The sequence below is a fragment of the Phytohabitans kaempferiae genome (genome assembly GCF_042433955.1).
Taxonomy (GTDB): domain Bacteria; phylum Actinomycetota; class Actinomycetes; order Mycobacteriales; family Micromonosporaceae; genus Phytohabitans; species Phytohabitans kaempferiae.
In genome coordinates, this window is sequence record NZ_JBHLUH010000001.1 from 1 (window position 1) to 48,667 (window position 48,667).

Here is a 48,667-nt window from a genome sequence, read left to right on the forward strand (position 1 = left end):
TCGCGATGAGAGTGGAGTTCGTCGACTCCCAGAAGGCCGAACACGGTGTCCAGCCGGTCCTGCGGGCGCTTGAAGACACGCCAGCCGAGATCGCACCATCGACCTACTACGCCGCCACGGCCCGCCCCGCCTCGGCCCGATCGCGGCGTGACGAGGAGCTGACCGCGATGATCGAACAGGCCCACAAGGAGAACTACGGCATCTACGGGGCCCGCAAGATCTGGCACGAACTGCACCGACAGGGGCGTCGACGTGGCCCGGTGCACCGTCGAGCGGCTGATGGTGAGTCCGGACTGCGCGGGCTGCTACGCGACAAGACGCCGCGCACGACCCGGCCCGCTGCCGAGACCAGCCGCCCCGCTGACCTGGTCAACCGCGACTTCACCGCGACGGGCCCGAACCAGATGTGGGTCGCCGACCTGACCTACGTGCGTACCGCCGTGGGCTGGGTGTACGCCGCGTTCGTCCTCGACGTGTACTCCCGGATGATCGTCGGCTGGCAGGTCTCCACCAGCCTCTACACGGATCTGGCGCTCGACGCGCTGAAGATGGCGATCTGGCGCCGCGAGAACCAGGGCGCCGACCTGGGCGGACTCGTGCACCACTCCGACCGGGGAGTCCAATATCGAGCGATTCGCTACAGCCAACGGCTCGCCGAGGCCGGCGCCGTCGCCTCGGTCGGCTCCAAGGGCGACTCGTACGACAACGCGATGGCCGAGGCGTTCAACTCCCTGTACAAGGCCGAACTCGTCCGCAACAGGGGTCCGTGGCGCGGCCTCGACGACCTGGAGATGGCCACCGTCGAGTACATCGACTGGTACAACAACCGCAGGCTCCACGGCGAACTCGGACACATCCCACCCGCCGAGTACGAAGCACTACACGCGATGACCCAACCGGTCACCGCACCCCTGAAAACCAGCTAACCAACTCTCCATCAAACCCGGGGCTTGACACCCTGGGGCCTACCGGCGATCACGCCACCGCGCCTGCCTCCTACCCTCCACGGGGCGTTCTACCGCTCCGCGCTGTGTCCACTCCTCGGGCGCATCAACGCCTACCTGGTGCGCTGGATCCGCAAGAAATACAAACGGCTGAGGTCCTACACGAAGGCGATGGCGGCCTGGCAACGCATCACCAGCCAGCACCCCAGACTCTTCGCCCACTGGGCATGGGTCCGCTCCGCCTGGCAGTCAGGATGACAAGAGCTGGGTGACGGGAGACTGTCACGCCCAGATCTGTGAGAGCCGGGAGGTGAGACCCCTCCCGGCTACTCGACCTTAGAGCGGATCAAGACGGAGGCAGCGGCATGAGAATCCTCAGCTACGAGGGCGAGCCTGAGATCTCCATGGACCCCGAGACCCGCCGGTCCTTGGTCCGGCAGCTACTCGGCCCCGACGCGCCGCCTGCGTGGTGCGAGTTGGTTGAAGCCCTGGCGATCCTTGCTCCGGCCCACGACAACGACATCAGCCCGCTGCACTGCACGCCGGGTGAACTGATCGTCTGTGCCCAGCCGGCTGGGGTGCCCATTACTGAGATCGAGTGGCTGGAGAAGATCGGCTTCCATGTCGCCCATGACGAGGAGGACTTCAGGTCGACCCGGTTCGGCAGCGCCTGAGCGAATCGACTTTACCTGGATAGTCCACTGTGGCGAGAGCGACTCGGCAGTGACCCAGCGCTGGCCCACCTACGCCGACACCGCCGAGTGCCACGACGCGCTCGCTGCGGCGTAGCGCGCCCGACTTGAAGCGGCGCGGGCGTGCCCGCGCGTACGCCGCCCGTCCCTTGGCCGACTCTGCCGAACGCGGCCTGACCTGCTGGCTCGGGGGCGCACTCGTCATGGATGTCTGTCCGGGGCGACCGGTGAACGGGGGCCTTATCGGCAGCGCTACGGGTAGCGCTGCCGATAACCTCCTAGCGGCCACAATCAGGGCGCCCGGTACCGCGCCACCGGTGCTAGGACGACGTCGGTGGCGGCCCAAAGAGCTGGCCTGGGCAGCGGGCGCCGTCGGACCTGACCATTCCTCTGCTGGTGCTCGCCCGTCATCCGAGCGCGAGCGGGTGCGGTTCGCCGGTGAGTGCGGCCAAGGCGGCGGCTACCTCGTGGAGGCTGGCGCGGATGTAGGTGGTGGTCGTGCCGGCGTCGCTGCCGCTGTCTGTGTGGCCGGCGTACTCGCGGGCGACGGCGTAGCCGAAGGTGCGCTCGACCCAGGTCAATGTGGTGTGCCGCAGCCAGTGCGTACTGATCTGCTGGGTTGCCACCCAGGGCAGGTGCCGGCCGATGCGCTGCCACAGGTAGTCGTAGCGTCGATAGGTGATCGGTTGACCGTTGCGGTAGCGCAGCAACCGTGTCCCGGGTGGAGCGGGGCGTTCCTCGACGTGCTGTCGCAGGTGTCGCATCAGCGTGGGCGAGACCGGCTGCCAACGCACGGTCTCGCCCTTCTCGTGCAGCAGGATCAGGCATTGATCTGGGTCAAGGTCCGCTGGTCGGAGTGCCAGGGCGCCGCCGCGGCGGCATGCGGTCTCGGTGTGTAGCCGCAGGAGCAGGCTGTCCAACACGGGATCGTCGCCTGTGGACGCCGCGATGTGGTTGATCTCGGTAAGGCGGGTGTCGGGCACTGCGCGGCGGGTGGTGGGCAGCCGTCGCGGCTTTGCCACTTTGCTAGCGGGATTATCCGCTTCGGCGATGAGACCGTCGGCGACGGCGTGGTTGTACGCGCAGCGCAGGGCGGCGATGAGGTGCTCGGCCGCGCTGCGTCCCCCGCGAGCGTTGCGGCGGGCCACGGTGTGGGTCTTGACGTACTCGGATAGCTGCTTGACCTCGGTGGGTGTCGGTTCGTCCAGTCGGCGCTGCCCCCAGTGCTCGACGATGCGGTTCCAGTAGGAGCTGTACACCCGGCGGGTACCGACGCTGACGGCCTGCGACACCACAGGGATGTACTCGGCGAACGTCGGCGCTGGCGGCCGAGCCGGCGCGGCGTGCTGCAAATCGGCCGGTGAGATGCCCAGCCGGGACAGCAGCAGCAGTGCGGCGTCCAGGTCAGCCTGGTCGGGCGGCGCGGGGGTCGGTTGCGTGGTCATGCGGCCTCACCGCCCAGCACGGCGGCGTGAAACTCGGTGATCATGGTGTGGAGAGCCGCCGGTGGATGGACCACCAGGCGCCCGGCGGCGGGGTCTGCGACGAGCAGGACCCGGCTGCCCGAGGTGAGCCCGTACCACTGCCGAACTGCGGCCGGTAGCCGCACCTGACCAGGCTGAGTTACCCGGAACACCGCGTGCGGATCAGCGGTGACGAGCACGAGCCCGCCACACACCCGGATATCCACGCACGTGCCCGGAGCCCACCCCAGTGCGGGGATGACCGTGGACTCGGTAATCCGGCCGTTGCAGTCGATCGCGGCCATCCCACAGACCGGCGACCGGCCGGCTACGGGAGCGAGCTGCGCGACCGGCAACGCCCGCCGACCATTGACCTGCCCGGCCTGTCGGGCATCAGCAACCGCAGGTGGGACGACCGGGGACACGACCAGGGCGGTCACGACGACCACCCCCAGCGCCGGCTCGCCGCGATCAGCCGGAGCGTGAGGACCCCGATCCGGTGGTTAAACGGGTTTGACCACCGGTACGTCAAATCAAGCAGATATGCTTGGCGTTTGTGTCCGAGGGGGGACTTGAACCCCCACGCCCTATACGGGCACTAGCACCTCAAGCTAGCGCGTCTGCCATTCCGCCACCCGGACTTGTGCGTCCACTTTACCGGGGGGCTTTTGGAACGGACACACCGTCCTATCGCCGCCCTAGGGCCGCACGGGGCATCACTGTACACGGCTCCGCCGGGGGTGTGCACGGCAGGCACGCGGGTACGGATGAGTGGCGGCGCGCGGGGGCGGATGAGTGGCGGCGCGCGGGGGCGGAAATCCGGGGGCGGTGGGCGGCTCCGGCGGCCACACTGGCCCCATGTCGATCAGCCGCATCAATCCCGAAGGGCTGCACGTCACTCCGGGCTACCACCACGTCACGGTCGTCGAGGCGGGGCGGACCGCGTACCTGGCCGGCCAGTGCCCGCTCGGGCCGGACGGGGCGCTTGTGGGCGCCGGTAACTTCTACACGCAGGTCGACCAGGTGGCGGCGAACACGCTGGCCGCGCTCGCGGCGGTCGGTGCGGGACCGGAGCACGTCGTGCGGACGGTGATCTACGTGGTCAGCGGCGAGCAGGCGGTGTTGTCGCTGGTCTGGGACCGGTTTCTGGGGTCGCCGCTGGCACCGGCGTTCACGACGGCGAGCACGCTGCTCGGGGTCGCGCGGCTCGGCTTCACCGGCCAGCTGATCGAGCTGGACGTCACCGCCGCGCTTCCTGGCTGAGGCCCGGTCCGCGCGAGCCTGCGGGCCGCCGTCCATCGCGTGCTCGGCGCCGCCTCGGGCGCACCGGCCAACCGCGCCAGCCAGCTCAGCTCACCCCACGCAGACCCGCACCGCCGCGCTGAGCGCGTTCCGGCGGGGAGTGACGGATTGTGGGCGAAGCGAGACCCGGGTGGCGCGAAACGGCGGGGGCCAGGCAGCATGACGGGCGTGTCCCAGCCCTCTCCGCTCGCCATGGCGCAGCAGAACGCCCGCGCGCTGCGCGACTCCGGTGACCTCGCGGGCGCCCGGGAGATGCTCGACCAGACGTTGGAGGGCGCCAAGGTCGCGCTCGGTGAGGACAACCCGGAGGTGATCGCGACCGGGCAGGTGCTGGCGGGCCTGCACCGGGAGGCGGGCGACCCGATGGCGGCGCGGCGGGTCCTGGAGGAGGCGTACGCGGCGGGGCAGCTGCACCTGGGCGACGCCCACCCGCTGATGCTGTCCATCTCCTTCGACCTCGGTGGCGTGGCGGAAGAGCTGGGCAACCGGCACGAGGCTCGGCGGGCGTTCGGGCGGCTGGCGGCGCACGGGCCGGCGGTCTTCGGCGCTGACCACTGGACGGTGCGGGCGGCGCGGGAGTACCTGGGCGACGCCCAGCCGTCGGCCGAGCTGACCATCCCGGCGGAGGAGCCGCCGGCACCGCCGCCGATGCAGTTTCCCTCGTCCGCGGCCTTCGCCCTGCCGAGCACGCCGCCGCAGATGCCGCAGCCGGCCCAGCCGCAGGCGCCCCCGCAGCCGAGCCAGCCCTACGCCCCGCCGCAGAGCGGCCCGCCTTACGCACCACCACACAGCAGCCCGCCATACGGCGCACCGCAGAGCGGCCCGCCATACGCGCCGCCGGTGACCGGCCAGTCGCCGTCGGGCGGCGGCTACGCGCCGCAGCCGGTGTACACGCCACCGCCGCCGGGAGCGGCCTACGGCGGGGACAGCGAGCCGACGTACCACGTGACCCGCCCGCGGAAGGTGCGCGGAGCGACGGTGGCCGCGATGATCGCGGCGGCTGCCGCCGTCCTGGCGGCGGGGTTCGTGGCGATCCAGGTGCTCTTCACGGGGGACGAGCCGCCGGCGCCGCCGGTGACGCAGAGCCAGGGGCCGCGGCTGGCCGGTGACCCGCCGACCGAGCTGAAGGTGCGGGTCGACGGCACGGCGATCACGGTGAGCTGGAAGGACCCGACGGACGGGACGGTGCCGTTCATCGTGGCCGGCGCGCAGGCGGGCCGGCAGCACAAGGCTATGGCCACCATCAATCCGGGCGAAACCACCGCGACAATCAACGGTTTGAACCCGCGACTGGGCTACTGCTTCACGGTGCTGGCGGTTTACAGCAGTGACGAATACGCTGCGTCGGGCCAGGTGTGCACGGAGCGTAATACTCCGACCCCTGGTTAATCCACAGTCGTCAAGATCGCGCGCGACTGGAGCCACCTGGGCTGATACCAAGGTCATCGGGGTTATCCACAGCCTTGGGGGACCGTATCCACAGCGGGTTCCCGCTTACCCAACGCACCACCTATGATGGCGGGCGGCATTCGGGGAGGAACGCATACGACGAGCGCGCGGGAGCGACGCCGGCCCGCGTCACGGGGTGGGGAGGGCGGCCGACTGTGGTCACCACAGGCAACGGCATGGCTGGCACAGGCATTGGCACATCCGATAGTCCGGTCACGGGCCCGGCGAAGCGCCGGACCATAAAGCGCGGTGGCATCGTCACGATCGCCACGGTGCTGGGGCTCGTGACGGCGATGGGTCTCACGATCCTCGGGCTCGGCGCGGCTGACCACGCGGTGGCCAGCCACGACGCGAGTTCGTGGCTGTGGAGCTCGCTGCGCAGCGAGATGGCCCGGGTCAACGGTGTGACCGGCCGGGTCGACACGCGGTTGCAGATCCCGCAGGGCCAGGGCCACAAGATGCAGGTCTCGCAGACCGACCGCTTCCTGATCCTGCGCGACCTCAACACCGGCCAGGTCAGCTCCCTCGACCTCGCCACGCTCCAGATCACCGCCACGACCAAGACGGTCGCCGGAGTCGGCGTGAGCGTGGCGCTGCAAGACGACAAGGCGTTCGTGGTCGACGCGGTGCAGGGCGTGGTGCGCCAGCTCGACCCGCGCTCGCTGGTGCCGATCGGCGAGGCGGTGCACTACCCGCCGGGCATCACCGGTGGCACGTTCGACGGCGGTGGCCACCTGTGGATCGCCGTGCCCAGCGAGGGCACTGTGTCCGCGGTGACCGCGGCGCCCTTGCCCGACGCGCCGGCCGCGTCCGGTGGTGCGGGCGGCAGCGGCAGCAGCCCGGCAATCGTGCGCACGGTCGACGTCGCCGACCCCAGCCACGATCTCACCATCTCCACGCTCGAAGAGGGCGTCGCGGTGCTCAACCGCACGACCAAGACGCTCACCACGGTCAAGGGTGAAGACAAGGTGGCCACCACGCTGACCATCGACGGGCTGGGCGCGCTGCCGCCGCGCACCGACGGTCCGCGCATCCCGGTGACCGTGCCCGACCAGCGCCACGTGTGGGTCGTCGACCCCGACAAGGTGCAAGACTTCGAGGTGCCCGGCGAGGGCGCCAGGCTCCAGCCCGCGGTCGCCTGGGCCGGGCGCTTCTACGCCGCCGAGGAGTCGACCGGCACGGTCTACGTCTTCGACGCCAACGGCCAGCTGGTCAACAAGATCGAGGTCAAGGGCGCCAACGGGCCGCTGGAGCTCGAGGTCCGGGAAAACCACCTGTTCATCAACGCGCCCAACTCGCAGAACGCGACGGTGGTCGACGACAAGCACGACGTGCGCACCGTCGACAAGTACGCCAACGACGTCCTCGGTGGCGACCCGCCGCCGCCCCCGCCGCCGCCGGTGAAGAAGGACCCGCCGGTGGGCAAGCCCGGCGCGCCTCGCTCGGTGACCGCGACCGGTGGCAACGCCGAGGTTACGGTGAGCTGGCGCTCGGCCAACCCCAACGGCGCCGACATCACCAAGTACGTGGTGGAGGGCGACGGCAAGACCATCGAGGTGGGCGCCAGCCAGCGTTCGGTGCGGATCACCGGCCTGGTCAACGGGCAGGAGTACCGGTTCTCGGTGCACGCGGTCAACGCCAAGGGCGAGGGGCCCAAGAAGCAGAGCAACCCGGTCGTGCCCACCTCCGAGGTGCCCGACCCGCCGACCAACGTCACCGCCGAGGCAAGGCCCGACGGCACGGTCGTGGTGAAGTGGGACGCGGCCAATGGGCAGGGCCTGCAGATCCGCAAGTACACCGTGACGGCCGTCGCCGCGGGCGCCACCGCACCGGCCGGCGAGTCGACCTCGACCGAGCTGGTGGTGCCGGCCGGCGAGTTGGAGTACGGCAACCAGTACGCGTTCCAGGTCGTCTCGGTCAACGAGCGGGGTGGCGCGTCCGAGGCGTCGCCGATCAGCAACAGCGTGGTGCCGTTCGCGGTGCCCGACCGGCCGCCGGCACTCGACGTGACCACGGTCGCGGGCAAGGCGGGCACGCTCCGCGCGGTGTGGAGCGCGCCGGCGGACAACGGCCGGCCCATCACCAAGTACGTGGTCGAGGCGGGCGACAACCGCACCGAGGTCACCGGCACCTCCACCGAGATCGGCGGCCTGGGCACGGGCGCCAACGTCACGGTCAAGGTGCGCGCGGTCAACGAGGCCGGCGAGGGCCCGGAGGCCGCCCAGACCGGCCGCACGGTGGCCAAGCCCGCGGTCACGGTGACCGGCGGCTCGGTCACTTCGACGTCGATCACGGTCAACTTCACCGTCAACGACGGCGGTGGCAACGTCACGTGCAGGCTCGCGGCCGGCGGTAAGACGGCCAACGGCAGTTGCACCAAGCTGACCGTCACCGGGCTTGCGCCCGGCACGGTCTACAACTTCACGGTCACCGCGACCAACGCGGCCGGCAACGACACCGGCACCGGCAGTCGCACCACCAGCCTGGTGTACGGGATCGCCACCTGCAACAACGGCACCGCCGGCGCCGAGCGCACCTACTGCGACTCCGATCGTGAGGGCCGCAACGGAAACGAAATCTTCGCCAACACGAGCCAGAGCAGCACCCAGGTCGGCTGGGCCGAGCCCGGCACGCGACTCAAGGCGTTCTGCCGGAAGCAGGGCGAGGAGATCTACGCGTACGTCTACAACAGCGACAAGCGCAGCACCTGGTGGATCCAGGTGGAGTACAACGGCGGGCGCAGCTACATCCCGTTCGCCTGGTTCAACCTGGAGGGTGAGGGGCTCAACTCGACCGGTCCCTTGCCAAACTGCTGATGACCGCGACCGTCAACCACAACCACGCGACGAGCCCTCCCGAGGGGCTCACGCAGCAGCACGTGCAGGGCTTCGCCCACATGGCGGCCCGCCTCGCCGACAACATCGGCGCGGTGGTCCTGGGCAAGCCGCAGGTGGTGCGGCTGGCGCTGACCGCGCTCTTCGCACAGGGCCACGTGCTGCTCGAAGACGTGCCCGGCGTCGGCAAGACCACGCTGGCCCGGGCGATGGCGGCCACGATCCACGGGCAGTGGCGGCGCATCCAGTTCACGCCTGACCTGCTGCCCGCCGACGTCTCCGGCGTGACGATCTTCAATCAGGCGACCCGGGGCTTCGAGTTCCACCCCGGGCCGGTCTTCGCCAACGTGGTGATCGCCGACGAGATCAACCGGGCCTCGCCCAAGACGCAGTCCGCGCTGCTGGAGGTCATGGAGGAGCGCACGGTCACGGTCGACGGCACGCGCCATCCGGTGCCCCGGCCGTTCCTGGTGGTCGCGACGCAAAACCCGGTCGAGATGGACGGCACCTACCGGCTTCCCGAGGCGCAGCTCGACCGGTTCCTGGTCAAGCTCTCGGTGGGCTACCCGAGCGAGGCGGTGGAGATCGAGGTGCTTCGCGGCGCCACGATGCGCTCGCCGGAGGCGCTGGAGGCGATCGCCGACACCAGCATGATCAGCCAGATGGTCGCGATGGCGCAGCGGGTGCACATCGCCGACCCGCTCTACGCGTACGCGGTGCGCCTCGCCGCCGCCACCCGTAACCACGCCCAGGTGCGGGTCGGCGTGAGCCCTCGTGGCGTGATCGCGCTGACCCGGGCGGCGTGCGCGTACGCGCTGATCGAGGGGCGCGGCTTCGTGCTGCCCGAAGACATCAAGACGCTCCTGGAGCCGGTCTTCGCGCACCGCGTGCTGCTCACCTCCGACGCCCAGTTGCGCGGGGTCACCGCCGCCGACGTGCTGCGCGACGCGGTCGAGCAGGTGCCGGTGCCGCTCCCCAACGGCCAGCAGGCCGCCGCCGCGCCACCGCAAAACGGGGCGACGTACCAGAACGGCATGGGCCACCAGAACGGCGCGGGCCACCAGAACGGCACGGCTTACCAGAGCGGCGCCGCGCACCAGAATGGCACCGGCTACCAGGGAGGTGCCGCCGCCGGCCGGCAGGCACCACCCGGTCACCACGGCGCGCCGGGCCACCAGGGAGCGCCCGGGCGCCACCCGGGTTAGGGGCCGGACCGATGCGGCTCACCCCTCGCGGCGTCGGCCTGCTCGCCAGCGCCGCCGCCCTGCTCGCCGCCGGCTTCTGGTTCGGCTACCCCGAGCTCACGATGCTCGGCAGCGCGGCGGCGATCGCCACCGGTTGCGCCTTCGCGCACGCGGCGTGGCGCCCCGGGCTCTCGGTCAGCCGGGTCGCCGACCCCGACCGGGTCGCGCGTGGCGAGCCGGCGACGATGACGCTCACCGTGCGCAACAGCGGTCGCCTTCCCTCGGCCAGCCTCATCGCCGAAGACCGCTGCGGCGCCCGGCCGGTGCCCGTGCCGCTGCTGCGCCTGCGCCCCGGCCACGACACCACGGTCAGCTACCCCGTGCCGACCCACCGCCGCGGCGTCATCCCGGTCGGGCCGCTGCGGGTCACCCGCCGCGACGCGCTCGGGCTGGTCTCGCTCGCCCGCGCGCACGGCGAGACCGCCAAGGTGTGGGTGCACCCGCGCATCCACCACCTCACCGCCGTACCGGCCGGCGTGGCCCGCAGCCTCGACGGCCGGCTCGACCGCGTACCGCACGGGACGATCACGTTCGACTCGCTCCGGGAGTACGTGGTCGGCGACGAGTTGCGCCGCGTGCACTGGCGCACCAGCGCCAAGGTCGGCGAGCTGATGGTCCGCGAAGACCTCGACACCAGCCTCCCGCAGCTCGTGGTGCTGCTCGACGACCGCGCCTCGGCGCACCCCCGGGAGAGCGTCGACGAGACGTTCGAGTCGGCGTGCGAGGCGGCGGCCTCGGTGGTGGCCGCCGCCGTACGCGAGGACGTGCCGGTCACCCTCCAGATGGTCTCCGGGGGCGGCGGCACCGCCGACTTCCTCGACCGGCTCGCCGAGGCCGAGCTGCACCGCGACGGCGACCTGCACACCGCCACCAACCGCCTGCGCCAGCAGCGCCTCGGCGACACGCTGGTCTACCTCACCGGCCCCGGTGGCGGCGCCGACCTGGGGCTGATCGGCGCGCTGCGCGGCTCGTACCCCGCGGTGGTGGTCGGCGTGTTCGGCTCGGACGGCCCCACCTCGGCCGCGGTCGACGGCATGATCGTGCTCGACGCCAAGGACGGGGCGGCGTTCGCCGCCGAGTGGGAAGGTGTCGAGCGGTGGTGAGCGACGCGGGCCGCCCCGCGCGCGGCGGGATCGCCGGGCGGCTGGTGAAGGCGGCGCCCGTACCCCTGGTGCTTATGATCTTGATTGGGCTGAGCGGCGCGGCGCTGGCGCGGATCTACGCGGGCCCGCTGCTGCCTCACCTCGTCGCCGGCGCGGCGATCGGCTCGGTCGGCGTGAGCGCCGCGGCGCGGCGGCTGCCGTCGTGGCTGGTCGCGCCGGTGTCGGTGGTCGCGATGGGCATCTACACGGTGCTCGCGCTGCGGCTGGCCGCGCAGCGCGCCGAGCTGCCCGGCGGGCTGGTCGAGATCCTCTCCGACGCCGCCCGCAACGGCATTCCGCGCCTGCTCACCGCCATGATCCCGGTCGAGCCCACGCCCGACACGGTGCTGGTGCCGGTGGTCGGCGCGTGGCTGGCCGGGCTCGCCGCCACCGAGGTCGCCGTGCGGGCCGGGCGCGTGCTGCTCGGCTACCTGCCGCCGGCCGCGCTCTACGCCGGTGCCCTCTACGTCGTGGGCCCCAACGCCCAGGCCGCGGTGCTGCCCACGCTCGCGTTCGCGGCCGCCGCCGCGGCCGGGCTGGCGGTGACCGGTCGCCCCCCGTCACCGGCCGCCGGTGACATCGCCGCGCCGGTCCGGGCCGCCATGCGGATACGGGTCGCGGCCGGCGCCGCCGCCGGTCTCGCCGCGATCGTCCTGCTCGCCGCGGTGGTAGGCCCCTTCGTCGCCGGCCAGGTGGGCACGCGGCCGGTCGACCCGCGCAAGTACGTGCAGCCGCCGCAGGTCGACAGCCTCGACGAAAACCCGCTGATCCGCATCTCCGGATGGGCGCTCAACCCCGACCAGCACCTGCTCGACGTGACCTCGCAGCCGGGCGGGCCGGTGCGGTTGCGGCTGGCGGTGCTCAACGACTACGACGGGATCACCTGGCGGGTCGGCGCCACGTACCGCAGCGCGGGGCGCGTGCTGCCCTCGCCGCCCGTCGGCCCAAGCTCCACAGTAGACACCGTGCGGCAGGAGATCACGGTCGCCGACCTCACCGGGCGGCTGCTGCCCACGGTGGCCACGCCGACCGAGATCGACGGCGCGCGCGTGGCGTTCGACCCCGCCAGCGGCACGCTCATCCGTCCCGAAGGGCTGGCCGCGGGGCTGCGCTACTCGGTCACCTCCACGCGCGAGCGGCCCGACCTGGGGCTGCTGACGGCGGCCGACGTACCCTCCGGCGAGGCGGTCGCCCGCGTGCTGCGGCTCGGCGACGGCGTGCCGGAGCAGCTCCAGCGCCTCGCCGACCAGCTCGCCGAGGAAAACGGCGCGCCGTACCAGCGGGCGGTGGCGATCGAGGAGTTTCTCGCCACGCACTACCGCGTCGTGGCCGACGCGCCGAGCGGCCACGCCTTCCCCAACCTCGCCTTCTTCCTCTTCGGCCCGCGTGGAGGCGGTGGGCAGGAGGGCACGTCGGAGCAGTTCGCCGCGGCGTACGCGGTGCTCGGCCGGCTCATGGGCCTGCCCACTCGCGTGGTGGTCGGCTTCCAGTCGGCCAGCGGCACCGGCCCGGTGCGCGGTGCCGACGCGCTGGCCTGGCCGGAGGTGCTGTTCAACGGCGTGGGATGGGTCGCGTTCGACCCGATGCCCAAGCCGGACACCGAGCCGCGTCCGGTCGAGGAAGACTTCAAGCCGCCCACCGAGCCACCGAGCGAGCCGCCCACCGAGGCGCCCACCGACTCCGCCTCCGCCAGCGCCTCGGCCGATCCGGTCGCGGCTCCCGGCGACACCGGCGGCAGGTCCGCCGGCGCGGTCGTGGCCGGCGGGCTCAGCACGCTGCTCGTCCTGGTGGTCGGCGGCACCGCCGTGGTGCTCCTGACGATGCGGCGCGGCCTGCGCCGGCGGCGGCTGGAGGAGGGGCCGCCGGCCCAGCGGGTCGCCGGCGCGTGGCTGGAGGTCAGCGACGCGCTGCGCCTCGCCGGCCGCCCCGCGGGCTCGCACCTCGACGCCACCGAGGTCGCCGCGCACGCCCAGGTGGCGGCCGAGGGGCGGCGGGCCAACCGGCTGCGCCAGGCGGCACCGCCGATCGAGGAGCTGGCCGAGATGGTCAACCACGCGACGTTCGCCCCGTTCGCCACCGACGAGGCACAGGCGCGGCGGGCCGGCGCCCAGGCGGTGGCGTACGCCGCCGACCTTCGGGCACGCCGCTCCTGGTGGCGGCGCGTGCTGTGGTCGCTGCACCCCGGCCCGCTGCGCTGGCACCGCCGCCGCTGATCGAGCCTCCTGCCGGCCGCCGGCGCGCAAATCGATCACGCCTGGACCTCGGCACCGTGACGAGAGGATCTCGCTAAGTTAGGCTTTCCTAACGTGAGGGACGAGTCGCTCGCCGACCTGCTGGGCGGACGGCGCGGGGCGGTCGACGCCACTGTGCCGCCGCTCGCGTTCGCCGCCGGCTGGCTCGCGACCGGCCAGTCGCTGTGGGGCGGCGTGACCGCCGCGCTGGTGGCCGGCGTCGCCGTCGCGATCTGGCGGGTCGCCCGGGGCGCGAAGCCGGGCGCCGCGCTCGTCGGGCTGCTGGCGGTCTGCCTGGCCGCGCTGATCGCCGTGCGCACCGGCCGGGCCGCCGACTTCTTCCTCATCCAGCTCGTCTCCAACGCGGCCAGCGCCCTGCTCTGGACGGTCAGCATCGCGCTGCGCTGGCCGCTGCTGGGGCTGATCGTCGGCGCGGTGCTCCGCCAGCGGACCCGGTGGCGGAGCGACCCCGACCTGCTGCGCGCGTACGGCCGGGCGAGCTGGATCTGGGTCATGCAGTACGCGATCCGGCTGGCGGTCTTCCTCCCGCTCTACGCGGCCGACCAGGTGGCGGCGCTGGGCGTGGCCCGGGCGGCGCTGACCTGGCCACTGGTGGCGGCCTGCCTGGCGGTGAGCTGGTGGGTCATCCGCCGTACGCTCCCGGCCGACCACCCCGGCCCGCGCCACCCCGTCACGCCCGCCCCGCCGGCCCCTCGGGACGCCGCGCACCGCGGGGACGACGAGGGGACTCGGCGGGAAGGCGAGCACGCGCGGGATCGGGTCAGCGGGCCCGCCGCAGGATCGTGACCAGCACGCCCGCGCCGAAGGTCAGCACCTCGGTCAGCTCCCATGCCGACTTGTCCGAGGTCTCCCCGAACAGGCGCCGTCCGGTGCCGAGCAGCACCGGAAACGTCATCAGGTGCAGCTCGTCGACCAGGTCGTGCTCGATCAGGCCCTGGACGAGCTGGATGCTGCCGGCGACCGAGATGTCACCCTCGACCTCGGCCTTGAGCCGGCTCACCTCCTCGACCAGGTCGCCCGCCAGCACGCGCGTGTTGTTCCAGGTGGGGTCGGTGAGCGTGCGCGAGACGACGTACTTCGGCATCGCGTTCAACTTGTCGGCCAGCTCGCCCTCCTCCTGCGGCCAGGCGGCGGCGAAGCCCTCGTAGGTGTGGCGGCCGAGCAACTGCGCGCTGGCGCCGAGCGCTTCGTCGATCTTGAACCGCTCGCCCTCCTCGCCGCGGTCGAACTCGAAGCTCCAGTTGGGGTACTTGAAGTCCTCGCCGCCGGGCGCCTCCACGACGCCGTCCAGCGAGATGAACTCGGTGACCACGATCCGTCCCATGCCTGTCTCCTCTCAGTGGCTTCCGGTCTCGGTGGCGTCCGGTCTCAGTGGTTTGCGGCCTCAGTGGTTTGCGGTCTCAGCGGTTTGCGCGAAGTCGCGCAGCGCGGCGGCGAGCACATGGGCGGGGGCGCTGTGCTGCTCGCCCTCGACCGGCAGCAGGGTCGCGGTCGGCAGGAGCTCGGCCAGCGCCTGGGCGGCCGAAACGATGGAGGGAAACGTCCCGGTGCCGTGCAGCACGAGCGTCGGCACGGTGATGGCGGCCCAGCGGTCGCGGGGGAGGGGCTTGCCCGACATCGTGGTGCCCATGATCCGCCCGTCGTAGGCGATCGTCGGCGCGACCGCCTCCATGACCGGCCAGAACTCGCTCTGCCGGATGCCCTCCACGGCCTCCTCGGGCATGCCGGCGGCGGCGGTCAGGAACAGCGCGGCGGCGTCTCCCGGGCGCCCGGCGGCCCCGGCGGCGTCAAGGCGTTCGACGTAGTCGGCGGGGAGCGGCGGGCGGCTGTCGTCGACGACGAACGGCGCCTCGAAGAGCGCCAGCCGCCGGATCGGCAGGCCGGCGGCTGCGGCGTCCAGCGCGAGCACCGCGCCGGAGGACCAGCCGAACAGGGTCGCCGGCGCGCCGGCCACCTCGATGAGCGCGGCGATGTCCTCGATCTCGCGCTGGACGGCGTACGGCGAGCGGGGCGACCCCCTCGCCGAGCAGCACCGCGGCCTGCCGGGCGCGCTCGATCTGCCGGATGCCGCCCTGCGTGAGCCCGGTCGCGGCGGCGACGCGGCGCTGCACCGACCTGGTCCCGACGCCGGGCATCCCGCCGGCCACGACCTCGTCGACGAGCGGGTCGCGCACCACCACGCCCTCGCGTACGAGCCGGGCGACGAACTGCTCCGCGCTCTCGAAGTCGGGGATGAGCCACTGGTCGCCACGGAGCAGGAACGTCGTCGCGGTCGCGTGCGGGCTCTCCAGCGCGGAGTCGACAAGGCGCGCCGGCGGCAGGTGCGGCATCGAGGTGCCGTGCGCGAACGTGATCCCGAACGACGCCGATCCGTCGGGCACCTCGACACTCGACGCGGTGGTCTCCGGACCGCGTACGGCGGCGTGGACGCTCCCCTCGTGCTCCCAGAACACGAGGGCGGCGTGGACGCTCCCCTCGTGCTCCCAGAACACGAGCTCCCAGTGTGCCGTCGCGATGGAGGTCATCCGCGCGACGCCGGACGCGTGGCTGCGCCAGACCCGGTGCACGTACGGCGAGTCCGACGGCCGGTCCTCGTTGTCCAGCGGCATCCCGTCCCCCGTGATCTCCGTGGCCGTGGCCAGTCTCGCACGGCCCGGCAGGCCGCGCCGCCGGCCCCGGAACGCACCGCGGACCCACAGGACCCACCGGATGCGCCCTAGGATCCGGTCGATAGAGGAACATCGCTCGGGTCTGCCGGAGTGCGCGGTGTCGGCGCTGGACTACCAGACCACGGTCGCGGAAGCCCTGCGGCACCGCGCCGGCCGGGCCACGGTGGTCGACCTCGCCGGCTAAAGATTTTTCGCGGTCGAGGTCCGCGCATTACGTCGCGGTTCGCTTCTGGCGTGACAGAGGGGAGCTGCCGCGATGCCCGTCGCGCTCCTGACCGCCGCTCCCGCGGCCGCACCCTCCGTGTCCCCACGATCCCGACCCGGTCCAACGCGGGCGGGCTTCGGTCCCGGGCACACCGTTCTGTGGATCTCGGGTCCTCGCTCACGGCAAAGGTGTTGGTCGCGAGCAGCCCGGGCCGACCGGTCGGCAGGTCGGGGTCGCGTTCCAAAGAGCTGTCGAGTTGGGCGCGCCAACGCGCCCAACTCGCGCCGAATCGCCGGGCACCCTCAGCTCAGCTCAGCGATCGGTCGGGGTAACTCGTTGGACCGGCGGGCCCGGTCCGCGCACCGGGCAGGGCAACCTTCGGAATCAAGACGGGTTATGGCCGCTATGACGCCACAGGTCGGCTAGATTTCGGGGTCATATGCTCGGGCCGGGCACTTTTCTATCGGTTTGTTCGGTTCGGCAAGGTCCGGGAGGAGGGCCACGCTCGGCGGGGACCTAGGTGATCTATTCCAAGGGGGAACTGGCGCAGCTTTCGCCGGGAATGTCGCAGCGGGTCCTGGCCAGCGGAAGGCTCTTTCCGGGAAACCGCCCTTTGCCGGCGGCGCGAGAGGGCTGTTTCCCGGAAATTACCCTTTCGGTGCCGCTTGAGCATCACCGGCCCGATCGCGTCCGTGACCGCGGTGCGGCCGGGCAGTGGGCGGCCGGCCCGAATCTACTACATGGCGTAGTGGTGTGTCGAGGGCGATGGGCGATGTCGCCGGTGTCGTGGTGGCTGGGGCGCGGATGGGAAGTGGAACGAGCGGCCGTCCTGCCTGCCGGTGGCGGGCGCAGGATAATCCGGATCGCGCGTGGGGGAATCGGTTGTCCGGGGGACCGGGCCCGCGATGATCGGCGATTCGCCCATACCGGCCGCGCGGACCGTCGATCGCTTGTCCTGTAGGAGATCCGGCCCACTGCCCGGACCTGGGGTGCGGGAGATCCACTTTGGATCTGGCGGGCACCGCGGGGCGTTCTTTCCGATCATGTGAATCGGCGGCCCGGCAATTAGTGACGCGATTTTGACAGAAGTCGCTTTCGCACTTTGGAGGGAACGCCTGGCGCCGATCGGTTTGCCGCCTAATCCTTTCGGACGCAGCTCGCATTCCGATCTGGAAATGGACCCGCTATCGGCTTTATGGTCCGGCCATGAACTTGCGGGCGAGCCGCATTCTGTGGCCGGCCTCTATTGTCGTGATCGCATCCATCGAGCTTCTCGTCGTCGATCCGCGGACCCCCGCGGTCCTCCTCGGCGTCGGTGCGATCGTTGCCGCGCTGCTGGCGATCCAGTTGGAGGTCCTGCGGGTCCGCCCGCGCGTGGCGACCACGACCGGTCCCGCCGCACCGCCGGTTCCGCCCGGCGGCGGGGTCTTCTTCCGCCCGCCCGCGGCGCCGCCCCAGCGCACACCGGAGCCGCCCCGCGTACCGGCGTCGGCGGCCTCGGCAAACGGCTTTCCGGCTCCGCCGCTGTTTGGTGGCCGGCCGTCGGCGGCGCACGCGAAGCCCTGGCTGCTCCCGGCGCGTCCGGCCCACGCGGCGGTCTGCGCCGACGAGGCGCGGTTGGGTCACCTGACGGTGCGGGCCGCCTCGGTCGTGGGGCCCGGGCACCGGTGCGAGGAGCCGGCCGTCGCCCGCCAGGACGCGTACGCGCTGGGGCGGGACACCGCCGGGCGGCGGCTCATCCTGGCCGTGGCCGACGGGCTCTCCAGCGGCCGGCACTCCGACATCGGCGCGAGCCGTGCGGCCACCTTCGCGGTAGACGCCATGCGGCGGCGGCTCGACCAGGGACGGGAGCTGGCGGCGGTCGAGGTGTTCGGCGAGATCGCAGCCCACCTGCGGGCGACCGCCGAGGTCCGGCGGCTCGCCCCGGAAGACCTGAGCACCGTGCTCGTGGTCGCGGTCGTCAACGCCTACCCGGACCAGCGGGGCGTGCACCGGATGTGGACCGCGTGGATCGGCGACAGCGCGGTGCTGCGGCACGAGGGCAGCGCCTGGCGACCGATCGGCGGCGACACCAAGAGCGCGCGGGACGGCATCGAGTCCAATGTGGTCGGCGCCTCGCTTCCGGCCGAGCCGCAGCTGGTCCGCGCCGAGGCGGCCGAGTTGCCGCCGGGCGGAATGGTCGCGGTCATGACCGACGGCGTGGGCGACGCGATCCGGATGGAGCGGTCGGCGGCCGAGTTCTTCCTCGACCGGTGGCGCCGCCCGCCGCCGGTGGCCGAGTTCCTCACGCACGTGTCGTTCCAGGCACGTGGCCACCAGGACGACCGCACCGCGGTCGCGGTCTGGCTCGACGCGGCACCGGGCGGAGTCTGAGACGTGGCTGCCCAATGGAACCTGCCGGCGCTGGTGTCGCTGGCCGACCTGGGCCCGCTCGACGAGTCGATCAGCCAGGCGGCCGGCGAGAGCGTGGGCATCCACCCCGTGAGCCGGCAGCCCGGCTGGCTGGTCAAGGTCTACAAGGCGCCGTTGCCGGGCGAGGAGACCAAGCACCTGACCGAGCTGGTCAACCTGCCGAGCATCGCCAGCGACGAGGAGCGGGCGGTCATCGCGGCCAGCACCTCGTGGCCCGTCGCCGTGGTGGCCGACGACCCGTCCCGCGCGCTGGGCTGCGTGATCCCGGCCGCCGCGGCGAAGTTCCGCACCACGTTCCGGCCGCCCGGTGGCCCGCCGGCCGAGCGCGCGCTGGAGATCGACTTCCTGGCGCTGAAGGACGACGGCTTCGCCCGGCGGGGGATCGCCGCGGTCACCGCCGAGCAGCGCCGGGCGGTCTGCCGCAACCTGGTCGCCGTCGCCGAGCTGCTCGACCGGCACCGGCTGGTCTACTCCGACTGGTCGTACTCGAACGCGTTCTGGAGCGCCACCGACCACAGTGTCTTCGTCATCGACATCGACGGCTGCGCGCCGGTCCGGGCGCCCAACGTCTACCAGCCCAACTGGGACGACCCGCTGACGCCCCGTTCCGAGCCGGCCGACCGGCACACCGACCGCTACCGCGTGGCGCTGCTGGTGGCCCGCTGCCTCACCGGCGAGCGCGACCGCAACCGCGCCCTGCACGCGCTCGGCGACCTCCAGGCGCCGGCCCTCTCCGAGGTGCTGCTGGACATCCTGCTCAGCACCGAACGCGTCGCCCGGCCCTCGCTGACCGCGCTGCGCGTGGCGCTGGCCGGCCAGTCGTACGTGCGCTTCCCGGTGCCGCGCGCCCCGCTGCCGCCCCGGCCGCCCGCGATCACCGTGCCGACCGTCCCGATCCAGCCGGCGGCCAGGCCCACCCCGGTCGGGACCGGCGCCGGTGCCGGCGCCACCGGCTCGGGCGACGGGATGCGTACGGCCACCGCCATCGCCGCCGGGGTGATCGTCGTACTCGTCATCGCGCTCTGCCTGGCCATCGCGATCGCCGGCAGCTGACCAGAGACCAGAAGGAGAACCCGTGACCGCCGGTTACCCGACCCAGGATCCCGCCTCGTCGTACGCGACGTTGCAGAAGTGCCTGCCCACGTACCTGCTCATCGACGTGTCGGGGTCGATGCAGCCGCACCAGGCCGCGCTCAACCAGACGCTGCGCAAGCTCCACCGGGCGCTGGCCGACAGCCCGCGGGTCTCGGAGTTCGCGCACATGTCCATCGTGGCCTTCTCCACGCAGCCGTGGGTCGTGCTGGAGATGGTCGACATGGAGTACGTGCCGGCGATGCCCGAGGTGATGTGCGACGGCGCGACCAACTACGGCCCCGCATTCGCGCTCGTGCGGCAGCGGATCGACACCGACCTGCCGGCCCTGCGCGCCCAGGGCAAGGCGGTGATGCGGCCGTGCGTTTTCCTGCTGACCGACGGCGCGCCGACCGACTCCGGCTGGGAGGCGGCGTTCGGCGCGCTGGTCGACCGCAACTGGAACCGGCGCCCGCACGTCATCACGTACGGCTTCGGCGCCGCCTCGGAGCACGTGTTGGCCCGGGTCGCGACCAAGGCCGCGTTCCTGGCCGACGGCAGCGCCGCCCAGGACGAGGCGCTGGCCCAGGCGATCAACAGCCTGCTCAACACGATGGTGGCCTCGGCCCGCGCGGAGGAGATGCAGATCCCGACATCCGCGCCCGGCTACCGTTCCATCCCCGTCGAGTACGTCGACTGAGGCCCCCGATGCGCGCGCAGCAGGTCCGGCCGTCGCTGGACGCGAGCACGGTGGTCAGCGCGGTGGCCACCGCCGCCGTGGTGTTCCTGGCCATCATCGGCGTGGGATCGGCGATCGGGGGAGAGGCGGAGGCCGGGCCGACACCGTCCACCTCGGCCGTCGCCACGAAGCCGTCACCGCCGCCCTGCACGGCCATGCTGGCGCTGGTCGGCCTGCGGGAGGGGACCGGCACGTACCGGCTGACCGTCGACCACCGCGGCGACTGGACCGTCTCCTGGCCGTCCCGGGAGGGGGACACCTGGCAGCCGGGCGGCGAAGACGAGAAGCAGCGGCCGGCGGTCGCGGTCGAGGACGGCCAGGTACTGGTCCGCGGCAAGGGAGACAAACCCGTGGAGGTCACGGTGAAGGTGGCGGCCGACCGGGGCGTCACCAGCATCCCCGCCGCCACCTGCGCGAGCCCGTAGGGCGTACCCGGAAAGAGGTTTGAGAATGCGGTGTTACCACTGCGGCGCCGGCAACGTGGCGAACTACCTGGTGTGCGTCTCCTGCCAGCGGCCCCGCGTGATCGGCCCGCCGCCGACGGTCGGTGCGGTGGCCGCGCCGGCGCAGGTCACGCCGACGGTCATCCCGGCCGCCCCGCCGCCGACGCCGGCCATGCCGATCTCCGTGCCCCCGTTGCCCACACCGCAGGTGGTCGTGTCGCCCCGCCCCGCGCCACCGGTGATCATCCCGCCCGGGGCCGCGGCACCGGGCGCCTCGCCTCAGGGCGGGCTGCTCGGCGGCGGCCGGTTCGCCCGGGACAGCACGCGCTACCTGTGCGCGGCGGCGCAGACCGACAGCACCTACGGCAAGGCGCTGATCGAGCACGTCGTCGAGGACCGCGTCCGCGCGGTGGCCTCCTCGCCCGGGATCGACCTGGTGACCGTGCTGAAGTACGCGCTCGCCGCCCGGCGCCGGCACATCATCCGCGACGTGCTGCTGGTGCTCACCGCGCCGCTGGCCATCATCCTCCTGATCCTCCCGGCCTGGGCGATCGTCTTCGGCGAGCAGTTGGTCGCCCAGTACGGGGTCGTGGCCCGCCGCCTGCGCCGCCACGTCTTCGACCCGGCCCACGCGCCGGAGCCGACCCGCGTACGCCACCAGCGGCGGCTGGCCGAGATCGCCACGCACGACCGCGGCAACGCGACGGTGTTCCCGGCGTACGCGCCGTTCGTCGGCTTCGGCCCGGTGGTCGAGGCGTGGTCCTTCGCGCTCGACCTGAAGCATGCGGCACCGGACCGCACGCTGGTTCCGTTCTCCGTGCACGACCTGTACGACCACATGGCCGCCGGGCTGAGCGCGATCGACCTGCCCGGCGTGAGCGTGGAGGAGCGGGTCTTCGCCGGCGGCATGGACCTCCAGGACGGCGGCGACCCGCGGGCCGAGGCCGAGCTGCTGCCGGTGCCCACCGACGGGCCCCTGCCGACCGCCAGCCCAGGGCTGGTGCGCCACCTGCGGGAGAAGACCGGCGGGCGCAACCGCAGCTACCTGGCGGTGCGCGTGCCCGGCTGGAGCGGCGAGCTGGTCGTCACGATCTTCCTGCGCTTCGCCCACATGCCCCGGCAGGGCGCGCTCTACGTCGAGGCCAGCCACTGCCTGCTGACCCCGGTCAAGGCCCGCTACCGCGAGGTCGACCGCCTGCGCGACCGGCCCACGATGCGCCAGCTCGGCCGGCTGGCGCTGGTCAGTCTGGTGTGGGCGATCCCGCGGCTGCTCCAGGCGTTCGGCAACATCGCCGGCCTCGTCAGCGGCCCGTGGGCCGACTGGCTGCGCCGCCACGCCGACCGGCGGGCCATCGTGCAGGAGCGGTCGTTCAACTTCGGGCCGGTGGTCAGCCCGCGCGAACTCGCCAGCGACCAGCGCTTCGCCCGCTACTTCCAGGAGCTCGACAAGGAGATGTACGACAAGCTGATCGAGCGGCAGGTGCTCGACCTGCTGACCGACTTCCTGGAGCGGCACGGCGTCGACACCACCGAGCTGAGCCGCCGGCAGAACATGATCCTCAACCACGGTGTGATCGTCACCGGCCAGGGCACCCTCAACGCCGGCAGCATCGCCGCCGGCCAGGGCGCGGTGGCCCGCACCGTCAACGCCGCCGCCCGCACGTTCTCCGGCGGGCGCGGCTCCGGCAAGTAGCCCTCGACGGCCCGCAGGAGGTCCACAATGGACGCGAACTACGGCATCTCGATCAGCGGCAACGCCCGGGTCACCGGCTCGGCGATGGCGGCCGGCCCGGGCGCGCACGCGCAGAGCGTCTCCCACGGCGCGGCGTCCAGTTTGGACGACGTACGCGAGCTGATGGCCGGCCTCGTGGCCCTCGTGGCCGAGGCGGAGCGCGGCGGCGCCGGCGGCACCGGCCTGGCCGCCGCCCGGGCCGCGCAGGCCGAACTCGACCGCCCCGCCCCCGACCGGCACCGCCTGCTGGAGCTGCTCCGCGCGGTCGCCGCGATCGCGGAGCCGACCAGCGCGGTCGCCGCGTCGGTGGCCGCCATCACCGCGGCGGTCACCGCCCTCGGTTGAATCTCCCTTGCCACCCGGGCAGGTGGCTGGTGTTGACTCGGTCCATGGACCGTCAACGACTCAGCAGCATCGCGCACACGCACCACCCCATCGCGGCCCCGGTCTCCGGCGTCAGCATCAACCGCCTCCTGCGCCGCGCCGACCGGCGACCGGCGGCGCGGATCCTCGACATCGGATGCGGCGAGGGCGCCTGGGCGTTACAGGCACTCACCCACTGTCCGGACGGGCACGCCGACGGCGTCGACCTCAACCCGTACGCCCTGGAGCGCTTCGCGCAGGCCGCCGAGAGCCGGGGCCTTGCCGACCGGATCACCCCGCACGAGCGGGACGCCCAGACGTACGTGGCGGACGGCGACCACGACCTGGTGCTGTGCGTCGGCTCGACGCACGCGGCGCGGGCGCTGGCACGCGAGCATCGCGAGCAGTGGCTGCGCGGCTACCGCAACGTGCTCGGCTTCGTGACGCTGGTGCTGCGCCGGGCCTGACCGGAGGTAACTGTCCGGGCGCTTAGCCAAACCTTAAGTTTGTTTCTGGTGGTGGTCGCGAGCCTGATCAAGGGGGGCGGCGAGGAGTAGGTTGAGGTCCCGCCGGCCCCAGACGGCGCAACTCCCCGTCGTTGCCCGGCGCCCCCGCTTCCGCCCCCTGGAGTCGTTACTCATGGCACATCTCGCATCGGTAGGTGACCCCGTCCACCGGCACGACAGCCAGCGTGGCGGTGCCGGCTCCCGCGCGGCGAGACTGGCGCTGGTGGCCGTGGCCGTCTTCGCCACCGCACTCGCCGGCTGCGCGGGCCAGAATGGCACCGCCGTCAACAACGAGGCCGCCGCTGGAACCGATGCGCAGGTCGTCGAGGAGCCGGCGCCGCCCGCCAGCGAGCAGACGAGCGAGCCGACGCCCGCGGACGACGACCCGACCACGGCGCCCCCGCCAAACAAGCCGGCGGCCACGACGACGACGCGGCCGGCCCGGCCCCCGGCGGCCGCCACCACGGAGCCGCCGCCGGCCGTCAACCGCGCGACGCCCCGCCCGCCGGTGACCACGGGCCCGCCCCAGCCGGGACGCGAGACGCGCCCGCCGGTGACGACCGGGCCGCCGCAGCCGGGACGCGAGACGACCCGCCCGACGACCGAGGCACCGCCGCCGAGCAGCGCACCGGCCACCACCGCACCGCCGGCCACGACGGCCCCGCCGACGACCGCGCCACCGACCTCGGCCCCGCCGTCGCTCGACTTCGGCCCCGACGAGTGCTCGGAAGGCAATGGCCTGGAGTTGCACGACGGCTTCCAGAACGGCAACCGGTGCGTCGACACGCAGATGGGCGAGGTCGGCGAGGCGGCCGACAACCCGACGCTGCTCATCACCAGCGCGCCGGAAAGCGTCGGGGTCAACGAGCCCTTCACCATCCGGGTCAGCACGCGCAACCTCATCCGCGACCGGTTCCTGCCGGCTGGGCAGGGCGGCTACTACACGGACATGTCGATCCTCAACGCCGAAGGGCTGGTGCGCGGGCACTTCCACACCGCCTGCCGCGCGCTCGGCACGGCCGACGCGGCCCCCGAGGCCGCACCGGTGCCGGCGTTCTTCGTCGCCACAGAGGACAGTCGTGGCGGCCGGGAGCCGGACGTGATCGAGATCCGCGTGCCCGGGCTCCCGCAGGCCGGCCTCTTCCAGTGCTCCGCCTGGGCCGGCGACGCCTCGCACCGCATCCCGATGATGCAGCGGGCCAACCAGATTCCCGCGCTCGACTCGGTCCGTATCGACGTAGGCTGAACCTCGGGTCGGACGCCGGGCATCGCCACCACGGTGGGGATTGCCCGGCGTCCGTGTTTCCGAGCCTCCACAGTGGCCGGTCGGGTCAGCCGGTCGCCGGGCGGTGCAGCAGCCGCGCGATGTCCCGCGCGCAGCGTTCGACCAGGCGCACCACCGCCGGGGCGAGCGCGGCGACCCGCTCCGGGCTGCCGCTCACCGCGAGCCCGGCGACCAGCGCGCCGGCCGGGTCGCGCACCGGCATGGCCAGGCAACCGCGGTCGGCCCGCAGCTCGCCGTACTGCCGCGCCACCTGCTCGCCGCGGACCCGCCCCAGCTCGCCGGCCAGGACGTCCGGGCGCCCGACGGTACGCGCGGTGAGCTGGCGCAGCGGGGTCGCGCCGGCCGGGTCCGCCACGGGCAGCAGGGCGTGCCAGTCGCTCCGCTCGGCGAGCAGCAGCTTGCCCAGCGCGGAGGCGTGCAGGTGGCGGGTCAGCACCGCGTCAGGGGAGGGCGGATGGTCCGGGTCGGGGTCGAGCATGCGGAGCCGGCCGTGTTCGAGCGAGGCGAGGTGCACCGCGAGCCGTACCCGGGAACGCAGCTCGCCCACCGCGTCGGCCGCCGCGGCCGGCACCGCCGTGCGGGCGACGGCCCCGGCCAGCTCCACCACCTTGCGCCCGAGCGCGAATCCGCGCAGGTCGGGCAGGCGCACCAGGTACTCCTCGGCGACCAGTAGGTTGACCAGCCGGTAGGTCGTGGCCGGTGACATGCCGAGCGCGGCCGACAGCTCCCGGGCGGTGACGCCGGGACCGGCCCGGGCGACCTGCTCCAGTACGGTCAGCGCGCTGCGGATGGCCGCGGGCTGGCGGCCGGCGGGCGGATGGTCGGCGGCCGTCATGGCGGTCCGCCCGGTCCGCGTGGCGAGGCGGGCGACGCGAGACCGTCCGGTGTGGAGCCGGGTAGGATGTCGTCCGGCGTGGCCGCGTCGAAGAAGCCGATCGCCCGCATCCGGTGCGGCGCGCGGCGGCGGACCCGCAGCAGCCACAGCAGGCCGAGCGCGAGCACCGCGGCGAGCACGGCGACCAGAGCGCCCATCCCGTCGTTGAGGCCGGCGCGGACGACCAGCACCAGCGCCGCCGCGGTGGTGGCGGCGGCGAGCGCGGCCACCGCCGACGTGCCGGCCGTGTCCTCGCCGATGTGCCGCAGGAACGGCGCTGCGGCGAGGCAGACCAGAAGGTACGCGACGAGGAAGGCGAGCACCGCGAGCAGCCCGAGCCAGGCGGAGACCTGCCGGGTCGGCGTCCCGACCGCCCACAGCGCCAGCGGCGCGCCGACGGCGAGCGGCATCATCGCGTACGCGGCCACGTGCGGTGTGCGGTAGCGGGCGTGCGTGCGCCCCAGCGCGCGGGGCGTGACCCGCTCGCGGCCCATCGAGAAGAGCACGCGCACCACCGCGTTCATCGAGGCCATCGCGCAGGCGAACAGCGACGAGGCGAGGCCGAGCTGGACCAGCGCGGGCAGGAACGGCAGCGCCGGGCCGGCCGCCGCCGGATCCCCGCGCGTGGACCCCACGAGATGCAGCACGCCGGCCAGCGCGAAGAGCGCACCGCACGCGGCGGGCGTCCAGAGCACCACACGGGGTACGACCGCGAACGGCTTGCGCGCCTCGACGCTCAGCGCGCAGCCGCTCTCGAAGCCGACCAGCGCCCTGATGCCCGTCAGCAGCGCGGCCGCGAAGACCCCGACGTCCAGTGTGGATGGTGTGATGGCGGGGCCGCCCCGGTACGCGGTGAGCGCCAGCACGGTCAGCACGGCCGCGACCGAGCACGCCTCCAGCAGCAGCGTGAGCGCGGCCGAGACGCGTACCCCGCGGACCACGATGGCCGTCATCGCGGTGCCGAGCACGGCGGTGACGAGCAGCGGCACGCCGTCGCCGGAGAGGGCGGGCAGCAGGCCGGCCTCGCCGAGGAAGGCGACCGCGCGCCGGCCGGAGCCGAGCAGGCACATGACGACGAGCGAGCCGTACGCGACGATGAGCGCGCAGCCGGTCAGGAAGCCGGCGGCCGGGCCGAGCCCTTTGGACACGTACGTGTAGAGCGAGCCGGCCGCGGCGATCCGCCGGGCGAACTGGGCGACGACGAGCCCGACCAGCGTCATCGCGAGCGTGGCGAGCCCGATCACCGGTACGGCCGCCGCGCCCATCGCGGTGACCGTCGCGGTCGCCGCCATCATGCCTGGCGAGGGCGCCACCACGGAGACCGCCTGCGCCGCCACCGGCAACGCGGAGAGCCGCCGCCGCTCCAGGCCGCCCCGGGGCGCCGCGGGCCGCTCCTCGGGGCGGGCCAGCGCGTCGGCGATGGCGTCGGCGAGTGCGCTGATGGCTCCGCTCCCTTCCGCCGGCGAGGCGATGGCCCCGGAACCGTAGGTGATCGACATTTCCACGATGTTGCCGGCGCGCGACGGCCGACCGGTCGGCATCTGAGAACGCGCGCCGCCGCCCCTCTCGTTCGGCGGTGCGGCGATCTTCCCGGAAGTTGATCGTCGTGACATCCACGGCGCTCAGGGTGATGGCGGTCCACTCACCCCCTGTGGAGGGTCTATGGAACATCCCTGGAAATCCCGGGCGCAGCGGCTGCGGTGGGGGCTCGGTGTCGCCTCCTTCACCGCCGTCGCCGCGCTCGCCGTCGCCTGGATCGGCGGTGCGACGGCCTCGACAACGCAGCGGGCGCCGGGCGGCGAGGCCACGGGCGCGGCGCCCGTCGACGTGGAGCCGGCACAGGCTCCCGACGCCGATCCCACCACCGGGCCGGCGCCCGCGGCCGGCACCGGCCGCGACCCGCTGACACCGTCCGAGTTGGAACGGGCCCGCGCCGCCGCCCTCGACGCGTCGCTGCGCGCCGGCACCACCGACGTGACCGGTGCGGCCGGGCCGGAGTACCTCTCCTTCGAGCTCGTCGACGCCAAGTCGGCGGCGGCGGACGCGCCCCGCCGGGCGGCCGTCTACTTCTACGACTACACCGCGAACAAGCTCGTCAAGCGGGTCGTCAACCTGAGGACCGGCGCGGTCGAGGGCACGTTCAGCGCGGCCGGGAGGCAGCCACCGCCCTCCGACCGGGAGGTGGCCAAGGCGCTCGAGCTCTTCCTCGCCGACGGGCTGAGCGCCGACTTCAAGGCCCGCTACCAGAAGGCGACCGGGAAGGCGTTCGCCCCGGGGCAGGTCGAGGTGACCGGCACGACCTACGTCGCCCGCCCCGCCGACACCGGCGCCGACCAGTGCGGCGCGCACCGGTGCGTGCAGTTCATCACCCAGGTCCCCAATGGACCGTTCATCGACATCACCGACATCGTCGTCGACCTCTCCGGTCGCACGGTCGCGCGCCTACGTTAGGAGCCGGATGCGCACGAAGTTTTGGGGCGCCGCCGCGGCGGCGCTGCTGGTCGCCGCCGGCATCGCGGTGCCGGCACAGGGGCAGGCCGCGCCCCGGGACCAGTGGGAGTACTGCGGCAACAACGCGCTGGTCAAGCAGGAGCTGAAGAACGGCACGCTGTGGCAGATGTGTTGGCACGTCGACGAGAAGACCGGCCTGGTGCTGGAGAAGGTCGCCTTCCAGGGCAAGCGCGACAAGCTCCCGGTCATGGTGCTCGACTCGTCGACGATCGCGCAGCTCAACGTGCCGTACGACTCGGGCTACAACGAGTGGAACGACATCACCTCGTACGGCTTCGGCGGCGACTACATGCAGCCGCTCGCCGCCGCCGACTGCAAAGGGCAGCGGCGCGGCGTGTGGACCGGCGCGGGCCAGGACACCAAGAAGGTGCTCTGCATCAGCCAGGAGGAGACCGGCCTGGCCTACCGGCTGGAAGGTGAGACGCCGGAGAGGCCGTACGCCAAGATGGGTACGGATCTGGTGCTGCGGACCATCTCCAAGGTCGGCTGGTACGAGTACATCACCGAGTACCGCTTCGCCGACGACGGCCAGATCTCGGTGCGCCTCGGCGCCACCGGCGACCTGGCGCCGCGCGACTACACCACCGCCGACGAGGGCTGGCCGATCGGCCCGGGGCAGACCGACTACTCGGTCAACCACTACCACAGCGCCTTCTGGCGGATCGACTTCAACATCGGCGGGTACGGCACCGAGAAGGTCGAGCAGTACGACACCGCGCCGAACGGCGAGCGGGGCCGCCGGGCGGCCATCTACAAGACCGCCAAGACCGACGTGACCACCGAGGCGTCGCTCAACACCGACCTGCGCCGGTGGTGGCGCGTGGTCAGCCCGACGAGCAAGAACGCGGACGGCCACCTCCGCTCGTACGAGCTGGAACTGGGCGCGAGCGACGCGTACGAGGCGCATCCGGAGACCCAGCCGGACGTGACCTTCACGCAGTACAAGCCGTGCGAGAAGTTCGCCACCTTCAACCAGGACCCGGAGTGCGCCGGGACGTCCATTTTGGAGTACACCAACGGCGAGCGGCTCACCGATCCGGTGATGTGGGTCCGTGTGGGCTACCACCACGTGCCGCGGGACGAGGACCAGAGCCCGATGCCGGTGCACTGGCAGGGCTTCGACCTCGTGCCGCGCGACTTCACCGCGCAGAACCCGCTGGCGCCGGCCGACCGGCTGGACGTCAACGGCGACGGCGTCGCCTGACCCGACAATCGACTCCGCCCCGCGGGCGCGCCGACGCCCGCGGGGCGGCATCCCCCGGAGGTTTCGCCGTGCGCGCCGCCCTGCTGGTCACGTTGCTCCTGCTCGCCGGCTGCGGGGCGGGGGCCGAGGCCACGCCGCCAGCACCGTCCACTGTGGTCTCCGTGGCACCGCCCGCGCCGACCGTGACGCCGCCGAACGGGCAGGACCTGCTCTTCGCCGCCATGATGATCGCCCACCACGCGCAGGCGGTGGAGATGAGCCGGACGCTGCTCGGCAAGGCGGGCGTACCGGCGCGCGTGGTCGCCATCGCCGAGTTCATCCGCACCGACCAGGACCGCGAGATCGCCGAGATGAACGCCTGGCGGGTCGCCTGGGGCAAGCCCGCGGTGCCGCCGGACGACCCGGCCGCCGCCCGCCACGGCGCCGGCCACGGCATGCTCACGGAGGAGCAGCTCGCCGCGCTCGCCGCCGCCGACGGCCCCACCGCGAGCCGGCTCTACCTGACCCAGATGATCGAGCACCACGAGGGCGCGATCCTGATGGCCCGGGCGGTGCTGAAGGTGGGCGCCAACGCGTACATCCGCAACCTCGCCAAGCACGTCGTCAACGAGCAGGGCGCGGAGAACCAGGCGATGGCGAAGCTCCTGGCGCCCACCTGACCAGCCCTCACACGCGCAGCTCCTCCAGCGCTGTGCTGGCGCGCAGGAAGAGCAGCCCGACACCGACCACCGCGAGCAGGACGGCGGCGGCGCCGGCGCCGTACAGGGCCAGGTCGTCCAGGGGTACCGGCACCGAGCGGACGATCCGCGGCCCCTGGGGGCAGCCCTCGGCAGTGCAGACGACCGGCCCGCTCGCCTGTACCTCGTGGAAGATCCCGTACGACAGCGCCCAGCCGACCGCCAGCGCGAGCGCGACGGCCTGCACCGCCGGCGCGAGCGACTGCCAGAGCACGGCGCGGGCGAGCGTGCCGCGCGGCACGCCGGTCGCCACGAGCGCCGCGTACGCCCGGCGGCGGGACACGATCGACTCGGCCAGCGCGACGACAAGCCCGCCGGCGGCGACGATCAGCGCGACCGCGACCGCGACGTTGATCAGGTCGAACGCGCGGAAGTAGAAGTCGGTGTCCTGCGGATAGTACGGCTCGCCCCGCGCGGCGGCGTCCTGGCGGCCCATCTCCTCGCGCAGGTCGAACTCGGCGGCGAACGAGGCGCGCACGCCGGCCGCGCCACCGGCGAAGACCAGGCAGCCGAGGAGCGCCGAGAGGATCCGGCTGCCGCTCCACGGATCGGCCATCAGCCGCCGCGCGGCCAGGAGCGCGGCCGGTCCGCGGCCGAAGCGGTGCAGCATCCGGCCGGTCCAGTGGGAGATCCAGCCGGTGCCGGTGACCGTCCCGACCGTGGCGAGCAGCAGCGCGAGGAACGCCAGCAGCAGCATCAACGCGGACGGTAGGCCCTCGAAGCGCCGGTATAGCGGGAAGATCGCGGCCCCGATGCCGACGCCCACGGCGAGGAGCACGCCGGGCCACGGCTTCGGCCGACCCGTGCGGGCCCGCCGGACCACGCCGAACGGCGTCACCGCGACCCGGCGCATCAGCGCGACCGCGACGAGGGCGGCGACGAGCGGCAGGCCGGCTGTGATCGCGGCCAGCGCCCACATCGATGGGAGCACATCGGTGGGGAGGGCGAGCATGCCGTCGGCGCCGGGCCGGTGCAGCACCTGCCGCCCGCCCAGGTAGAGCCCGAGCCCGGCCACCGAGCCCAGCGCGCTGGCCATGCCGGTCTCGGTCGCCGCGATGGCCACGGCCTGCGGCGGCGTGCCGCCGGCCAGCCGGATCGCGGCGAGCCGCCGGTCACGGGCCGGCGCGCCGAGACGGGCGCACTGCGCGGCCAGGGCCAGGACGGGGATGGTCAGCAGCACCAGCGCGACCACCACACCGGGCCGCAGCCCGGCCTCGGCGAGCAGGGCGTTGCGGTACTGCGGGGAGCGGTTGTTGCCGTTGTCGTGGAAGGTCGGTATCGCGATCACCGTGGCCGCGGCGAGCATCGCGAGCACCGCGAGGCAGGCCGAGAAGGCGGTCAGGGCGACCCGGACCGTGTCGGTGCGCGTGCCGGCCAGGGCCAGCCGGACCAGCGTGGTGGGCCTCACCGGGCGCCCGCCGCCAGGCCCAGCCCGCTCGGGTCGACAAGGCCGTCGCGGAGCGCCACCTCGCGGTCGGCGTATCCGGCGACCCGCGCGTCGTGCGTGACCAGCACCACCACCGTGCCCTGCTGGCGGGCGACCCGCACCAGGTGGCCGAGCACCTGCTCGCCGGTGAGCGAGTCGAGCGCGCCGGTCGGCTCGTCGCAGAACAGCACGCGCGGCTCGGTCACCAGCGCCCGGGCGACCGCGCAGCGCTGCTGCTGCCCGCCGGACATCTCGCCCGGCCGCTGCTCGGCCAGGTCGGCGACGCCCAGCCGGTCGAGCCAGGTCAGCGCCGCGGTCCGCGCCTCTCGCCGCCCCGTGCCGGCGAGCAGCAGCGGCAGTGCCACGTTTTCCGCGGCGGTCAGCTCGGAGACGAGCTGACCGAACTGGAAGAGCACTCCGAACTCGGTGCGGCGCAGCCGGGCCCGGGCGCTCTCGGTCAGCGTGTCGATGCGGTGCCCCCGGTAGAGCACCTCGCCGGCGTCCGGGCGTAGGATGCCGGCCAGGCAGTGCAGCAGCGTCGACTTGCCGCAGCCGGACGGGCCGGTCACGGCGAGGATCTCGCCCTCCTGGACGTCGAGCGACACACCGCGCAGGGCGGGGGTCTGGCCGTAGGAGCGGACGACCCCGCGGGCCTCTAGGAAGCTCATCGAGCAGTCACCTCTTCGTGCAGGTCGGCGACCCGGTCCAGCGTGGTCTGCAACCACCGCAGGTCCGCGTCGAGATGGGCGATGCCGTAGTCGGCCGCGATCACGTCGCCGAGCAGGGCGTCCGGATCGGTCTTCACGGCGGTGAGCTCGCGCAGCCGGGCCAGGTGCGCCTGGCGCTGCGCGGTCAGGTACTCCCGGGCCCGGTCGGGGTCGCCGACCAGCAGCGTCACCACCACCTTGGCCAGCAGGACGCTGTGCAGGTGTGGCATCGGCGGCTCGACGGCGGCCAGCCACGCGGCCAGCGCCGCCCGCCCGCCGTCGGTCAGCGCGAACGAGGTGCGGTCGGGCCCGCCCTCCCGGTCCTGGCCGACCGCGGTCACCAGACCGTCCCGAGCGAGCCGCCCCAGCGTGGCGTAGACCTGCCCGAACGCCAGCGGCCGGGCCTGGGGCATCCGGCGGTCGTGGGCCCGCTTGAGGTCGTAGCCGTGCTTGGGCCCCTCGGCGAGCAGGCCGAGCAACACGTGCGGCGTGGACATGGCAGACACTATTCATCGAGCGAATAGAGCCCGTCAAGCGCGCCTCGCGGAATACCGTTCCGTAGACGTGGCGTTACCGCAGGTCGTGAACATGTTCGAGGAGTATCGACAGGCCCTCCTGTTCATGCAGGTGGGCGAGCCGGTCCACGCCGCCCGGATCCTGGCGCCGCTCGTGACGGCCGAGCCGGCCAACGCCGACGTCCGCCTCCAGCTCGCGCTCGCCTACTTCGCCTCGGCCCAGCTCAAGCGCGCCGAGGCGGAGCTGCGCGTGCTCGTCGAGCGCGACCCCAGCGACCACTACAGCCACCATGTGCTCGGGCGCACGCTGGAGCGGCTGCACCGGCCGGCCGAGGCGCTGCCGTACCTCCGGCTGGCCGCCGCGATGGCGCCCAAGCCCGAGTACCGGACCGCCGCCGACCGGGTCGCCGCCGGCCTCGCCCGCGCCCGGACGTCCCGGCGCTGACCCGGCGGAGGCAGGTCACGGCGCCGCCGGCCGCTCGATCCTGGTGGGGTTGCCGCGCACCAGCTCGTCGTGGATCCGCCAGCGGGCGGTGACGACGGCCCGCCCGGCCGCCGCGTCGTCCCGCTCGAGGCGCTGCCGCAGCAGCCGCAGGGCGATGCGGCGCCGGCGACGGCCTCCAGGCGACGCGCCGCCAGCCCTTGGCGGGCCGCCTCCGCCTCGAGCCGGCCCAGCAGGCGGGCCAGCGCCCAGGCGCACTCCCGGGGGCCGCGCCCGGCGGACATGATCAGGTGGACGCTCACGCCCGGCCCCGCTCGCGGCGCTGGTCGCGGCGGTCGCGCCGGGGCCCGAGGTCGGGCGTCTTGTACGTGACCAGCGGCACCGTGCTCGCCACCGGTGTGGCCAGGTGGTGGTCGGCGAGGTCGGTGATCACCTGTTCGATCCGCTTGTACGCCGTCGGCGCCTCCTCGAAGAGCAACTGGCGGTCGCCGCACACCACCAGCGAACCGACCGGCGTGCGGCGCAGCTCCTCGACCGTGTGCTTGGCCCGCCCGCGGCGCAGCGCGTCGGCCCGGGACATCTTGCGGCCCGCGCCGTGCGCCACCGAATGGTTGGCCTCCGGCCCGGCGTGGCCGTGTACGAGATAGGAGAGCGTGCCCCGCGTGCCGGCGACCAGCACGTCCCGCCCGTCGCCCGGCGCCGCCCCCTTGCGGTGCAGGTAGACCCCGTCGCGCACCTCCACCAGGTTGTGGCACTGGTCGACGACCGGCGCGGCGGGCTCGGCGCCGAGGGCGTACGCGACCCGGGCCGCCAGCAGCCGCCGGTTGAGCGACCCCCAGCGCACCGCCTCGTCGTGCCGGGCCAGGTAGGCGGTGGGGTCCGGGGCGGGCCCGGCGCCGTGTGCCTCGGTGTGCGCCCGCAGGATCCGCTCGCCTAGCCCGCGCGAGCCACTGTGGACGATCAGGACGAGGTCGCCGGCGGCGAGCCCGAGCCGGCTGGCGTGGCCGGGCTCGAAGACCGTCTCGACCCGTGCCAGCTCGACGAAGTGGTTGCCCCGCCCCACGGTCGCCAGGCCCTCGGCGTGGCCGGCCGGGATCTCGCCGTCGAGCACGGCCCAGGCCGGGTCGTCGGCGTCCACCTTGGGGTCGAGCGGGCGGTCGAGGTCGGGAAAGCGGGCGGCGAGCTTCTCGGGGACGGCCCGTTTGAGGCGGATGGGGAACACCGCGATGCCGCAACCGATGTCGGAGCCGACCAGGAACGGGTAGAGCACGGTCGACGCCATCGCGGCGCCGATCGGCGCGCCCTTGCCGGGGTGCAGGTCCGGCATCGCGGCGACGTGGATCATGCCGTCGAGCGCGGCCACCTGGTGGCACTGCGCGACGGCGTCGGACTCGATCCAGCTCGTGGGGGAGGCGAAGACGGTGACGGTGGCCATGGCGGAGCTGGGCAGGGAACGCTGCCCGGAGGTCTGCGGAGACAAAGACGCTCTCTTCACGGGAGACGGGATGCGGGCGGACTTGCGGAGGGCGGCGCGGTGGCGCACGCCGGGCGATGGCTGGCTGCGGTCCGTCAGAACGTCATGCGTACAGGCTCGCCGATCCCGCTCGCCCCGGCAACCGATTTCGGCCGCGCGCCGGCCCGTCCTGCCGCTCGGCGTCACCGCGCTGTGCGAAGGTCAGGGGAATCCGTCGTGGCTCAGCCCGATCGAAGGAGCATCCATTGTGTCCACACCAACTCCCGGGAGCGTCCTGAGCGTCCTGCCGGACGGGCGCTGGCTCTTCGGCACGTTCACCCACCACCGCCGCGTGCGCAGCGACGAGACGAAGAATCTCCAGTTTCTCGGCTGGGCGACCGTCGTCACGTCCGCCGACCCCGGCTCCGGGACGTACGGCACCAGCGTCGTGGCCGCGTTCCTCGACGGATACACGATTCGGACGGTCGACGCCCTCGCCGCCGACAACTGGACGCTCACCGCCCTGGCCCCCGCACACTAGAGATCTTTCGCGGTCGAGGTTCGTGCTGTCCGTAGCGGTTGGATTCTGGTGTGGCAGAGGGGAGCTGCCGCGATGCCCGTCGTGCTCGCGGCCGTCGCTCCCGCGGCCTCACCCTCCACGTCCCCACGATCGCGACCCGGCCCGACGCCGCCTCGGCCCGGGCGGAACTGTCGGGTTGGGCGCACCAACGCGCCCAACCCGACGCCGCGTCACCGGCGCGCGTCCGGCACACTCGCTCAGCTTCGCGATCGGTCCGGGATAGTTCGTCGGCTTACCGCCTCCCGGCCCGGTCAGCCCGGGCGAAGGGGGGTTTGTCGGGGACATAGCCCTCCTGTGGCCGGTTCGAAGGGGCAATGTCCCTGACAATCGCCCACACACCTGCCGGGTCCGGCGCGGCAACCACCGGGCCTGGCGTCTGCGCCACCTCGACTCCGAAAGCTCCGTAGAGACCTCGTTTCGTCAGCGGGATCACCATGGTCCTGCTATCCAGAGCTTCGAGACTCTCGGCGGTGCGGGGCGAGGACGGGGTGGAGGTTGTGGACCGCGGATGGCGCGGCTGCGGGAGCAACGGTCTGGACCACGACGAACATCGCGGTAGCCCGGATCTGTCTCGTGGAATGGATGCTCCAGAGCCTGCGCCGCGGTCCCACGCCCTTCGCGCGGACGGCTCAAGAACCGTTGAAACCAAGCTGAAGCCGCCGCCTGGCACACTCCGTTCCCTCTGGATCGAGGGGGAGTACGTACTCGTCGTGAGCTACCGGAAGGCTCGGACCCGGTGCCGCCGGCCGTCTCGGCGCTAGCGCTGGACACGGGTTTTGCGGAATTTGGCAATAGATCTTCTTGGTGATCTTGTGGGCCGCAGACATCCCCGCCGGCCTGTGCTTTCATCGCTGCGTACCGAATCCAAACGGGGGTGGTGTAGGTGTCAGGCAGTTCTGCGGCGGTGTTGCCCGTCGGGGCGGCCGTACCATCGCTGGTCCGCTGGGGCGTCTCCGCCGACGCGGATCTGGTGTACCGGTGCCTGGTGAGCTTCGGCCCGCGGCGGGCCGTCGCCGTCGGCGCCGATCTGGGCCTCGCGGCGCGGCGCGTGCGGAACGCGCTCGACGAAATGGTCGCGGCGGGCCTCGTGCAGGCGATCCGGGAGCGGGCAGCGTACGGTGCCGACGCGGACCGCTGGCACGCGGTGCCCGTCGACACGGCGGTCAGGAAGCTGCGCCAGCGCGCGCTGCGGCGGGCCCTCGCGGCGCCCGACGGCGGGCGGCCCGCACCGGAGACGGCGTCGTTTCCGGCCCGGCGGCTCCCCGGGCGCACCGCGACCCGGCGGCGGATCGCCGAGCTGGCCGAGGCGGGGCGGGTCGAGCAGTTGGCGATGCATCCGGAGCAGATCTTCAGTACGGAGTCGGTCTCGATCGGTTCGCCCATCGACACCGACCTGCTGCGACGGCGGGTACGCGTGCGGTCGCTCGGCCGGCCACCGGCGGACGGCGACCGGTCGGCGGGTTACACGGCGGAGTTCGTCCGGCTCGGCGGCGAGTACCGGGAGACCGGCCGCCTGCCACACAAGATGATCATTTTTGACCGCCGGGTCGCGCTGCTGGCGGTCGACCCGCTCGACCTGGCGCGCGGTACCTGGGAGGTCGTCGAGCCGGTCGCGGTCGCGTCGCTGGTCTCGCTCTTCGTCAGCCACTGGAGTGGTGCGACCGACCCTCGCCGGAACGGAGTACCGACGATCGTGCTCACCCAACGAGAGAAGGCGGTGGTGGCGTTGCTCGCCGAGGGGCACACCGAGGCCACGGCGGCGCAGTACCTCGGCATCTCCACGCGCTCGGTCACCTACACGCTGCGCGGGCTGATGGACCGCCTGGGGGTGGAGAACCGGTTCCAGCTCGGTCTCGCCCTGGGCGCGATGCGCGTGGTCACCCCACCCGGCCGGGGGGCGGACGAGACGGCTGAAGGGAGCGACCGGTGAGGCGCCAGATCCTCCGTGTCCTGGCGGCGGTGGCCGCCCTTGTCATCGTCACCCCGATCGGGGGCCCGGCGGCGGCGGGGGAGGTGCCCTGGAAGCGCATCCCGTGCACCGAGGGCGGGATCGACCGCGTGGCGTACGACGCCGCCTCCAACCGGCTCGCGCTGGAGTGGCACCTCGACTGCGCCGACCCGTCGGACTCGCCAGCGGCCTGGGCCTACGCCCTCTACGCCGAGGTGGGGCCGCTCGCCGAGGTTTCGGAGAGCGTCCTGATCGCGTACGCGCCCACCGCGCCGACGACGTTCGCCCAGAGCCGGCACGTGCCGCCGCTCGTCGACGCGATCTGCGTGGTCACCGACTACGACGTGCGGATCGCCTGCGTCGGGTTGTACCGGGACTCGCGGGGGACCTTGCACACCGTCAGCCGGCTGGCGACGGACGACCCGCTGGTGCAGATGAAGGCGCGGGTCTTCGTCGACGACCACGACAGCAGCCCGGCCTGCGGAAGTTGCTGGTAGGGGCCGGCGTCGTGGACGACTCCCTGGAGATCAGCCTGCTCGGGCCGGTGCGCGTGGTCGCGCGGGGCCATCCCGTGACGGTCGCCGCGCCGCGCCGGCAGGTGATCCTCGCCGCGCTGGCGCTCGCGCCCGGGCGCACCGTCAGCACCACCGCGTTGGCCCGGTACCTGTGGGGCGACGACGCCCTCTCACCGACCCGGCGTGCGGTGTCCACTGTGGTCACTCGTCTGCGGCACGACCTCAGCATGGACGTGATCCGCGGTACGGCGGGCGGATACGTGCTGACGGTGCCGGCCGAGGCGGTCGACGTGCACCGCTTCCGTACGCTCCTGCGCGCCGCCCGGTCGGCCGAGGGCGCGGCCGAGCTCGACCTGCTGGAGCGCGCGCTCGCCTGCTGGCACGGCGACCCGCTCCAGGACGTGGGCTCCGAGGCGCTGGTCGCCGAGCACGCGCCAGGGCTGAGCGAGGAGTGGTACGCCGCGACCGAGCGCCGCCTCGACCTGCTGCTGGCCGCCGGGCGCCACGCCGACCTGGTGCCGCTGCTGCGCGACCTGACCGCACAGCAGCCGCTGCGCGAGTCGCTGTGGTGCCGGCTGATGGTGGCGCTGTACCGCTCCGGCCGGCAGGCGGAGGCGCTGGAGGCGTACCGCTGCGTGCGCGACCTGCTGGTGGAGCAGCTCGGCATCGTGCCGGGCCCGGAGCTGGCGGCCGCCCACCGCGCGGTGCTCACGCACGACCCGGCGGTGGCGGCACCGGCCACGGCCACGCGGCGGAGGCGACCGGCGGTGCGACCGCGCGTACGCCGGCTGGTCCGGCTGCGCTTCTAGGGCCCGTTTCCCAGGGGCATGGCCGGCCCGCGGCGGGCCCAGACGCCTCGGCTCGGCCGACCCTCGATGAAACAGCCCTCGGCGCTGACCGGCGCTTTTGCCGCCATCATCCGGCGATAGGGCAGATTCGGTATAGCGAAGAGCATTGAAAGATTTCCCTAAATGGATAGCGTGCGGTCGGGGTCACCCCCCAACACGACGTCCAGGAGGTCAACCAATGCTCCTCAGAAGACTGTCGGCCGCGGTGCTCGGTGCCGTCGCGGTCGCCTCGGTCCATGCCGTCAGCGCGGTGCCGGCGAGTGCGGCGCCACCGGCGTCGCACTCGTACGCCGCCAGCCAGACCGCCACCGAGCCGGACGGCGGCATGGTCCCGCTGATCGTCAACGGCCGGCCGGCGTCGGAGAACTACTCGTTCCTGGTGTACACCTCCGGGTGCACCGGGTCGCTGATCAAGGCGAACTGGGTGGTCACGGCCAAGCACTGCCCCACGCCGTCGTCGGTGCGGGTCGGTAGCGTCAACCGCGGCAGCGGCGGGACGGTGGTCTCCGTGACCGGTGCGGTCAACCACCCCCGGATCGACGTCAAGCTGCTGCGGCTGGGCAGCTCGGTGAGCCAGGCGCCGGCGCCCATCCCGACGACCTCCGGGGCTGTCGGCACCGCGACCCGGATCATCGGCTGGGGCCAGACCTGCCCGACCCGCGGCTGCGGCTCGGCGCCGGTCCTGGCCACCGAGCTCGACACGTCGATCGTGACGGACAGCCGGTGCCTCGGCATCGACGGCCCGTACGAGATCTGCACGAACAACACCAACGGCAACTCCGGCGCCTGCTACGGCGACTCCGGCGGCCCGCAGGTCCGGATGATCAGCGGCCGGTGGAACCTCATCGGCGCCACCAGCCGGTCCGGCAACGGCAGCGCGGTCTGCGCCACCGGCCCGTCGATCTACGGTGACCTGTCTTCGATCCGCTCGTGGATCAACACGCAGGTGGGCGGCCTGCCCGCCTGAGGCTCGGCCGGCGGCGGGGCGAGCCGGTGCCCGCCCCGCCGCCGAAAGCGCCGTCGGAGCGCGGGCCGAGCCTCCTCCATTGTGGAGGACGACGGTGGGGGCTTAGGTTACCCAAAGTCGTTGTGTGGTAACGCTTTTTCTGGCGTGGTTGAGGTGACCGGAGGTATCTGGTCCGGTATGCTGACCGCCGGTCATGCGCTCCGGCAACGGGCCGGGGCGGCCTGACCGCCGCCAAATCGCCACTTCGGCGAGCCGGGGAACCACGCGCCTCGGGGTGAATCCGCATCGCGGTAGGGATCGCTTCCGTCCCGAACCCGTCAGCTAACCTGGCCGGCGGCCGACGGAGGGATGGTATGACGGCAGCCTTACGCCGTTTGTGCGCGTTCGCGATGGCGGTGGTCGCCGGTGCGGTGTTGTTCGTGACCGCACCGTCCGGCGCGCAGGCGGCGCCGGCGGATCCGACCCCGGCGGAAGACGGGCCGGCGCTGCTCAGCGAGGTGCTGACCGCGACCGGCAAGCGATACGCGCAGGCCAAGGCCGCGCTCGACAAGTCGCGCAACCGCCAGCTCCAGCTCAGTCTCGAGCTGCGCCAGGCGGAGGACCGGCTCGAAGAGCTGGCGCCGCAGATCGGCGAGCTGGCCGCCGCCTCCTACCGCACCGGCAAGCTCACCGCCGTGTCCGCGCTGCTCAACACCGCCTCCCGCGACGAGTTCATGGCGCGGGCGACCGTGCTCACCGAGCTCAACATGGTCAACGACCGGAAGGTCGCCGAGCTCACCGCCGCGCGGGAGAAGGCAGCCAGGGCGAAGGCCGCGCTCGACGCGGAGGTCGCCGAGGAGCGCAAGCAGCTCGCCGTCATCGCCCGCCAGAAGTCCGAGGCGGACAAGGCGCTGGCGCTCGTCGGCGGCACCAAGCTCACCGGCGGCTTCGTCGCCGCCACCTCGCCCGTCGCCAAGGCCGCGCCCCGAAACTCGGACGGCTCCTGGCCGGACGAGTCGTGCAGCATCAACGACCCGACCACCTCCGGCTGCATCACGCCACGCACGCTCAACGCGTACAACGAGGCGCGCAAGGCCGGGTTCCGCCGCTTCGTCGGCTGCTACCGCCCCGGCGGGCCGTTCGAGCATCCCAAGGGGCGCGCCTGCGACTGGTCGCTGCTCAACAGCGGCTTCGCCAACGCCCGCACCGACGACCAGCGGCTGTACGGCAACAACCTCACCGCGTTCCTGGTCCGCAACGCCGAGCGGCTCGGCATCCTCTACGTGATCTGGTACCGGCAGATCTGGTTCCCGGTGACCGGCTGGTCGACCTACACCGGTCCGCAGGACCACAAAGATCACGTACACATGTCGATGGTCTGATCCCGCGCCCGCCACCTGCGGCGCTGTTTCCCGGTGGCGGTGGGACCGTAGATTGTCGGCGTGTCTGCCGATGCGTACCGGCTCGGAGTCGACTTCGGAACCTCGTCGACCGTCGCGGTCCTGAGCCGTCCCGGCGTGCCGGCCGAGCCGGTCCTGTTCGACGGCTCGCCGCTGCTGCCCTCCGCCGTGTGCGCCGACGCGAGCGGCGCGCTGCTGGCCGGCCGGGACGCGCTCCAGGCCGCGCTGGCCACGCCGGAGCGGTTCGAGCCGCACCCCAAGCGGCGGATCGACGAGGGCACCGTCTTCCTCGGCGCCGACGTGCCGGTGGTCGACCTGCTCGCGGCGGTCTTCGCCCGGGTCGCGGCGGACGTCCGGCAGATCGCCGGCGGGCTGCCGGGGCGCACCGTCGTCACCTGCCCAGCGTCGTGGGGCCCGGCGCGGCGGCAGGTGCTCTCGGCGGCCGCCTCCTCCGCCGGGCTGACCGGTGTCGCGCTCGTGTCCGAGCCGGTCGCGGCCGCCGCGTACCTTCTGGCCGTCGCCGGCGAGCGCGTGCCCGAGGGTGCGCCCGTGCTCGTCTACGACCTCGGCGCGGGCACCTTCGACGCGACGCTCGTCGTACCCCGTACCAGCGGCTTTGACGTGCTCGCCACGCGCGGCCTGGACGACGCCGGCGGCCTCGACATCGACGCGGCGGTGGTGGCGGCGCTCGATCCGGGCGGCAGCCCGGAGTGGCGGCGGCTGCGCGAGCCGGCCACGGCCGGTGAGCGGCGGGCGGCCCGGCAGCTGTGGGACGGCGTGCGCCTCGCCAAGGAGAGCCTGGGGCGGCTCTCGTCGACCTTCCTGCACGTGCCGCTCGTCGACACCGAGGTGCCGCTCGGGCGGGAGCAGCTCGACGAGCTGGCGCGGCCGGTCGTCGAGCGTACGGTCGAGGCCGCGCGGGCGGTGCTCGACGGGCAGGGGGTGCGGGCCGGCGACCTCGGCGCGGTGCTCCTGGTCGGCGGCGGCAGCCGGCTCCCGCTGGTGGCGACCGTCCTGCGCCGCGCCTTCGGCGTCGACCCGGTGATCATCGAGCAGCCCGAGCTGATCGTCGCCAAGGGCGCCGTGCTCGCGGTGGGCGAGCCCGATCCGGAGGTACCGGCACCGCCCGCCCTCGCCCCGACCGTCGACGTGTCCGCGCCGCCGCTCGCGCCGACCGAGGTGGTGACGGCCCGGCGCCGGCGGTTGGTGCTGGTCGGTGCCGTCGCGGCCGCCGTCGTCGCGGCCGGCGGGGCCTTCGCCTGGTGGTCCGCCACCGACCGCGACACGCCCGGCGCGCTGCCCACGCCGTCGACCTCGGCGTCCAGCCCGAGCCCCACGCCGTCGGCCTCGGCGTCCGGCACGAGTGTGAGCCCCACGCCGACCTCGGCACCGACCAAGCCGGCGGCGTACGACGAGCGGACCACCGCCCTCGGCTGGCTCGACATGACGCTCGACGGGACGATCCGCGCCGGCTACTGCACGGCGTTCGACAGCGCCGACGGCCGGCGGTACGAAATCAAGGGCGCCGACCCCGAGGTGTCCGTGCCCAGCGGCGTCACGCGCGTGTGGATCGCGGGCTTCGTCGACCCGGAGGGCACCGGCTGCGGCGGCCGGGAGCCGCTGTGGGTCACGGAGATCCGGCGGCTCTGACCCCGAGAGCGGACGCGTGGCCCGGTCGGCCAGGGGTGATCTTCGTCTCCGGGAGGTGCCACGACCAGGCGGCGGAGGCTAATCTCGGTCCCGCGAAGGGGAGTAGCTCCCAACGTCGTGGTCGACATACTGGTTCGCGCTCGCGCGTTCCCGGCCACGCGGCCTCACCGTCTGTGGTGGGGCGGGCGAGACCTTCGACTTGGCTGTCAAGCCGGGTCGAGGTCGCCTGTGCCCTTGTTCCCGGCTCCGTTCCGGGAAGGGCGTCGTGGAAGGTTTTCTCGCCGCGTTGGCGATCAGTTTCGGGGTCATTTTCGTCGCCGAGCTGGGCGACAAGTCGCAGTTGATGGCGTTGACGTTCGCCACTCGCTTCCGTCCGTGGCCGGTGCTGCTGGGCATCACGGTGGCGACCACGGTGGTGCACGCGATCTCGGTCGGTGTCGGGTACGGACTCGGTGCCTCGCTGCCGACCGGCTGGATCGCGCTGGCGGCGGGTTTGGCGTTCCTGGCGTTCGGGGCGTGGACGCTGCGCGGTGACCGCCTGACCGAGGAGGAGAAGAGCAAGGCCGAGCGGACGAGCCGGAACGCGTTCATCGCGGTGACGGTGGCGTTCTTCCTGGCCGAGCTGGGGGACAAGACGATGCTGGCGACGATCACGCTGGCCACGCAGCACGGCTGGCTCGGTACCTGGATCGGCTCGACGATCGGCATGGTCGCCGCCGACGCCCTGGCCATCCTGGTGGGCCGGTGGCTGGGCCGGCGGCTGCCGGAGAAGGCGATCAAGTACGGCGCCGCCGCCCTGTTCGCGATCTTCGGAATCTGGCTGCTCGCCGACGCGATCGGGCAGTTGACCTGACGGCCCGAACGCGCTCAGGCGTCGGCCACGACGATCTGCGTGCCGCCCCGGCGGATGGCCTCCAGAGCCACCGGGTCGGCGGAGGAGTCGGTGATCAGCTCGGCGACCTCGGCGACCGCGCACATGCGCGCGAGGTGGACCTGCCCGACCTTGGAGCCGTCGGCCACCACCATCACGCGCTCGGCGCGGGCGATCATCGCGGCGTTGGTGTGCGCCTCGATCTCGTCGTGCGTGGTGAGGCCGCCGCGGGCGGAGATGCCGTCGACGCCGACCACCGCGACGCCGATGTTGAGCCCGGCGAGCGCGCGGTCGGCGAGCGGACCCACCAACTCGTACGACTGCGCGCGGCTCACCCCGCCGGTCATCACGAGCTTGATCCGGGGGCGCAGCGCGAGGTCGACGGCGATGTTGAGCGCGTTGGTGACGACGGTCAGGTCGAACCGCTCGGCCACCAGGCGGGCGACCTCGTAGGTGGTGGTGCCGCCGGTGAAGCCGAGCGTGAGCGGCCCGTGCGGCAGGCGGGCGACCGCGCACCGGGCGATCGCGCGCTTCTGCTCGCGGTGCTGGCCGCCCCGGTACAGCACCGGCAGCTCGTAGGCCACGTCGGCGGTCACCGCGCCACCGTGCGTGCGGGAGAGCAGCTTCTGGTCTTCGAGCATCTGGAGGTCGCGGCGGATGGTCGCGGTCGAGACCAGGAACTCGGTGGCCAGCCGCCCGGCGTCGACCGAGCCCTCCCGGGCGAGCCGCTCGAGGATGCCGCTGACCCGGTCGGCGCGGCGCAGTGTGCTTCGGGCCATGGGGTCGCTCGCTTTCCGGGCGGGGTGCGGCCATCGTACGGCCAAACGGACACGTTCGATCAATGAGGACGGGACGCGAGTGCGCCCTGATGTTCAAACGCGCACACTACGATGCGCGAATGCGGGCGAAACCTTTCTCCTTCGCTCACGCCCGCGCATAATCCGGATCATGACTGCGACCGCGGCGGAGATCGCCAGCCAGCCCGACACGTGGCAGACCGCGCTGGCCCGGGCCGGCGAGTTCCGGGAGGCGCTGGCGGCACCGGGCGAGCGCGTGCTGGCGATCGGCTGCGGCACGTCGGCGTTCGTCGCCCAGTCGTACGCGAAGCTGCGCGAGGCGGGCGGGATCGGCGAGACCGATGCCGCGTACGCCTCCGAGCTGCCCACCGGCCGCCGGTACGACCGGGTCGTGGCGATCACCCGCTCTGGGACGACCACCGAGATCCTCACCGCCCTGCGCGGCCTGCCTGCCGGTACCCGCCGCGTGGTGGTCACGGCGGTCGAGGGCGAGGCGGTCGACGAACTGGCCGACGAGCGGCTGGTGCTCGGCTTCGCCGACGAGGCGAGCGTGGTGCAGACCCGGTTTCCCACGACCGTGCTGGCCGGGGCGCGCGCCGTGCTGGGCCACCGGCACGACCAGATGGTCCACGATGGCCGGTCGGCGCTCGCGACGCCGCTGCCGGTGGAGGCGGGCCGCTTCGACCACTTCGTGTTCCTCGGCACCGGCTGGACCGTCGGCCTCGCCCACGAAGCGGCGCTCAAGATGCGGGAGACGGCACAGGCGTGGTCCGAGTCGTACCCCGCGATGGACTTCCGCCACGGTCCGGTCGCGGTGGCCACCGAGCGGAGCCTGGTCTGGGCCTTCGGCGAGGTGCCCGAGGGCATCGCGGAGACCTCGGCCGGCGCGGGCGCCACGGTGTACCAGGACGCCGACCGCGACCCGCTCGCCCAACTCGTGCTCGTGCACCGGCTGGCGATCGAGCTGGCCGGGCGGCGCGGCCTCGACCCCGACCGCCCGCGCCGGCTCACCAGGTCGGTCGTGCTCGCCCCCGCCGGTACCGACGCGGCCCGGTGAGGCGGCGACCCCCGCCGGCATCCGCCGAAGCGCCCGCCGCCGGCACGATCGACGAAGTGGAGGTCTGATGGCGCTGGTGCCCACGGCTGAGCTGGTCGCGGCCGGCCCGGTCTGCGCGTTCAACGTGATCACGATGGAGCACGCGGAGGCCGTCGCGGCGGGCGCCGACCGTGCCGGGCACGCCGCGATCCTGCAGATCAGCGAGAACGCGGTCCGGTTTCACGGCGGGCGGCTGGGCCCGATCGCGGCGGCGGCCCGCGCGGTCGCGGCCGACTCCGAAGCGCGGCTGGCCCTCCACCTCGACCACGTGGTGACCGAGGAACTGTGGCGGGCGGCGCCGGAGCACGGCTTCGGCTCGTTCATGGTCGACGCCTCCCGACTGTCCTACGTGGACAACGTGGCGGCGACGCGGGCGGCGGCCGACTTCGGGCACGCGCGCGGGCTCTGGGTCGAGGCCGAGCTTGGCACGATCGGCGGCAAGGCGGGCGACCCGCACGCACCGGACGCCCGCACCGACCCGGCCGAGGCGGTGTCCTATGTGGAGCAGACCGGCGTCGATGGGCTCGCGGTCGCGGTCGGCTCCCGGCACGCGATGACCCGGCGGGAGGCGGCGCTCGACCACGACCTCATCGCGGCGCTGCGGGCGGCGGTGCCGGTGCCGCTGGTGCTGCACGGCTCCTCCGGCGTCGGCGACGACGAACTGCGCCGCGCGGTGGCCGGTGGCATCCGGAAGGTGAACATCGGCACCGCGCTCAACCTCGCGTACACCGCCGCCGTCCGGGCGGGCGCGAGCGCGCACACCGACCCGCGCCGCTACCTGGCGCCGGCTCGCGAGGCGATGGCGGAGGCGGTCGCCGCCTACCTCACCACCGTCGCCACCCCGTACGGGTGAGGGGCCAGCACCGCCCGCGGGGTTACAGTGCAGCGACGTACCGATCCAGGAGAGTGGCGTACCGATCCAGGAGAGTGAGGACGGCTGGCATGCGCGCGGCACAGGTAACGCGGCTCGAAGGGCCGAGGTCGATCGAGGTCAGCGACGTTCCGGAGCCGGCGGGCGACGGCCTGGTGGTGATCGACGTCACCGCGGCGGGGGTCACCTTCCCGGATGCTCTGCTTACGCGCGGGCTGTACCAGATCAAGCCGGAGCTTCCGTTCGTGCCCGGCTCGGAGGTCGCCGGTGTGGTCCGGGCCGCCCCCGCCGGGTCGGGCCTGGCGGCTGGCGACCGCGTGGCCGCGTTCCCGGGGCTCGGGGGCTTCGCGGACGTGGTGGCCGCCTCGCCCGACGTGGTGTTCCCGCTGCCGGGCAACGTCTCCTTCGAGGCCGGCGCGGCGCTGCCGATGAACTACCTGACCGTCCACTTCGGGCTGATCCGCCGCGGTGGGCTGCGCGCCGGCGAGACCGTGCTCGTGCACGGCGCGGCCGGCGGCGTCGGCACCGCCGCGATCCAGGTCGCCAAGGCGCTCGGGGCCCGGGTCTTCGCGGTCGTCTCCACCGAGGGGAAGGCGGCGGTGGCCCGCGCCGCCGGCGCCGACGAGACGGTGCCGGCCGAGGGCTTCCGCGACGCGGTGAAGGAACTGACCGGCGGCACCGGCGTCGACATGGTGGTCGACCCGGTCGGCGGCGACCGGTTCACCGACTCGTTGCGCAGCCTCGCGACCGAGGGGCGGCTGCTGACGATCGGCTTCACGGCCGGCGAGATCCCGACGGTGAAGGTCAACCGTCTGCTGCTGAACAACATCTCCGTCGTCGGCGTCGGTTGGGGCGCCTTCTGGCGGGCCCGGCCGGACTATCCGCGGGAGCAGTGGGCCGACCTGCTGCCCCTGCTCGATGCGGGGCAGCTCGACCCGCCGCTGGGCCGGACGTTCCGGCTGGAGGAGGCCGCCGAGGCGGTGGCCGAGTTGGAGGAGCGCCGAGCCACCGGCAAGGTGCTCGTCAAGCCCGACCGCTGACCCGGCATCGCCTTCCGTAGACGGCAGCGTGCCGGGGCGCCCGTTCGCGGCACCCCGGCACGCCTGGATCAGAAGCTGGCGAGTCGGAAGTCTCGCCAGCCGTTGCCGACCTGGACGGGGGCGGCGAAGGTGCCGTCGCCGTCGCCGGTCCAGCGCAGCAGTGTGGCGTCGTCGGCCTTGACACCGACGATGTCCGCGTTGTTGTCGCCGTTGACGTCGAGTACGGCGAATTCGCGGATGGTCTGCCAGTTGCCGCCGACCTGGGCCGGCGTGGCGAAGGTGCCGTTTCCGTTGCCGCGCCAGTAGATCAGTGAGCCGTCCGGCTTGGTGCCCCAGATGTCCGCGTCTCCGTCACCGTCGGCGTCACCGGCGGCGAAACGGTTGATCTGGCTCCAGCCCGTGCCGATCTGGCGCGACGAGCCGAAGCCGCCATCGCCGGACCCCACGTACAGGTTGAGGATGTCGCCGGCTTTGGCGAGGATGTCCGCCTTGTCGTCGCCGTTGACGTCGGCGAGGGTGAACCAGTCGACGGTTTTCCAGCCGGTGCCGACCTGTGTTCTGGCGCCGAATGTGCCGTCGCCGTCGTTGCGCCAGTGCCAGAGCACGCCATCGGTGGCGGTGGCGTAGAGGTCGGCCCAGCCGTCCCCGTTGGAGTCACCGACGGCGATGCGGTTGTAGTTGTCGACCCAGCCCGGTCCGATGCGTACCGCTGAGCCGAAGGTGCCGGTCGAGCGGCCGGGGTACGACCAGAGGACCTGGTTGGCGTCGACGGCGAGCAGATCCTCGTACCGGTCACCGTTGACGCTCTCCGCGGGGCGGTTGGCGGAGGTGACGTTCGGCGGCGACACGTACCCGGAGATGAGCACGTTGCGCGTGCCGGCCCGCTGGGTCACCGGGTTGATGCGGCGCTTGACCACCGCGTCGTTCTGGTTGCCCTCGACGGTGGTGATGGTGCCGTCCGAGTGTACGGAGTGGACGATGCCCACGTGCCCGCCGACGCCGGAGCCGGGCGCGCCCCAGACGACCACGTCACCGGGGGCCGGGGAACCCACGCCGCTGGAGGGCCGAGCCTTCCACAGACCCTGCTGCTGCCCCCAGGTGCCGACCGCGGTGGCGACGTCGGTCGTGAACACTGGGGAGACGCCGGCATTGCGCCAGACCCACTCGGCGAACATCGCGCACCAGGCGGTGGTGCGGCACGGCCCGTACTTCGTGCAGCGGCCGTTGGCCTCGGAGTTGCCGACCTCGCCCTCGGCCACGGTGACGATGTCCGCCCGCGTGGCCGCGTGTGCCGCGCCGGCGCCGAACGTGACTTCCTGCACCGCGAACGCGGCGAGCATGGCGAGCGTGCCGACCACCGCGGTGAGCAGCGTTCTCGCGCGGGACGGTCTTGCGCTGTGTACGTTCATGGACGTGTCGCTCCCGTCGTCCTAGTAGGCGGCGAGGCGGAAGTCCCGCCAGCCGTTGCCGACCTGGACGGGGGCGGCGA

General features: G+C 73.1%; 45 protein-coding genes, 1 tRNA gene, 2 pseudogenes and 1 riboswitch. Of the genes and pseudogenes, 34 read left to right on the forward strand and 14 right to left on the reverse strand.

Annotation, left to right across the window (positions count from 1 at the left end; all coding sequences use genetic code 11):
* The 3 genes from ACFFIA_RS00005 to ACFFIA_RS00015 form a co-directional block, all read left to right on the forward strand.
* Positions 1–926: IS3 family transposase (locus ACFFIA_RS00005; RefSeq protein ID WP_377243281.1), on the forward strand; the 926-nt coding region annotated here is incomplete at its 5' end.
* A gap of 24 nt (positions 927–950) precedes the next feature.
* The gene (locus ACFFIA_RS00010; protein ID WP_377243284.1) at positions 951–1,202 is read left to right on the forward strand and encodes a hypothetical protein; all 252 of its coding nucleotides are present in this window, start codon (positions 951–953) and stop codon (positions 1,200–1,202) included.
* A 107-nt stretch (positions 1,203–1,309) separates the two neighbouring features.
* Positions 1,310–1,618, forward strand: coding sequence for a hypothetical protein (locus ACFFIA_RS00015; RefSeq protein ID WP_377243287.1), 309 nt, complete (start codon positions 1,310–1,312; stop codon positions 1,616–1,618).
* A 425-nt stretch (positions 1,619–2,043) separates the two neighbouring features.
* On the opposite strand, the gene ACFFIA_RS00020 is transcribed toward ACFFIA_RS00015, so the two are convergent.
* The 3 genes from ACFFIA_RS00020 to ACFFIA_RS00030 all read right to left on the reverse strand — a co-directional run bounded on the left by ACFFIA_RS00020 (position 2,044) and on the right by ACFFIA_RS00030 (position 3,740).
* Complete coding sequence (locus ACFFIA_RS00020; protein WP_377243289.1) at positions 2,044–3,081, reverse strand: tyrosine-type recombinase/integrase; 1,038 nt, start codon at positions 3,079–3,081, stop codon at positions 2,044–2,046.
* Complete coding sequence (locus ACFFIA_RS00025; protein ID WP_377243292.1) at positions 3,078–3,539, reverse strand: AbrB/MazE/SpoVT family DNA-binding domain-containing protein; 462 nt, start codon at positions 3,537–3,539, stop codon at positions 3,078–3,080. The genes ACFFIA_RS00020 and ACFFIA_RS00025 overlap by 4 nt, the downstream gene beginning before the upstream one ends.
* 117 nt (positions 3,540–3,656) lie before the next feature.
* Positions 3,657–3,740: transfer RNA gene (locus ACFFIA_RS00030), tRNA-Leu, on the reverse strand.
* Between the two features lie 217 nt (positions 3,741–3,957).
* Here ACFFIA_RS00030 and ACFFIA_RS00035 point away from each other — a divergent pair.
* The 7 genes and pseudogenes from ACFFIA_RS00035 (at position 3,958) to ACFFIA_RS00065 (ending at position 14,108) form a co-directional block, all read left to right on the forward strand.
* Positions 3,958–4,362 carry a RidA family protein gene (locus tag ACFFIA_RS00035; protein WP_377243295.1) on the forward strand — a complete coding sequence of 135 codons (405 nt, stop codon included), beginning with the start codon at positions 3,958–3,960 and terminating at the stop codon, positions 4,360–4,362.
* A gap of 207 nt (positions 4,363–4,569) precedes the next feature.
* A complete protein-coding gene (locus ACFFIA_RS00040; RefSeq protein ID WP_377243298.1) occupies positions 4,570–5,790 on the forward strand; it encodes a fibronectin type III domain-containing protein in 1,221 nt (406 codons plus the stop codon).
* Positions 5,791–6,041: 251 nt separating this feature from the next.
* Entirely contained in the window at positions 6,042–8,666 is a 2,625-nt protein-coding gene (locus ACFFIA_RS00045) for a fibronectin type III domain-containing protein (protein ID WP_377243404.1), read from the forward strand.
* Positions 8,666–9,679, forward strand: a pseudogene (locus ACFFIA_RS00050) (AAA family ATPase); the annotation flags it as partial. The gene ACFFIA_RS00045 and the pseudogene ACFFIA_RS00050, both read left to right, overlap by 1 nt.
* A gap of 221 nt (positions 9,680–9,900) precedes the next feature.
* Positions 9,901–11,031: a DUF58 domain-containing protein gene (locus ACFFIA_RS00055; protein ID WP_377243301.1), complete on the forward strand. Its 1,131-nt coding sequence runs from the start codon at positions 9,901–9,903 to the stop codon at positions 11,029–11,031.
* The gene (locus tag ACFFIA_RS00060; protein WP_377243304.1) at positions 11,007–13,283 is read left to right on the forward strand and encodes a transglutaminaseTgpA domain-containing protein; all 2,277 of its coding nucleotides are present in this window, start codon (positions 11,007–11,009) and stop codon (positions 13,281–13,283) included. The genes ACFFIA_RS00055 and ACFFIA_RS00060 overlap by 25 nt, the downstream gene beginning before the upstream one ends.
* Before the next feature lie 93 nt (positions 13,284–13,376).
* Complete coding sequence (locus ACFFIA_RS00065) at positions 13,377–14,108, forward strand: DUF3159 domain-containing protein (protein ID WP_377243307.1); 732 nt, start codon at positions 13,377–13,379, stop codon at positions 14,106–14,108.
* On the opposite strand, the gene ACFFIA_RS00070 is transcribed toward ACFFIA_RS00065, so the two are convergent.
* Entirely contained in the window at positions 14,083–14,646 is a 564-nt protein-coding gene (locus ACFFIA_RS00070) for a dihydrofolate reductase family protein (RefSeq protein WP_377243310.1), read from the reverse strand. The genes ACFFIA_RS00065 and ACFFIA_RS00070 overlap by 26 nt on opposite strands.
* A 60-nt stretch (positions 14,647–14,706) precedes the next feature.
* Positions 14,707–15,711, reverse strand: coding sequence for an alpha/beta fold hydrolase (locus ACFFIA_RS00075; RefSeq protein WP_377243313.1), 1,005 nt, complete (start codon positions 15,709–15,711; stop codon positions 14,707–14,709).
* 320 nt (positions 15,712–16,031) lie between these two features.
* On the opposite strand from ACFFIA_RS00075, the gene ACFFIA_RS00080 reads away from it, so the two are divergent.
* The 9 genes from ACFFIA_RS00080 (at position 16,032) to ACFFIA_RS00120 (ending at position 24,708) form a co-directional block, all read left to right on the forward strand.
* A complete protein-coding gene (locus ACFFIA_RS00080) occupies positions 16,032–16,175 on the forward strand; it encodes a hypothetical protein (protein ID WP_377243316.1) in 144 nt (47 codons plus the stop codon).
* Positions 16,176–17,402: 1,227 nt separating this feature from the next.
* Positions 17,403–18,569 (forward strand): protein phosphatase 2C domain-containing protein, encoded by a 1,167-nt coding sequence (locus ACFFIA_RS00085; RefSeq protein ID WP_377243319.1) that lies wholly within the window; start codon positions 17,403–17,405, stop codon positions 18,567–18,569.
* A gap of 3 nt (positions 18,570–18,572) precedes the next feature.
* Complete coding sequence (locus ACFFIA_RS00090; protein ID WP_377243322.1) at positions 18,573–19,661, forward strand: hypothetical protein; 1,089 nt, start codon at positions 18,573–18,575, stop codon at positions 19,659–19,661.
* Positions 19,662–19,683: 22 nt separating this feature from the next.
* Positions 19,684–20,379, forward strand: coding sequence for a vWA domain-containing protein (locus tag ACFFIA_RS00095; protein ID WP_377243325.1), 696 nt, complete (start codon positions 19,684–19,686; stop codon positions 20,377–20,379).
* A gap of 8 nt (positions 20,380–20,387) precedes the next feature.
* Positions 20,388–20,843 carry a hypothetical protein gene (locus ACFFIA_RS00100; RefSeq protein ID WP_377243328.1) on the forward strand — a complete coding sequence of 152 codons (456 nt, stop codon included), beginning with the start codon at positions 20,388–20,390 and terminating at the stop codon, positions 20,841–20,843.
* Between the two features lie 25 nt (positions 20,844–20,868).
* On the forward strand, positions 20,869–22,554 hold the full coding sequence (locus ACFFIA_RS00105; RefSeq protein ID WP_377243331.1) for an AbeC-like domain-containing protein: 1,686 nt from the start codon (positions 20,869–20,871) through the stop codon (positions 22,552–22,554).
* 27 nt (positions 22,555–22,581) lie between these two features.
* Positions 22,582–22,938 carry a hypothetical protein gene (locus tag ACFFIA_RS00110; RefSeq protein WP_377243334.1) on the forward strand — a complete coding sequence of 119 codons (357 nt, stop codon included), beginning with the start codon at positions 22,582–22,584 and terminating at the stop codon, positions 22,936–22,938.
* A gap of 44 nt (positions 22,939–22,982) precedes the next feature.
* Positions 22,983–23,423, forward strand: coding sequence for an SAM-dependent methyltransferase (locus ACFFIA_RS00115; protein ID WP_377243337.1), 441 nt, complete (start codon positions 22,983–22,985; stop codon positions 23,421–23,423).
* 172 nt (positions 23,424–23,595) lie between these two features.
* Positions 23,596–24,708, forward strand: a complete 1,113-nt coding sequence (locus ACFFIA_RS00120; protein ID WP_377243340.1) for a hypothetical protein — start codon at positions 23,596–23,598, stop codon at positions 24,706–24,708.
* A gap of 85 nt (positions 24,709–24,793) precedes the next feature.
* On the opposite strand, the gene ACFFIA_RS00125 is transcribed toward ACFFIA_RS00120, so the two are convergent.
* The gene (locus ACFFIA_RS00125; protein WP_377243343.1) at positions 24,794–25,582 is read right to left on the reverse strand and encodes an IclR family transcriptional regulator; all 789 of its coding nucleotides are present in this window, start codon (positions 25,580–25,582) and stop codon (positions 24,794–24,796) included.
* A complete protein-coding gene (locus ACFFIA_RS00130) occupies positions 25,579–27,120 on the reverse strand; it encodes an APC family permease (protein WP_377243346.1) in 1,542 nt (513 codons plus the stop codon). Before ACFFIA_RS00130 ends, ACFFIA_RS00125 begins: the two co-directional genes overlap by 4 nt.
* Positions 27,121–27,283: 163 nt before the next feature.
* Between ACFFIA_RS00130 and ACFFIA_RS00135 the strand changes: the two genes are divergently transcribed.
* The 3 genes from ACFFIA_RS00135 to ACFFIA_RS00145 all read left to right on the forward strand — a co-directional run bounded on the left by ACFFIA_RS00135 (position 27,284) and on the right by ACFFIA_RS00145 (position 29,995).
* Positions 27,284–28,072, forward strand: a complete 789-nt coding sequence (locus ACFFIA_RS00135; RefSeq protein WP_377243349.1) for a hypothetical protein — start codon at positions 27,284–27,286, stop codon at positions 28,070–28,072.
* Positions 28,073–28,079: 7 nt separating this feature from the next.
* Positions 28,080–29,336 carry a copper amine oxidase gene (locus ACFFIA_RS00140; protein ID WP_377243351.1) on the forward strand — a complete coding sequence of 419 codons (1,257 nt, stop codon included), beginning with the start codon at positions 28,080–28,082 and terminating at the stop codon, positions 29,334–29,336.
* 68 nt (positions 29,337–29,404) lie between these two features.
* Complete coding sequence (locus ACFFIA_RS00145; protein WP_377243354.1) at positions 29,405–29,995, forward strand: DUF305 domain-containing protein; 591 nt, start codon at positions 29,405–29,407, stop codon at positions 29,993–29,995.
* Between the two features lie 7 nt (positions 29,996–30,002).
* Here the strand turns inward: ACFFIA_RS00145 and ACFFIA_RS00150 are convergent, their stop codons facing one another.
* Genes ACFFIA_RS00150 through ACFFIA_RS00160 form a run of 3 tightly spaced genes read right to left on the reverse strand, consistent with a single transcriptional unit; the run spans position 30,003 to position 32,703 of the window.
* Positions 30,003–31,481: an FtsX-like permease family protein gene (locus tag ACFFIA_RS00150; RefSeq protein ID WP_377243356.1), complete on the reverse strand. Its 1,479-nt coding sequence runs from the start codon at positions 31,479–31,481 to the stop codon at positions 30,003–30,005.
* On the reverse strand, positions 31,478–32,167 hold the full coding sequence (locus ACFFIA_RS00155; protein WP_377243359.1) for an ABC transporter ATP-binding protein: 690 nt from the start codon (positions 32,165–32,167) through the stop codon (positions 31,478–31,480). Before ACFFIA_RS00155 ends, ACFFIA_RS00150 begins: the two co-directional genes overlap by 4 nt.
* Positions 32,164–32,703 (reverse strand): PadR family transcriptional regulator, encoded by a 540-nt coding sequence (locus ACFFIA_RS00160; RefSeq protein ID WP_377243362.1) that lies wholly within the window; start codon positions 32,701–32,703, stop codon positions 32,164–32,166. Before ACFFIA_RS00160 ends, ACFFIA_RS00155 begins: the two co-directional genes overlap by 4 nt.
* Before the next feature lie 85 nt (positions 32,704–32,788).
* On the opposite strand from ACFFIA_RS00160, the gene ACFFIA_RS00165 reads away from it, so the two are divergent.
* On the forward strand, positions 32,789–33,166 hold the full coding sequence (locus tag ACFFIA_RS00165) for a tetratricopeptide repeat protein (RefSeq protein WP_377243407.1): 378 nt from the start codon (positions 32,789–32,791) through the stop codon (positions 33,164–33,166).
* 15 nt (positions 33,167–33,181) lie between these two features.
* On the opposite strand, the pseudogene ACFFIA_RS00170 reads toward ACFFIA_RS00165, so the two are convergent.
* Positions 33,182–33,465, reverse strand: a pseudogene (locus tag ACFFIA_RS00170) (hypothetical protein).
* The gene (locus tag ACFFIA_RS00175) at positions 33,462–34,598 is read right to left on the reverse strand and encodes an RNA ligase RtcB family protein (RefSeq protein ID WP_377243410.1); all 1,137 of its coding nucleotides are present in this window, start codon (positions 34,596–34,598) and stop codon (positions 33,462–33,464) included. Before ACFFIA_RS00175 ends, ACFFIA_RS00170 begins: the two are co-directional and overlap by 4 nt.
* Positions 34,599–34,884: 286 nt before the next feature.
* Here ACFFIA_RS00175 and ACFFIA_RS00180 point away from each other — a divergent pair, with 286 nt between their 5' ends.
* From ACFFIA_RS00180 to ACFFIA_RS00215, 8 genes are all read left to right on the forward strand, one after another.
* Positions 34,885–35,157, forward strand: a complete 273-nt coding sequence (locus ACFFIA_RS00180; protein WP_377243365.1) for a hypothetical protein — start codon at positions 34,885–34,887, stop codon at positions 35,155–35,157.
* Between the two features lie 922 nt (positions 35,158–36,079).
* Positions 36,080–37,126, forward strand: coding sequence for a helix-turn-helix transcriptional regulator (locus ACFFIA_RS00185; RefSeq protein WP_377243368.1), 1,047 nt, complete (start codon positions 36,080–36,082; stop codon positions 37,124–37,126).
* Complete coding sequence (locus tag ACFFIA_RS00190) at positions 37,123–37,641, forward strand: hypothetical protein (RefSeq protein WP_377243371.1); 519 nt, start codon at positions 37,123–37,125, stop codon at positions 37,639–37,641. The genes ACFFIA_RS00185 and ACFFIA_RS00190 overlap by 4 nt, the downstream gene beginning before the upstream one ends.
* An 11-nt stretch (positions 37,642–37,652) precedes the next feature.
* Positions 37,653–38,468, forward strand: a complete 816-nt coding sequence (locus tag ACFFIA_RS00195; protein WP_377243374.1) for an AfsR/SARP family transcriptional regulator — start codon at positions 37,653–37,655, stop codon at positions 38,466–38,468.
* A gap of 217 nt (positions 38,469–38,685) precedes the next feature.
* Complete coding sequence (locus tag ACFFIA_RS00200) at positions 38,686–39,474, forward strand: S1 family peptidase (protein ID WP_377243377.1); 789 nt, start codon at positions 38,686–38,688, stop codon at positions 39,472–39,474.
* 219 nt (positions 39,475–39,693) lie between these two features.
* Positions 39,694–39,825, forward strand: a riboswitch (cyclic di-AMP (ydaO/yuaA leader).
* Between the two features lie 2 nt (positions 39,826–39,827).
* Positions 39,828–40,835, forward strand: coding sequence for a coiled-coil domain-containing protein (locus ACFFIA_RS00205; RefSeq protein WP_377243380.1), 1,008 nt, complete (start codon positions 39,828–39,830; stop codon positions 40,833–40,835).
* Positions 40,836–40,895: 60 nt separating this feature from the next.
* On the forward strand, positions 40,896–42,503 hold the full coding sequence (locus ACFFIA_RS00210) for an Hsp70 family protein (RefSeq protein ID WP_377243383.1): 1,608 nt from the start codon (positions 40,896–40,898) through the stop codon (positions 42,501–42,503).
* Between the two features lie 265 nt (positions 42,504–42,768).
* Entirely contained in the window at positions 42,769–43,356 is a 588-nt protein-coding gene (locus ACFFIA_RS00215; protein ID WP_377243386.1) for a TMEM165/GDT1 family protein, read from the forward strand.
* A gap of 14 nt (positions 43,357–43,370) precedes the next feature.
* Here the strand turns inward: ACFFIA_RS00215 and ACFFIA_RS00220 are convergent, their stop codons facing one another.
* On the reverse strand, positions 43,371–44,153 hold the full coding sequence (locus tag ACFFIA_RS00220; RefSeq protein ID WP_377243389.1) for a DeoR/GlpR family DNA-binding transcription regulator: 783 nt from the start codon (positions 44,151–44,153) through the stop codon (positions 43,371–43,373).
* Positions 44,154–44,322: 169 nt separating this feature from the next.
* Here ACFFIA_RS00220 and ACFFIA_RS00225 point away from each other — a divergent pair, with 169 nt between their 5' ends.
* From ACFFIA_RS00225 to ACFFIA_RS00235, 3 genes are all read left to right on the forward strand, one after another.
* Positions 44,323–45,228: an SIS domain-containing protein gene (locus ACFFIA_RS00225; RefSeq protein ID WP_377243392.1), complete on the forward strand. Its 906-nt coding sequence runs from the start codon at positions 44,323–44,325 to the stop codon at positions 45,226–45,228.
* Positions 45,229–45,295: 67 nt separating this feature from the next.
* The gene (locus tag ACFFIA_RS00230; RefSeq protein WP_377243395.1) at positions 45,296–46,120 is read left to right on the forward strand and encodes a class II fructose-bisphosphate aldolase; all 825 of its coding nucleotides are present in this window, start codon (positions 45,296–45,298) and stop codon (positions 46,118–46,120) included.
* 89 nt (positions 46,121–46,209) lie between these two features.
* The gene (locus ACFFIA_RS00235) at positions 46,210–47,178 is read left to right on the forward strand and encodes an NADPH:quinone oxidoreductase family protein (protein WP_377243398.1); all 969 of its coding nucleotides are present in this window, start codon (positions 46,210–46,212) and stop codon (positions 47,176–47,178) included.
* A 68-nt stretch (positions 47,179–47,246) separates the two neighbouring features.
* Here ACFFIA_RS00235 and ACFFIA_RS00240 read toward each other — a convergent pair whose 3' ends face one another.
* Positions 47,247–48,587, reverse strand: coding sequence for an FG-GAP-like repeat-containing protein (locus tag ACFFIA_RS00240; protein WP_377243401.1), 1,341 nt, complete (start codon positions 48,585–48,587; stop codon positions 47,247–47,249).
* Positions 48,588–48,667: the final 80 nt, after the last annotated feature.

What these genes read in the sequence shown, in the direction of transcription:
- ACFFIA_RS00015 (WP_377243287.1), top strand. Translation starts at nt 1,310, where the DNA reads ATGAGAATCCTCAGCTACGAGGGCGAGCCTGAGATCTCCATGGACCCC.
- ACFFIA_RS00020 (WP_377243289.1), bottom strand. Translation starts at nt 3,081, where the DNA reads ATGACCACGCAACCGACCCCCGCGCCGCCCGACCAGGCTGACCTGGAC.
- ACFFIA_RS00035 (WP_377243295.1), top strand. Translation starts at nt 3,958, where the DNA reads ATGTCGATCAGCCGCATCAATCCCGAAGGGCTGCACGTCACTCCGGGC.
- ACFFIA_RS00055 (WP_377243301.1), top strand. Translation starts at nt 9,901, where the DNA reads ATGCGGCTCACCCCTCGCGGCGTCGGCCTGCTCGCCAGCGCCGCCGCC.
- ACFFIA_RS00070 (WP_377243310.1), bottom strand. Translation starts at nt 14,646, where the DNA reads ATGGGACGGATCGTGGTCACCGAGTTCATCTCGCTGGACGGCGTCGTG.
- ACFFIA_RS00080 (WP_377243316.1), top strand. Translation starts at nt 16,032, where the DNA reads ATGCGCCCTAGGATCCGGTCGATAGAGGAACATCGCTCGGGTCTGCCG.
- ACFFIA_RS00085 (WP_377243319.1), top strand. Translation starts at nt 17,403, where the DNA reads ATGAACTTGCGGGCGAGCCGCATTCTGTGGCCGGCCTCTATTGTCGTG.
- ACFFIA_RS00100 (WP_377243328.1), top strand. Translation starts at nt 20,388, where the DNA reads ATGCGCGCGCAGCAGGTCCGGCCGTCGCTGGACGCGAGCACGGTGGTC.
- ACFFIA_RS00105 (WP_377243331.1), top strand. Translation starts at nt 20,869, where the DNA reads ATGCGGTGTTACCACTGCGGCGCCGGCAACGTGGCGAACTACCTGGTG.
- ACFFIA_RS00110 (WP_377243334.1), top strand. Translation starts at nt 22,582, where the DNA reads ATGGACGCGAACTACGGCATCTCGATCAGCGGCAACGCCCGGGTCACC.
- ACFFIA_RS00115 (WP_377243337.1), top strand. Translation starts at nt 22,983, where the DNA reads ATGGACCGTCAACGACTCAGCAGCATCGCGCACACGCACCACCCCATC.
- ACFFIA_RS00120 (WP_377243340.1), top strand. Translation starts at nt 23,596, where the DNA reads ATGGCACATCTCGCATCGGTAGGTGACCCCGTCCACCGGCACGACAGC.
- ACFFIA_RS00125 (WP_377243343.1), bottom strand. Translation starts at nt 25,582, where the DNA reads ATGACGGCCGCCGACCATCCGCCCGCCGGCCGCCAGCCCGCGGCCATC.
- ACFFIA_RS00130 (WP_377243346.1), bottom strand. Translation starts at nt 27,120, where the DNA reads ATGTCGATCACCTACGGTTCCGGGGCCATCGCCTCGCCGGCGGAAGGG.
- ACFFIA_RS00135 (WP_377243349.1), top strand. Translation starts at nt 27,284, where the DNA reads ATGGAACATCCCTGGAAATCCCGGGCGCAGCGGCTGCGGTGGGGGCTC.
- ACFFIA_RS00140 (WP_377243351.1), top strand. Translation starts at nt 28,080, where the DNA reads ATGCGCACGAAGTTTTGGGGCGCCGCCGCGGCGGCGCTGCTGGTCGCC.
- ACFFIA_RS00155 (WP_377243359.1), bottom strand. Translation starts at nt 32,167, where the DNA reads ATGAGCTTCCTAGAGGCCCGCGGGGTCGTCCGCTCCTACGGCCAGACC.
- ACFFIA_RS00160 (WP_377243362.1), bottom strand. Translation starts at nt 32,703, where the DNA reads ATGTCCACGCCGCACGTGTTGCTCGGCCTGCTCGCCGAGGGGCCCAAG.
- ACFFIA_RS00175 (WP_377243410.1), bottom strand. Translation starts at nt 34,598, where the DNA reads ATGGCCACCGTCACCGTCTTCGCCTCCCCCACGAGCTGGATCGAGTCC.
- ACFFIA_RS00200 (WP_377243377.1), top strand. Translation starts at nt 38,686, where the DNA reads ATGCTCCTCAGAAGACTGTCGGCCGCGGTGCTCGGTGCCGTCGCGGTC.
- ACFFIA_RS00205 (WP_377243380.1), top strand. Translation starts at nt 39,828, where the DNA reads ATGACGGCAGCCTTACGCCGTTTGTGCGCGTTCGCGATGGCGGTGGTC.
- ACFFIA_RS00220 (WP_377243389.1), bottom strand. Translation starts at nt 44,153, where the DNA reads ATGGCCCGAAGCACACTGCGCCGCGCCGACCGGGTCAGCGGCATCCTC.
- ACFFIA_RS00225 (WP_377243392.1), top strand. Translation starts at nt 44,323, where the DNA reads ATGACTGCGACCGCGGCGGAGATCGCCAGCCAGCCCGACACGTGGCAG.
- ACFFIA_RS00230 (WP_377243395.1), top strand. Translation starts at nt 45,296, where the DNA reads ATGGCGCTGGTGCCCACGGCTGAGCTGGTCGCGGCCGGCCCGGTCTGC.
- ACFFIA_RS00235 (WP_377243398.1), top strand. Translation starts at nt 46,210, where the DNA reads ATGCGCGCGGCACAGGTAACGCGGCTCGAAGGGCCGAGGTCGATCGAG.
- ACFFIA_RS00240 (WP_377243401.1), bottom strand. Translation starts at nt 48,587, where the DNA reads ATGAACGTACACAGCGCAAGACCGTCCCGCGCGAGAACGCTGCTCACC.